General features: G+C 59.6%; 51 protein-coding genes and 1 riboswitch (1 of these 52 running past the window's edge). Of the genes, 21 read left to right on the forward strand and 30 right to left on the reverse strand.

Features of this window, described 5'->3' with window-relative positions; genetic code table 11:
- Positions 1–117: 117 nt before the first annotated feature.
- Positions 118–289, forward strand: a riboswitch (FMN riboswitch).
- 103 nt (positions 290–392) lie between these two features.
- Positions 393–902, forward strand: coding sequence for a 6,7-dimethyl-8-ribityllumazine synthase (locus tag D8U82_RS12565; RefSeq protein ID WP_016773593.1), 510 nt, complete (start codon positions 393–395; stop codon positions 900–902).
- A gap of 161 nt (positions 903–1063) precedes the next feature.
- Here the strand turns inward: D8U82_RS12565 and astE are convergent, their stop codons facing one another.
- From astE to D8U82_RS12600, 7 genes are all read right to left on the reverse strand, one after another.
- On the reverse strand, positions 1064–2071 hold the full coding sequence (astE, locus tag D8U82_RS12570) for a succinylglutamate desuccinylase (protein WP_130902291.1): 1008 nt from the start codon (positions 2069–2071) through the stop codon (positions 1064–1066).
- Between the two features lie 12 nt (positions 2072–2083).
- Entirely contained in the window at positions 2084–2374 is a 291-nt protein-coding gene (locus tag D8U82_RS12575) for a hypothetical protein (protein ID WP_016773591.1), read from the reverse strand.
- Positions 2375–2430: 56 nt separating this feature from the next.
- Positions 2431–3777 carry an N-succinylarginine dihydrolase gene (gene astB / locus D8U82_RS12580; protein WP_130902292.1) on the reverse strand — a complete coding sequence of 449 codons (1347 nt, stop codon included), beginning with the start codon at positions 3775–3777 and terminating at the stop codon, positions 2431–2433.
- A gap of 138 nt (positions 3778–3915) precedes the next feature.
- On the reverse strand, positions 3916–5385 hold the full coding sequence (astD, locus tag D8U82_RS12585) for a succinylglutamate-semialdehyde dehydrogenase (protein WP_164488348.1): 1470 nt from the start codon (positions 5383–5385) through the stop codon (positions 3916–3918).
- Complete coding sequence (gene astA / locus D8U82_RS12590; protein ID WP_024014014.1) at positions 5382–6407, reverse strand: arginine N-succinyltransferase; 1026 nt, start codon at positions 6405–6407, stop codon at positions 5382–5384. Before astA ends, astD begins: the two co-directional genes overlap by 4 nt.
- A gap of 51 nt (positions 6408–6458) precedes the next feature.
- Positions 6459–7478, reverse strand: coding sequence for an arginine/ornithine succinyltransferase subunit alpha (aruF, locus tag D8U82_RS12595; protein ID WP_016773587.1), 1020 nt, complete (start codon positions 7476–7478; stop codon positions 6459–6461).
- 246 nt (positions 7479–7724) lie between these two features.
- Positions 7725–8945 carry an aspartate aminotransferase family protein gene (locus D8U82_RS12600; protein WP_016773586.1) on the reverse strand — a complete coding sequence of 407 codons (1221 nt, stop codon included), beginning with the start codon at positions 8943–8945 and terminating at the stop codon, positions 7725–7727.
- Between the two features lie 304 nt (positions 8946–9249).
- Between D8U82_RS12600 and D8U82_RS12605 the strand changes: the two genes are divergently transcribed.
- Entirely contained in the window at positions 9250–17013 is a 7764-nt protein-coding gene (locus D8U82_RS12605) for a DUF6543 domain-containing protein (protein WP_130902293.1), read from the forward strand.
- Between the two features lie 13 nt (positions 17014–17026).
- Here D8U82_RS12605 and argR read toward each other — a convergent pair whose 3' ends face one another.
- From argR to acs, 7 genes are all read right to left on the reverse strand, one after another.
- On the reverse strand, positions 17027–18007 hold the full coding sequence (argR, locus tag D8U82_RS12610; protein WP_024014018.1) for a transcriptional regulator ArgR: 981 nt from the start codon (positions 18005–18007) through the stop codon (positions 17027–17029).
- Positions 18008–18257: 250 nt separating this feature from the next.
- Positions 18258–19022 carry an ATP-binding cassette domain-containing protein gene (locus D8U82_RS12615; RefSeq protein ID WP_007912705.1) on the reverse strand — a complete coding sequence of 255 codons (765 nt, stop codon included), beginning with the start codon at positions 19020–19022 and terminating at the stop codon, positions 18258–18260.
- A 27-nt stretch (positions 19023–19049) separates the two neighbouring features.
- On the reverse strand, positions 19050–20162 hold the full coding sequence (locus tag D8U82_RS12620) for a succinylglutamate desuccinylase/aspartoacylase family protein (RefSeq protein WP_130902294.1): 1113 nt from the start codon (positions 20160–20162) through the stop codon (positions 19050–19052).
- Position 20163: 1 nt separating this feature from the next.
- Positions 20164–20862, reverse strand: coding sequence for an ABC transporter permease (locus D8U82_RS12625; protein ID WP_122507650.1), 699 nt, complete (start codon positions 20860–20862; stop codon positions 20164–20166).
- Positions 20859–21548: an ABC transporter permease gene (locus D8U82_RS12630; protein WP_016773583.1), complete on the reverse strand. Its 690-nt coding sequence runs from the start codon at positions 21546–21548 to the stop codon at positions 20859–20861. The genes D8U82_RS12625 and D8U82_RS12630 overlap by 4 nt, the downstream gene beginning before the upstream one ends.
- Before the next feature lie 91 nt (positions 21549–21639).
- Complete coding sequence (locus D8U82_RS12635; RefSeq protein ID WP_122612061.1) at positions 21640–22413, reverse strand: ABC transporter substrate-binding protein; 774 nt, start codon at positions 22411–22413, stop codon at positions 21640–21642.
- Positions 22414–23145: 732 nt separating this feature from the next.
- Entirely contained in the window at positions 23146–25101 is a 1956-nt protein-coding gene (gene acs / locus D8U82_RS12640) for an acetate--CoA ligase (protein WP_016773581.1), read from the reverse strand.
- A gap of 423 nt (positions 25102–25524) precedes the next feature.
- Between acs and D8U82_RS12645 the strand changes: the two genes are divergently transcribed.
- The 5 genes from D8U82_RS12645 (at position 25525) to D8U82_RS12665 (ending at position 30470) form a co-directional block, all read left to right on the forward strand.
- Entirely contained in the window at positions 25525–25785 is a 261-nt protein-coding gene (locus D8U82_RS12645; protein ID WP_016773580.1) for a DUF2790 domain-containing protein, read from the forward strand.
- A 550-nt stretch (positions 25786–26335) separates the two neighbouring features.
- Positions 26336–27586, forward strand: a complete 1251-nt coding sequence (locus D8U82_RS12650; RefSeq protein WP_016773579.1) for a ribonucleotide-diphosphate reductase subunit beta — start codon at positions 26336–26338, stop codon at positions 27584–27586.
- A gap of 348 nt (positions 27587–27934) precedes the next feature.
- The gene (locus D8U82_RS12655; protein ID WP_130902295.1) at positions 27935–28468 is read left to right on the forward strand and encodes a Bro-N domain-containing protein; all 534 of its coding nucleotides are present in this window, start codon (positions 27935–27937) and stop codon (positions 28466–28468) included.
- Positions 28469–28581: 113 nt separating this feature from the next.
- Positions 28582–29298 carry an HNH endonuclease signature motif containing protein gene (locus tag D8U82_RS12660; RefSeq protein WP_125926460.1) on the forward strand — a complete coding sequence of 239 codons (717 nt, stop codon included), beginning with the start codon at positions 28582–28584 and terminating at the stop codon, positions 29296–29298.
- Positions 29299–29483: 185 nt separating this feature from the next.
- Complete coding sequence (locus D8U82_RS12665) at positions 29484–30470, forward strand: hypothetical protein (RefSeq protein ID WP_130902296.1); 987 nt, start codon at positions 29484–29486, stop codon at positions 30468–30470.
- A 3-nt stretch (positions 30471–30473) separates the two neighbouring features.
- Here D8U82_RS12665 and D8U82_RS12670 read toward each other — a convergent pair whose 3' ends face one another.
- From D8U82_RS12670 to D8U82_RS12680, 3 genes are all read right to left on the reverse strand, one after another.
- Positions 30474–31664 (reverse strand): hypothetical protein, encoded by a 1191-nt coding sequence (locus D8U82_RS12670; protein WP_125926458.1) that lies wholly within the window; start codon positions 31662–31664, stop codon positions 30474–30476.
- Between the two features lie 125 nt (positions 31665–31789).
- On the reverse strand, positions 31790–33040 hold the full coding sequence (locus D8U82_RS12675; protein WP_223630880.1) for a hypothetical protein: 1251 nt from the start codon (positions 33038–33040) through the stop codon (positions 31790–31792).
- Positions 33028–33843: a sulfite exporter TauE/SafE family protein gene (locus D8U82_RS12680; RefSeq protein ID WP_125926457.1), complete on the reverse strand. Its 816-nt coding sequence runs from the start codon at positions 33841–33843 to the stop codon at positions 33028–33030. Before D8U82_RS12680 ends, D8U82_RS12675 begins: the two co-directional genes overlap by 13 nt.
- Before the next feature lie 112 nt (positions 33844–33955).
- Here D8U82_RS12680 and D8U82_RS12685 point away from each other — a divergent pair, with 112 nt between their 5' ends.
- The 3 genes from D8U82_RS12685 (at position 33956) to D8U82_RS12695 (ending at position 35404) form a co-directional block, all read left to right on the forward strand.
- Entirely contained in the window at positions 33956–34723 is a 768-nt protein-coding gene (locus D8U82_RS12685) for a helix-turn-helix transcriptional regulator (RefSeq protein WP_130902297.1), read from the forward strand.
- A gap of 93 nt (positions 34724–34816) precedes the next feature.
- Entirely contained in the window at positions 34817–35134 is a 318-nt protein-coding gene (locus tag D8U82_RS12690; protein WP_039758012.1) for a hypothetical protein, read from the forward strand.
- 12 nt (positions 35135–35146) lie between these two features.
- Positions 35147–35404, forward strand: coding sequence for an XRE family transcriptional regulator (locus D8U82_RS12695; RefSeq protein WP_122691415.1), 258 nt, complete (start codon positions 35147–35149; stop codon positions 35402–35404).
- A gap of 38 nt (positions 35405–35442) precedes the next feature.
- Here the strand turns inward: D8U82_RS12695 and D8U82_RS12700 are convergent, their stop codons facing one another.
- The gene (locus D8U82_RS12700; RefSeq protein ID WP_125917208.1) at positions 35443–36498 is read right to left on the reverse strand and encodes an MBL fold metallo-hydrolase; all 1056 of its coding nucleotides are present in this window, start codon (positions 36496–36498) and stop codon (positions 35443–35445) included.
- A gap of 211 nt (positions 36499–36709) precedes the next feature.
- Here D8U82_RS12700 and D8U82_RS12705 point away from each other — a divergent pair, with 211 nt between their 5' ends.
- The 3 genes from D8U82_RS12705 (at position 36710) to D8U82_RS12715 (ending at position 39506) form a co-directional block, all read left to right on the forward strand.
- Complete coding sequence (locus tag D8U82_RS12705; protein WP_016773570.1) at positions 36710–37318, forward strand: TetR/AcrR family transcriptional regulator; 609 nt, start codon at positions 36710–36712, stop codon at positions 37316–37318.
- A gap of 232 nt (positions 37319–37550) precedes the next feature.
- Entirely contained in the window at positions 37551–38870 is a 1320-nt protein-coding gene (locus D8U82_RS12710; protein ID WP_130902298.1) for a PAS domain-containing methyl-accepting chemotaxis protein, read from the forward strand.
- Between the two features lie 135 nt (positions 38871–39005).
- Positions 39006–39506 (forward strand): DUF1003 domain-containing protein, encoded by a 501-nt coding sequence (locus tag D8U82_RS12715; protein WP_241664202.1) that lies wholly within the window; start codon positions 39006–39008, stop codon positions 39504–39506.
- A gap of 108 nt (positions 39507–39614) precedes the next feature.
- On the opposite strand, the gene D8U82_RS12720 is transcribed toward D8U82_RS12715, so the two are convergent.
- Positions 39615–39941, reverse strand: coding sequence for a DUF2025 family protein (locus tag D8U82_RS12720; RefSeq protein ID WP_130887352.1), 327 nt, complete (start codon positions 39939–39941; stop codon positions 39615–39617).
- Between the two features lie 220 nt (positions 39942–40161).
- Here D8U82_RS12720 and D8U82_RS12725 point away from each other — a divergent pair, with 220 nt between their 5' ends.
- Together D8U82_RS12725 and D8U82_RS12730 are read left to right on the forward strand one after the other, a co-directional pair.
- Complete coding sequence (locus D8U82_RS12725; protein WP_076563895.1) at positions 40162–41289, forward strand: glycerophosphodiester phosphodiesterase; 1128 nt, start codon at positions 40162–40164, stop codon at positions 41287–41289.
- Positions 41290–41445: 156 nt separating this feature from the next.
- Positions 41446–41751, forward strand: coding sequence for a PepSY domain-containing protein (locus D8U82_RS12730; protein WP_016773566.1), 306 nt, complete (start codon positions 41446–41448; stop codon positions 41749–41751).
- 267 nt (positions 41752–42018) lie between these two features.
- Here D8U82_RS12730 and D8U82_RS12735 read toward each other — a convergent pair whose 3' ends face one another.
- Positions 42019–43641, reverse strand: a complete 1623-nt coding sequence (locus tag D8U82_RS12735; protein ID WP_130887353.1) for a methyl-accepting chemotaxis protein — start codon at positions 43639–43641, stop codon at positions 42019–42021.
- Between the two features lie 276 nt (positions 43642–43917).
- On the opposite strand from D8U82_RS12735, the gene D8U82_RS12740 reads away from it, so the two are divergent.
- A complete protein-coding gene (locus tag D8U82_RS12740; protein ID WP_130902299.1) occupies positions 43918–44940 on the forward strand; it encodes a transporter in 1023 nt (340 codons plus the stop codon).
- 140 nt (positions 44941–45080) lie between these two features.
- Here D8U82_RS12740 and D8U82_RS12745 read toward each other — a convergent pair whose 3' ends face one another.
- Positions 45081–45977 (reverse strand): LysR family transcriptional regulator, encoded by an 897-nt coding sequence (locus tag D8U82_RS12745; RefSeq protein WP_016773563.1) that lies wholly within the window; start codon positions 45975–45977, stop codon positions 45081–45083.
- A gap of 121 nt (positions 45978–46098) precedes the next feature.
- Here D8U82_RS12745 and D8U82_RS12750 point away from each other — a divergent pair, with 121 nt between their 5' ends.
- Positions 46099–46857, forward strand: a complete 759-nt coding sequence (locus D8U82_RS12750; RefSeq protein ID WP_130889002.1) for an SDR family oxidoreductase — start codon at positions 46099–46101, stop codon at positions 46855–46857.
- 119 nt (positions 46858–46976) lie between these two features.
- Here D8U82_RS12750 and D8U82_RS12755 read toward each other — a convergent pair whose 3' ends face one another.
- A complete protein-coding gene (locus D8U82_RS12755) occupies positions 46977–47414 on the reverse strand; it encodes a multidrug/biocide efflux PACE transporter (protein WP_130889003.1) in 438 nt (145 codons plus the stop codon).
- Between the two features lie 89 nt (positions 47415–47503).
- On the opposite strand from D8U82_RS12755, the gene D8U82_RS12760 reads away from it, so the two are divergent.
- Positions 47504–48358 (forward strand): LysR family transcriptional regulator, encoded by an 855-nt coding sequence (locus D8U82_RS12760; RefSeq protein ID WP_130889004.1) that lies wholly within the window; start codon positions 47504–47506, stop codon positions 48356–48358.
- A 363-nt stretch (positions 48359–48721) separates the two neighbouring features.
- Here D8U82_RS12760 and D8U82_RS12765 read toward each other — a convergent pair whose 3' ends face one another.
- The 3 genes from D8U82_RS12765 to D8U82_RS12775 are packed head-to-tail and all read right to left on the reverse strand — an operon-like array spanning position 48722 to position 50760.
- Positions 48722–49957, reverse strand: a complete 1236-nt coding sequence (locus tag D8U82_RS12765; RefSeq protein WP_130888999.1) for an RNA polymerase sigma factor — start codon at positions 49955–49957, stop codon at positions 48722–48724.
- Positions 49950–50294, reverse strand: coding sequence for a YciI family protein (locus D8U82_RS12770; RefSeq protein ID WP_130888998.1), 345 nt, complete (start codon positions 50292–50294; stop codon positions 49950–49952). Before D8U82_RS12770 ends, D8U82_RS12765 begins: the two co-directional genes overlap by 8 nt.
- 40 nt (positions 50295–50334) lie before the next feature.
- Positions 50335–50760 (reverse strand): nuclear transport factor 2 family protein, encoded by a 426-nt coding sequence (locus D8U82_RS12775; RefSeq protein ID WP_024014040.1) that lies wholly within the window; start codon positions 50758–50760, stop codon positions 50335–50337.
- A gap of 142 nt (positions 50761–50902) precedes the next feature.
- On the opposite strand from D8U82_RS12775, the gene D8U82_RS12780 reads away from it, so the two are divergent.
- The gene (locus D8U82_RS12780) at positions 50903–51388 is read left to right on the forward strand and encodes a GNAT family N-acetyltransferase (RefSeq protein WP_024014041.1); all 486 of its coding nucleotides are present in this window, start codon (positions 50903–50905) and stop codon (positions 51386–51388) included.
- 18 nt (positions 51389–51406) lie between these two features.
- Positions 51407–52012, forward strand: a complete 606-nt coding sequence (locus D8U82_RS12785) for a pyridoxamine 5'-phosphate oxidase family protein (protein WP_130902300.1) — start codon at positions 51407–51409, stop codon at positions 52010–52012.
- Between the two features lie 131 nt (positions 52013–52143).
- On the opposite strand, the gene D8U82_RS12790 is transcribed toward D8U82_RS12785, so the two are convergent.
- The 3 genes from D8U82_RS12790 to D8U82_RS12800 form a co-directional block, all read right to left on the reverse strand.
- Positions 52144–52632, reverse strand: coding sequence for an N-acetyltransferase (locus D8U82_RS12790; RefSeq protein WP_016773555.1), 489 nt, complete (start codon positions 52630–52632; stop codon positions 52144–52146).
- Between the two features lie 79 nt (positions 52633–52711).
- Positions 52712–53206: a GyrI-like domain-containing protein gene (locus D8U82_RS12795; protein ID WP_125926446.1), complete on the reverse strand. Its 495-nt coding sequence runs from the start codon at positions 53204–53206 to the stop codon at positions 52712–52714.
- Between the two features lie 69 nt (positions 53207–53275).
- Positions 53276–53938, reverse strand: coding sequence for a LysE family translocator (locus D8U82_RS12800; RefSeq protein WP_130888996.1), 663 nt, complete (start codon positions 53936–53938; stop codon positions 53276–53278).
- Between the two features lie 138 nt (positions 53939–54076).
- On the opposite strand from D8U82_RS12800, the gene alaC reads away from it, so the two are divergent.
- Entirely contained in the window at positions 54077–55285 is a 1209-nt protein-coding gene (alaC, locus tag D8U82_RS12805) for an alanine transaminase (protein ID WP_016773552.1), read from the forward strand.
- Positions 55286–55472: 187 nt separating this feature from the next.
- Here the strand turns inward: alaC and D8U82_RS12810 are convergent, their stop codons facing one another.
- The gene (locus tag D8U82_RS12810) at positions 55473–56825 is read right to left on the reverse strand and encodes a GntP family permease (protein WP_016773551.1); all 1353 of its coding nucleotides are present in this window, start codon (positions 56823–56825) and stop codon (positions 55473–55475) included.
- An 82-nt stretch (positions 56826–56907) separates the two neighbouring features.
- A protein-coding gene (locus D8U82_RS12815) for a gluconokinase (protein ID WP_110602466.1) crosses the window boundary here: on the reverse strand, positions 56908–57353 show its 3' portion. 88 nt of this gene lie beyond the right edge of the window; 446 of the gene's 534 nt are visible here — the last part of the coding sequence; its start codon lies off the right edge, out of view — the gene reads right to left on this strand; its stop codon occupies positions 56908–56910.

Below are 57353 nucleotides of genomic sequence, written 5' to 3' on the forward strand. Positions count from 1 at the left end.
TATCAATCGAAAGGGGCAGTTATCGCTTGAGGATAATCATAGAATCTCCCACAGTGTCATGTGCATGGCCGGGAAATATGTGTTACAAACTTGCCGCCGCCCGCCTATGGGCGGCACAAACGTTCTCAGGGCGGGGTGCAATTCCCCACCGGCGGTAATTGCGCGCAACGCGCATAGCCCGCGAGCGCTTGGCGTTGCACTCGACTTGAGTCGGGTGCGTCGGCAAGGTCAGCAGACCCGGTGTGATTCCGGGGCCGACGGTCATAGTCCGGATGAAGAGAGAACGGGATCGACGCCAAAGGGCCGTCCGCGTGCATCCGTGCCTGCGTTCGCACCCTTGCATCCCTTTCGATTCATAACGCCCTGTTTTTCACACAAACAGGAGTCAGAACATGCAACCCACCGCTATCGACAGCAAAAGCAAACACCCACAGGGCGAGCGCGTCGCGTTCATCCAGGCCTGCTGGCACAAGGAAATCGTCGACCAGAGCCGCAAAGGCTTCGTCGCTGAAATGCTGGTGCAGGGTTATCAGGAATCGGACATCGATTTCTTTGAAGTCGGCGGCGCCTTTGAAATGCCGCTGCACGCCAAGCTGCTGGCCAAGTCCGGCCGTTACGCCGGCATCGTCGCCGCCGCCCTGGTGGTGGACGGCGGCATTTACCGTCACGAGTTCGTTGCGCAATCGGTGGTCAGCGGCCTGATGCAGGTGCAGTTGGAAACCGAAGTGCCGGTGTTCTCGGTGTCGCTGACCCCGCATCACTTCCATTCGGGCGAAGAGCATCAGAAGTTCTTCTTCGAGCACTTTGTGCACAAGGGTCAGGAAGCAGCGCGGACTTGCGCCGATACGTTGCAGAAGATTCGCGCGTTGCGTCGAACCGAGCCGCGTGCTGTAGCGGTCTGACTGCACCAGGCCGGGTGGGGACTCAAGCCCCACCCGGATTCAAATGTGGGAGCGAGCCTGCTCGCGAATGCGGTGTGTCAGCCACCATCATTTTTGGCTGGCAGTCAGCATTCGCGAGCAGGCTCGCTCCCACAGGGATTTGCTCCAGCCGCCAGATTGCGTCAGGCGAGGTTTTCGTCGGTGCTCGGGACGATCAGGATGCCGGCGCGCAGGCCGTTCTTGACCTTGGGGTTGGGGAAGATGATCCGCGCGCCCTGCTCTTCGATCACCCAGCGGGTATTGGCCAGATCCTCGGCCAGCACATAACCCGGTTCCAGCTCGGAAAAGTTCTCGATGTCCGCTGGCAGATTCAGGCGGAACGCATCGCTGTGCTTGATGATTTCCCGCGCCACGCTGAACAGTTGCAAGCCGTCCAGCCCTTCTTCTGTCTCCGGCTCAGTGCCTTCGATGATCTGCTTCAGACGGGTTTCCAGCAGTGAAACGTTAACGCCGTCGTTCTGCCCGAACGGCCGCGCCTTGCCCAGTTCCAGGGTGAAAGCCTCGGCGTCGAGTTTCTCGTAGGTGTACGAACTGAAGACGATGGATGGCTTGTTCTGCAACAGCACTGCTTCCATGCCGGCGGCGCGCAGGCGCGCCAGTTCGCGACGGGAATGCTGGCGCCCTTCCTTCCACGGGTACAAGGCGAACTGTTCGATCTTCGACCCACGAATCGCGGTGTGCAGGTCGTAGTGCAGACGCTGGCGCTCGGGCTTGCTGAAGAAACTCGCCGCCAGCCGTTCCAGCTCACAGGCGCGCAACGCTTCCGAGCCGCTGCTTTGTTCGTGGCGGCCGTTGAACAGCCGATTGACATCCTGCTCGACGAAACGCTCGCCCTTGCGAATCGCTTCCGGGTTGCCGAACAGGAACAGAATGCGTGCGCGCGGCTTGAGATCGCCGCGTGCGATGTCGTGCAGCAGCCGATCAAGCAACTCGATCGGTGCCGTTTCGTTGCCATGGATGCCTGCCGACAGCAGCAAGTCCAGGCCATTGTCGCGCGCTTCCGGGGGCCGCACTTCCAGCGCCCCTTCGCTCAACCAGCGCATGCGCACGCCTTCGACAGTCAGTTGAGTCTTCTCCGCCGGTTCGCGGCCGGCGAGGGTCAGTTCAAGCAGTTTGCCGAGGGCGAGCATAGAGCGGTTTCCTTAGTGGTCGTGGTTGCAATCCGGGCCGTGTACGTGATCCTCGTCAGCGCCGAGGTCAGCCGGTTCCATTTCCAGTTGCAGACTTACCAGATTAGTCGCCAATGGGCGCAGCAGCAGGTTGGCGTACTCTTCGTCACCTTCCTCGACGTCCACGCCGATCAGCAGCTGGCCACGGCCGTCCTGCTGGATCCACAGCTCTTTGCCTTGCCACATCACCGCGACGCGGGTGCACGAGGTTTGCAATTGCGTGCCGTCGGTGTCTTCAAGGATCAGCTGCAGGGAATCGCTCATGTTTTTACTCTCTTGGGTGACACGCCGCGCGCCACGTTCAGGCAGCGCGCTGGCGATCAATTGATCTGGAAAGGATAAACCGCGCCCAGTTTAAGGATTTGCGTCAGTTCATCCAGTGCCGTCCGGCATTCAAGCAGCAACTGCGGGTCCGCCAGGTCGGTTTCGCTCAGGCGGTCGCGGTAGTGCTTTTCAACCCATGCGGTCAACGAACCGTACAACGGGGCCGTCATGATAACGCCTGGGTTGACTGCCGCCAGTTCGGTTTCATTCAGCGCCACGCGCAGACGCAGGCACGCCGGGCCACCGCCGTTCTGCATGCTCTGCTTGAGATCAAAGACCTTCACTTCGCGGATCAGCCCGCCGGAACTGGTCAGGCTTTGCAGATAAGCCCAGACGCGTTCGTTCGCCTGGCATTCCTGCGGCACGATCAGCAGCATCGAACCATCGGCACGCGAGAGCAATTGGCTGTTGAACAGGTAGGAACGCACCGCGTCATCCACGGTGACCGCCGAACGCGGCACACACACGGACTGGAAGTTGCCGCCGACCTTGGCCAGTTTGCCATGCAGTTCGGCGAGCATCTTGTCGGTCTCGAGGAACGCGTCCTCGTGATAGAACAGCACTTCACCGTTGCCCACGGCGATCACGTCGTTGTGGAACACGCCCTGATCGATAACGTTGGGGTTCTGCTGCGCGTAGACCACGCCTTCGTCGCGCAGACCGTGCAGACGCGCCACGGCTTGCGAGGCTTCGAGGGTCTGGCGCGCCGGGTATTTCTGCGGTGCCGGGAAGCGGTTGTCGAACGCGCTGCGGCCGAACACAAAAAACTCGACGCCCGCCTCGCCGTACTCACGGCAGAAACGCGTGTGGTTGGCCGCGCCTTCGTCGCCGAACTGCGCCACTGCCGGCAAAGCGGCGTGATGGGCAAAGTGCTGTTGATTGGCGAACATCGCGCCGAGCACGCGGCTGGTGGTCGGGTGTTCGATGCTGCGGTGGTATTTGCAATTGAGGTTGGCGGCGGTGAAGTGCACGCGGCCGTCAGCGGTGTCGGCACTCGGGCTGACCGTGGCGGCGTTGGCCACCCACATGCTCGACGCCGAGCAACTGGCGACCAGCAGCGGCATCGCTTCCTTGGCGGCGCGCTCGATCACCTGCGCGTCAGTGCCGCTGAAGCCCAGACGACGCAGCGCCGCCACATCAGGACGTTCCTGCGGGGCCAGCACGCCTTGCTGAAAGCCCATGTCCATCAGCGCTTTCATTTTTGCCAGACCTTGCAGCGCCGCTTCCTTCGGGTTCGAGGATTGCTGACTGTTGCTCTGCGAGGCGACGTTGCCGTAGGACAGACCACCGTAGTTATGGGTCGGCCCCACTAGACCGTCAAAATTGACTTCATAGGATTTCATCAGCGAGGCTCCACGAGAATCTGTTGTTATAGGCTTCAGTAACTATTCTTTAAGACCGAGGCGCGGCCTTCGCGAGCAGGCTCGCTCCCACACTGGAATGCATTTCCCTGTGGGAGCGAGCCTGCTCGCGAATGGGCATCACGCCATTTTCACGCCAGGCGTCAGGGCCGATGGCAGCACCAGGCTCGGGGTTTCCAGCGACGCCACCGGGTATGCGCAGTAATCCGCTGCGTAATAGGCGCTGGCGCGGTGGTTGCCCGAGGCGCCGACACCGCCGAATGGCGCGCTGCTCGCGGCGCCGGTCAGCTGTTTGTTCCAGTTGACGATGCCGGCGCGGCTTTCCAGCCAGAACTGCTGGTAACGCGCTTCGGAATCGGAGAGCAAACCGGCGGCCAGCCCATAAGCGGTGTTGTTGGCTTCAGTGATCGCGGCGCCGAAATCGGCATAGCGGATCACTTGCAGCAACGGCCCGAACAGTTCTTCGTCCGGACGCTCGGCCACGGCCGTCACATCGACGATGCCCGGGGTCAGCAAGGCCGATTGCGCTTGCGGCTGAGTCATTTCCAGCAGCGCCACCGCGCCGTTGGCCAGCAGTTGTTCCTGCGCATCCATCAGCGCTTTCGCCGCGCCGAGGGAAATCACCGAGCCCATGAACGGCGCCGGTTGCTGATCGAAGGCACCGACTTCAATGGTCGAACTGACTTCCACCAGACGCTTGAGCAGGCTGTCGCCCCACGCACCTTGCGGCACCAGCAAACGCCGAGCGCAAGTGCAGCGCTGGCCAGCGGAAATGAACGCCGACTGAATGATCGTGTACACCGCCGCGTCCAGATCAGCGACCTGATCGACCACCAGCGGGTTGTTGCCGCCCATCTCCAGCGCCAGAATCTTGTCCGGACGCCCGGCGAATTGCTGATGCAGGTGATTGCCGGTGCGGCTCGAACCGGTGAAGAACAGACCGTCGATACCCGGATTCGCCGCCAGAGCGATACCGGTTTCCCGCGCGCCTTGCAGCAGGTTCAACACGCCTGCCGGCAGACCGGCTTCGATCCAGCACTTGACCGTCAGCTCGGCGACTTTCGGCGTCAGTTCGCTGGGCTTGAACAGCACGCTGTTACCGGCCAGCAGCGCCGGGACGATATGACCGTTAGGCAGGTGACCGGGGAAGTTGTAAGGGCCGAACACCGCGACCACGCCGTGGGGCTTGTGGCGCAATACGGCGGTGGCGTCGCCCAATGGGCCACTCTTCTCGCCGGTGCGCTCGCGGTAGCTCTGCACCGAAATCGCGATCTTGTTGACCATGCTGGTCACTTCAGTCGCAGCTTCCCACAAGGGTTTGCCGGTTTCCTCGCCGATGGTGCGAGCCAGTTCGTCAGCGTGGTTTTTCAACGCAGCAGCAAAAGCTTCGAGGACGCTGATGCGCTCCTCGAGGGTGCGGCGTGCCCACTGAGGAAATGCCTGGCGAGCAGCCTGAACCGCCGACTCGACCTGCGCGGCAGTGGCGCCCTCGCCCGCCCACAGCACTTGCTGGGTCACCGGGTTCAAAGATTGAAAGGCTTCGCCCTGACCGGCCAGCCACTCACCTGCGATGTATAGCGAATTCATTATTTCGACTCCCGTGCAGCGGACAGCGCCACGGCGCGAACCTGATCGCCGGCGCTGAGTTGAAGACGTTTCGCGGTCTGCGGATCGACCACCAGGGTGCCCGCAGCCAGACGCGCTGGGGCAGCCGTGATGCGGCAATCCTCGCGTTTGCGGTTGTGGATGATGAACGGCGTGGCGTCGTCGCCCGGCGTGCCGACGGCCAGCACCAGCGCTTCGCTGTCACGCACCGCGCGGATCTTGCTGGTTTCGCATTCGATGGCCGGGCCGGCGTCGAAGATGTCGACGTAACCCTGGTAACTGAAGCCTTCGCTCTTGAGCATCGCCAGTGCCGGCTCGGTGTCCGGGTGCACCTGGCCGATGACGTTGCGCGCGTCTGGCGAAAGGAAGCAGGTGTACAGCGGGAATTTCGGCATCAGTTCGGCGATGAACGCCTTGTTGCCGACGCCGGTCAGGTAATCGGCCTGGCTGAATTCCATCTTGAAGAAATGGCGGCCGAGGCTTTCCCAGAACGGCGAGCGCCCGGCGTCATCGGACACGCCGCGCATTTCGGCGATGATCTTGTTGCCGAACAGCTCCGGGAACTCGGCGATGAACAGCATGCGCGCCTTGGACAGCATCCGGCCGTTCAGGCCGTTGCGGTAATCGGCGTGCAGGAACAGCGAGCACAGCTCGGAATTGCCGGTCAGGTCGTTGGCCAGAAACAGCGTCGGGATTTCGCGGTAGATGTTCAGCTCTTGCGAAGCGCTGACCGTCAGACCGACGCGGAAGTTGTACCAGGGCTCACGCAGGCCGACCGCACCGGCGATGGCGGAAATCCCCACCACGCGGCCGTCATCGTCTTCGAGCACGAACAGATAGTCGGCATCGCCACGCCCGGCTTCGCCGCGAAAGGTCTTCTCGGCCCAGCCGACCCGGTGGGTCAGGCGCTCTTCGTTGGCCGGCAAGGTAGTCAGGCCGGTGCCGGTGCTGCGGGCCAGGTCGATCAGCGCGGATAAATCGCTGCTGCGTACGGGACGAACAATCATGCTATCTCCTCAAACGGGCCGCTCGCGCCACCCGTGAAACTCGCTAAGGCGTTAAACCGCCACCAGGCGCACGCTGGCACCTTCACCGACGCCCAGGGCTTCGGCTGCTTCCATATCCAGCGTCACCGGTTTGCCCGGCGCGTAATCCAGCTCCAGCAACACCGCGCGGTAATCCTGCAACTGTGCGTTAGCCACCAGGTACTGGCGTCCGGCGCCTTTGACCGGCTCGCCGATCTTCACCGGCACCACGCGGCTCTGGGCGATCGAACGGATCCCCGACACGCGTGCATGCAGTGTCGGGCCGCCGTCGAAGATGTCGATGTAGTGATCAGTCTCGAAGCCTTCGCGCATCAGGATGTCGAAAGTGATCTGCGCACGCGGGTGCACCTGGCCCATCGCCTCTTGGGCGGAATCCGGCAGCAGCGGCACGTAGATCGGGTAATGCGGCATCAGCTCGGCAAGGAAGGTGCGGCTTTTCAGCCCGCACAGACGCTCGGCCTCGGCGTAGTTGAGGTCGAAGAAATTACGCCCGATCGCATCCCAGAACGGCGAGTCGCCATTCTCGTCGCTGTAACCGACGATCTCGGTCACCACCGAATCGGCAAAACGCTCCGGGTGGCTGGCGACGAACAGCAGACGGCCGCGAGAGTTGAGCTCGGCCCACGGCGAACCGACCAGCTCGCGCTGCACGTAGAAACTGGTCAGCAGGCTGTTGCCGGTCAGGTCGTGGCACTGCGAGAGCACGTGGATCTTGTTGTGGATCTTCAGCTCGCGGGAGGCGTGGACGAAGGTCTCGTTACGGAAGCTGTAGAACGGCTCCGAGTAGCCGGCGGACGCGACGATGGCCGAGCAGCCGACCAGTTTGCCGGTAGTGGAATCTTCAAGAACGAAGAAGTAACTCTCTTCACCGTTGAAGCTCACTTCGGCGGCAAACGAAGCTTCGCTCGCGGCAATCTTGTCGCTCAGACGTTCCACGTCATCCGGCAAGGAAGTGACACCAATCGGGCTGTCCGCAGCCAGACGCTGTACCTCGCCCAGATCAGCCATTTGCGCGGGGCGCATCACCAGCATGGTGTCACTCCTTTCTCTTCAATATTCACAGAAAAAACCGGGCCCACATAAAGATCGATGCAGGAATGGGACTTGTGGCGAGGGGATTTATCCCCGCTGGGGGGCGAAGCACCCCCAAAAATCTGGGGCCGCTGCGCAGCCCATCGGGGATAAATCCCCTCACCACAGGTTCAATCCAACAGGTGAATGTGCCCGGTATCAAAAATTGGTTCGGCGCCGGAAAAACTCCAGGCGCCGAAAGGTCCATCAGGCTTGCGTCAACTTCGCCGCGGCACGTTCGAAGCGGTCGAGACCGGCGTCGATATCGGCGTCTTCCACCACCAGGCTCGGGGCGAAACGGATCACGTCCGGGCCTGCCTGGAGAATCATCAGGCCTTCCTGTTCGGCGGCGTTGAAGATGTCCTTGGCCTTGCCTTTCCACGCTTCGCTGAGCACGCAACCGATCAGCAGACCGAGACCGCGTACCTGAGTGAACAGGCCGTATTTCTCGCCGATCTGTTGCAGGCGGGTCTTGAACTTGTCGTGCTTGGCGTTCACGCCGTTCAACACTTCAGGGGTGTTGACCACGTCGATCACCGCTTCGGCGACGGCGCAGGCCAGCGGGTTGCCGCCGTAAGTGGTGCCGTGGGTGCCGACAACCAGATGTTTGGCCAGCGCTTCGGTGGTCATCATCGCCGCGATCGGGAAACCACCGCCCAGGCTCTTGGCGCTGGTAAGGATGTCGGGGGTCACGCCGTAATGCTGGTAGGCGAACAGCTTGCCGCTGCGGCCCATGCCGGTCTGCACTTCGTCGAACACCAGCAGGGCGTTGTTCGCGTCGCACAGTTCGCGGGCACCTTGCAGGTAAGCCAGCTCGGCCGGCAGTACGCCGCCCTCGCCCTGGATCGGCTCGAGCACGACCGCGCAGGTCTTCTCGGACACCGCGGCCTTCAGTGCGGCCAGATCGTTGTAGGGAACGTGGGTGATGCCAGTGATTTTCGGGCCGAAACCGTCGGAGTACTTCGACTGGCCACCGACGTTGACGGTGAACAGGGTACGGCCGTGGAAGCTGTTCAGCGCGGCGATGATTTCGTATTTCTCGGTGCCGAAACGGTCGAATGCGACGCGACGGGCCAGCTTGAATGCGGCCTCGTTGGCTTCGGCGCCGGAGTTGCAGAAGAACACGCGCTCGGCAAACGTGGCGTCGATCAGCTTGTGCGCCAGACGCAGGGCCGGTTCGTTGGTGAACACGTTGGACACGTGCCACAGCTTGTTCGCCTGTTCGGTCAAGGCACCGACCAGCGCCGGATGCGCGTGGCCCAGGACGTTGACGGCAATCCCGCCGGCGAAGTCGATCAGCTCGCGGCCGGCCTGATCCCAGACCCGGGAACCGGCGCCACGCACCGGAATGAAAGCGGCAGGCGCGTAGTTGGGAACCATTACCTGGTCGAAATCGGCGCGTTGTACCGCAGCGTGCTCAACGGACATCGGAGTCTCCTGAAGAGGAACACCCGCCTGGAACTGGCGAGCGATGAGGGGATTGTAAGGACAGTTGGGTGCCCGGCCTTGTCGCCAAGCGACAACTTCTTATAGCGCAAACCCCGGATTTTCCCGGGTTTACGGCAATGCGACATATAGCGTCGCAAAGGCGCAGTTTACCGGGCGCGGCCGATTTGCGGCAGGCCGCGCAGGATACCAAGTCAGCCCCCACGGCAGAGACATAAATATCTACCGCACGGGGGGCGCTTGCTGCTGATTTGCTGAGGGTTCTTCCCAACGCCAAGGAATGGCCATGCATTTGTCTGAAGCACCCCCATCGGCAATCCCGGATGACGCAACTGACGCGCACCATGCGGACGAGCACTATCAACCACTGAAAAACGCGATTCCCGCCTGGCTGGGCGACACCTCAGCCACTCGGCGAGAAGCACTGAAAAGCAGCCTCCCGCAACAGCCGACCGCGCTCAAGAACGCGCCAGCCGAACAGCACGCGCTGATGAAAAGCCTTGGGGCGGCGCATATCAGCGCCCAGAGCCGGGTCGATAAAAGCCTGGAGCACTTGCAGGACGCTGCAGCCTTCGCCGAGCCCCTGCTCAAGGCCGAGCTGAAAAGCTGCTTCGATCTGGAACTGGATGTCAGAAACACCTACGTGCGCCTGTACATTCCCGCCACCACCCCGTGGTTTCCGATCCGCACCGGCGCCCGCGCCTGGTCCGTGTCACTGCTCGAGGCTGCGCTGCATAACTTCGAAGACAGGGAAACCGAAGACAACGCCTTCGAAGCCGAGTCGACATTCACCAGCGCCCCCTCGGCCACAGGGCAGTTTGAAACCCTGCCCGAGATCAAAGCGAAACTGAGCATTTCCGCTTTCACCAAACTGTGCCGTCGACTGGATATCGGCGCCCAATACAAAGCCAGTCTGGAAGACAATCTGGGCTATTCCGATCCGATGGTCGCGTCAGTCTTGCGCGGTAAAATCGACGCTAGCCAGAAGGCCGCGATGAAGTCTGCCCTGCAATGGGCGCGGATGAACCGCGATGTCTCGGAAAACGCGTTACGCACGATCGAGGCCATGCTCGACGGCGTGAAAGGCCTGCATGTGCATGGCGCCCCGCTGCTGTGTCATGACATGACGATGCTTTGCGCACCGCTGACCGGCATCGTGGTATTCGCCCCGGACCTGTACATGACACGCAATGCAGCGCGCGTCGTCGCCTACGTCCCGGATGACCCCGAACATCCGTTCAAGGAGTACGCCTCGCCATTGGAAATGGTCGTGGAACTGACGCGCCAGTTGCGCTCCAGGGACTATCAGCAATTCTTCAGCCGCTTCGTCAACCACGACCAGCGCGGTTTCTTCTTCAGCACTCTCAACAGCCGGCTGAGTGAAATCCGCTGGCATCCGCACGAACCCGGCGACCCGCTGCCGGCGTGGCGCGAAGCCCCGGTGGAGCGGCCCGACCTGCAGACTGCGCTGACGCCGTTTTACGACGATGTATGGCAGCACCTGTACCAGGCAAAGCTGAACAAGATTTTCAATGACGCCCGAACCATTGCCGTACCGACTGCCCTGGTTGATCAAAGGGCGCGCTGGGCATTCTGGGATTCGCTGGTCAACATCCTCTCTTCCATCGCCCAGACCGCCGCGATGATCGTCGCGCCCTTCGTGCCGGTGCTCGGTGAAGCGATGATGGCGTACATGGCCTATCAGATGCTCGATGAAGTATTCGAAGGCATTGTCGAGTGGGCGCAGGGGCGCACGACCGAAGCGGTCGAACACCTGATGGGCACCGTGGAATCGATGATCCAGTTGGGCATGTTCGCCGTCGGCGGTGCGATTGGCGCGGCCGAGTTTCGCAAGGTATTGCCCAAGGAAATCGTGGCGTTCATCGACCGCTTCAAACCGGTACAACTGGCCAATGGTGACACCCGCTATTGGCAACCGGATCTCGAACGCTACAAACATCCGCAGCGCCCGACTGCCGATTCGCAACCCGATGCGCTGGGTCTGCATACCCATGAAGACAAGCGCCTGCTGCCCCTGGAGGACGCGCACTTTGCAGTCAGGGAAAGTCAGGTGCCAGGGCAGTACCGCATCGAACATCCGAGTCGCCCCGACGCATACCAGCCGGTGCTGCGCCACAACGGCGAAGGTGCCTGGCACACTGAACTCGAGCAACCGCTGGAGTGGGATGGCGCAACCGCGCTGCGCCGTATCGGCCCTGCGGTCGAGAGCTTGTCCGCGAGCGAGCGCGAAACCGTCCTGCAGATCAGCGGAACCAGCGAAGACGCGTTGCGCAAAATGCATGTCGAGCAGGAAAAGGTCCCGCCGCTGCTGGCCGACAGCATCCAGCGCTTCAAGCTTGATCAGCAGTTGCAACGCTTCATCGACCAGCTCGACAGCGATGACGCCGAAGTTTTTTTGCGCGCCGATCCGGTCACGCAGCTGCAGGTGCTCAGCGAATACGGCCGCTGGCCAGGCGACAAATGCCTGCGTCTGCTCGATCGCCAAGGCCAGCAACTGTGGCAATCGTCCGCTGACACAACCCTGCCCGTGACCGAACTGCGCCAGGGCGAACTGATCGGTGGCGACGTGCTCAAAACCCTGCTCCAAACCCTCGACGAGACGCAGATCAAAGCCTTGCTGGACGAGCCCTTCGCCGGACCGACGCCGTCCATCGAGGTCCGCAGCCAGAACCTGCGCAAGCAAGTGGCGGACCTCGCCAGACGCAACACAAGCGCGCTGTTCGAGTCGCGTTATCAAGCCCTCCAGCACCTCGACGACCCGCTGGCGGTACGACTCAAGACCCACCCTCCGCAATTGCCGGCCAGCATTACCCGCGAACTGCTCGATACCGCGACCGGCAGCGAACTGCTGCAGATCAGCGAAGGACAATTGCCCGCGCGCCAACAGGCGCTCATGCAGATGGCCAGTGACGAGGTGCGCGTCACCCGCGCGTATGAAGGCCTTGAGCTGGCCTCGGTGAGCACCCCCGACTCTGATTCTCTGGCGCTGCACAGCCTCAAATTGTTGCCGGGCTGGAGTGGTGATGTACGCATCGAAATCCGCGACGGGCGCTACGAGGGCCGGTTACTGGACACGATCGGCCGCGACGATGCGCCCGAATACAAGGTGCTGGTTCGCCGCGACGATGGCCAATATCAACCTTATGACGATCGTGGGCAGCAGCTGCACTCATTCACTGATTTGTATTCCAGCCTGTTGTACGCATTGCCCGACAGCGAGCGCCAGAGCCTGGACCTGCGCATCGGTCAGAGTCAGGCGCTGAAGGCGGCCATTCGCGAACGTACGCTCGAGCGCCACGAGTGGCGTCAGGTGATTGCCGATACGCCGTCCCGAGCGCCGGCTGTCGATACCCTGCGCCTGCTCGGTACCGACGGTTACGCCCATGCTCCGCGTCCGCCGCGTCCCGCGTACCAGCCACACACCCTCGAAGAAGACATCCGCGTGCTCTATCCACGCATGTCGAATCATGAGATGCGCTTTCTCGCCGATAGTATGCGCAGGAGTCCCGCAGGCCCGCGCGCAGAGATGCTTCGCTTGCAAAATGACTACTTGCAATTGCAGAACGAGCTGCATGTCTGGGCCAACAATCCGCCCGCCTTGCATCCCGAAACCGGCACGGCGCTGACGTCGCTGGAGAAGCGCGCCGAACTCCAGAATCGCAGGCTGCTCAGGGAGCAATTGCTCAAAGCCTGGAGGCGGGAGCACGTCACGGGTATCAATCAACAGGGCTTCGCCGCCGGATACGCGTTGCGCCTTACACCGGCGGTCATGGGCGACTTGCCGGTGTTGTCAGCGGACTTCAGCCATATCACCTCGCTCGCCATTGATGGCAGCCCGATGACCACATCTGTCGACAGCTTTCTGCAGTCCTTCAGTCAATTGCAGAATATTGATGCGCGCAACCTCAATCTGCCCAGCCTGCCGCAAGCACTGACTTCAATGCCCTCGCTGCGCGAACTGCGTTTACGCGATTGCCGAGTGAGCCTGACAACGGTCACAGAGTCGGTGCTGGCTTCCTTGCCACAACTTACCCTGCTGGATCTGCAAGGCAATGCGCTGGGCTTGCCGCCGGACCTGCAAGCGATGCCTTCGTTGCGCTACGTCAATCTGTCGGACACCGGCATTCATACGGTGCCCGACGATCTGCTGGATCATCCGCGATTGATCTCGGCGCAATTCGATCGCAACCGCATCACGCGGATACCGGAAAAGTTCTTCAACCTGGCCAGCTCCCTCAGCGATGGTTACACCTTTGCAGACAACCCGTTGACCGCGGCCTCTCGCGAACGGGTCAAAGTGTTTTACGAGCACACCGGCAAGCACTTCGGGGTCCGGCCTGTGCAGGAGGATCTGCAGCGCACCATCGCCTTGTTCCCTTCCCTTGACACCGAAGGCGCGACACGGGTTTTGTACCGATTGCCCGGCCCATTGGCCGAGTGCGGAGCACAGTTGTCACGCTGGGAAAATGAGCTCGGCGTTCTGAATCTCGAACTCAGCCAATGGATCAACCAGGCCGCCGTGACTGCCGCCGAATCGGGAGAACGTCTGCCGCTCGAGACGCAGACCCGCGAACTGGATGCCAGGCGAGACTTTGCGCAACAGATCGAACAATTCTGGCGCAGCCCGCCCACGTACCCGCGCCTTGAAGAACTCAGGGCAACGGCGGCCTTCAGTGGCGATATGCCGATACTCAGCACCGGTCTGGAGCGCGTTACCCGGTTGAACCTCGTTGGCAACGCCAATATCACCGCCGCCCTGCGCTTTGTGGAGTGCTTGCCCAACCTTGCCAAGCTGAAAATGAGCGGCTTCGAACTGGAACCGCTGGCGCTGGGCGAAGCAAAACTGCCTCGGCTGACCGATCTGGAGCTGAAGAATTGTGGCGTGGTCATGACCCCGGAAAACCAGGCTGCTCTGCTGTCACTCACCGCTCTGGACACGCTGGACCTGAGCGACAATCCGCTGGGAACGTTCCCCGACCTGAACCTGTTGCCGGAATTGTTCCATCTCGACCTGTCCAACTGCGGGTTGACCGTCGTTCCCGAAGGACTGAGCAGCCATCCGGGGTTACGAATCGCAGCCCTCTCGGGCAACCGCATCACGCAATTGCCGGAGGCGCTGTTCGACCTCCACGCCGAGCGCAGTGACGGCATTGACCTTGCCGACAATCCGCTATCGGCAGCAACGCGCGATCAGATCAAAAACTACTTCCGCATCCATCGAAACGACTTTGACGTCCTGGCGCCCGAGCAGGATGTCAGCCTCGCCCGGCAGCTGTTTCCCGGTTTGAACAAGCAGGAGGCCAGCGAGATGATCTACGACTTGCCCGGCAATCTGGGCGACAGCCGCAAACAGCTCCTTGGCTGGAAAGCGGAGCAGCAACAGATGCGCGATGACCTGACCCGCTGGGCCTCGGCAATTCCGTCCGCGCACCCGGTCACAGGCCAGGCCTTGAGCGTAAGCGAGCATCTGGCGCAACGATCCGCACGCTCGGACTTCAAGCTATTGCTGGAGGATTTCTGGAGCGAAAGATCGATGGGAAGCGGCAAGCGCAGCGCATTGTTTGCGGCAGACCTGAAGTTTCTCGGCGAAATGCCGCGCCTGAGTGTCAACTTCGATCACGTGACCAGCCTCAAGCTCACCGGCAACGTGACAACCGCTGGACTGGAGCCGTTCGCTGCCTTGTTCCCGAATCTTCAGACGCTGAAATTGAAAGCCTTCACGCTCTATGACATACCCTCATTCGTCGGCCGCCTGCAGTATCTCAAAGAGCTCAAACTGAATGACTGCGCGCTGACACTGTCACCTGCCGGGCAGCAACTACTCGGCACCCTGTCCGAGTTGCGGCTGCTCGATCTGAGCCACAACCCACTGTCAAATGCGCCCGATCTGACCACCCTGCCCAAGGTAACCAACTTTTTACTTGGCCATACCGATCTGACCAGCGTGCCGAAGGGCATCGCCGAGCATCTGCTGCTGCGAGAGCTCTCGCTTGCCAACAACCAGATTACCGAGCTGCCGGACGCTATCTTCAGCCTGAAGCCCGATAAGGCCGACGGCATCTATCTGAACGACAACCCTCTGTCGACAAATGCCCGCGAACGCGTCAAGTTCTACTACGCGGCACACGGGCGCAACTTCCGCATCAAGCCGCCATCGGCTGACATTGCCATGGCGCAGAGACTGTTCCCGCGACTTGGGGAAAACGCTGCGATCAACATGATTTATCGCCTGCCCGGGACATTACAGACCGGCACGGCGCAACTGATCAGGTGGGAGGGCGAAATCGCCCGCATGATTGGCGATCTCAACGCATGGCGTGAGCGTCTGCCAGTCAACAATCCATCGACAGAACGGCCATGGACTGCGCAGGAAAAAGCCGCAGAACTGACCGAGAGACAAAAATTCAGCGAAAGCCTCGAACAACTGTGGCGCGGCAGGCGCACCGACAATTCAGCACTACGGTTCAATACCTTCAATGCCAATGCGGCATTTACCGGTGAATTACCGCAATTGGCCACCGACTTCAGTCACATCACCCATCTCAGTCTGCAGGGCAATCCGGCACTGAAGGTTTCCGACGGTTTTCTCACCAGCTTCAGCGGATTGCAGGGCCTGGAACTGCAGGATTTTTCCCTGGGCCAGATGCCTCAAGCGCTGCAAAGCCTGCCGTCGCTGGAAACGTTGATGCTGAGCAAGTGCCAGATCACACTGGATCCTGCCGGACAAGCGGTCTTGTCCACGCTGACCCGCTTGAAATCTCTGGACTTGTATAGCAATCCGCTGCAGGTCACGCCGGATGTGTCGGCACTGCAGAACCTGACGTTCATCGATCTGACCAGCACCGGAATCGATAGCGTTCCTGCCGGGCTGGAACAGCTGCCGCAGCTGGAAGTTGCATTGCTGAGCGACAACAACATCATCGAAGTGCCGACCGAGCTGACGCGTTATTCCGGTCGCGGCATGGAACTGGGTGCCAACCCGTTGTCGGTTGCTTCCAGAGAACGTGTCAAAGCCGCTTTCCAGGCTAAAGCCGACAATTTCGGTGTCTGGGTCCAACAGGACGACATCGATCTGGCGCAAAGCCTTTACCCGTCGCTGTCCGGCTTCGATGCAAACGATCTGGTCTACAAGCTGACGGGTACGCTGGCCGATGGACGTCTTGAGCTGATGCGCCGCAAAACCGGCCTCACCAGCCTGCTCGAACGCCTGGATAGCTGGGCAAACGAGATCCCCAACGATCCTGACACGCAGATGCCACTGGCGAACGACGCGGCAGCCAGGGAAACACGCAATCGCCAACATTTCAGGCGAGATCTGGAAACCGACCTGCGCCGGGCGCCCACGTTCATCATGGACCCAAGAGTTACCTGCGACATTTCGTTCACCGGCGAGCTGCCGGCGCTGGCCGCAAGCTTCGACCATATCGAAGAGTTGCGACTGACAAGCGGAGCGTCCGCCCCGCCCAGGGTCGATCAATTGTTGGCGCTTTTTCCCAAACTCAAAAGCATCACCATCCGCAAATATCCGTTGCGCGAGGTTCCCCCCAGAATCTTCGGAATGGACAGATTGCACAGCCTGTATCTGCCTGGCTGTGAAATCACGCTCACTGCGCAGACCGCAGAAGCCTTCAGAATGCTGAGAAACCTGAGATCCGTGGACCTGAGCGACAATCCACTCAACATGGCTCCGGATCTGAATCATTTCCCGCAGATGACCGATGTACGTCTGGGCAATTGCGCCTTGAGCAAGGTGCCTGACGGTCTGCTCGAACTGCCTCGATTGAGGTACGCGGACTTGTCCGGGAACGCGATCACCGAGTTGCCGGGCGAGTTTCCTTCACAGCCCGGCGAGGTGTTGACCGAGTATGCCTTCGGCGACAACCCGCTGACCGCAGAAAGCCAGCAGCGCGTGCAGCGTTATGAGGCGGCGTATCAACTGCGCCTGGCGGAGCGACAGGCGAACAACGACACCGTGTATCAGTCGTTTGAGGACTTCCATGATTTTTCCAGCAGCATCGACACCGATTGAACTCGGCCCGCGCTCAGCCACGCTCCGGCGGCACTGACGACAATTCGAACGGGCTGCTGCTGCGTCGCTGGTTGCGATCTTCCCGCGGCGTGGCACCGAAGAAATTGCGATAGGCGCTGGAGAAGTGCGGCCCCGAGGAGAAGCCACAGGACAGGCCGATCTGGATGATCGACTTGCTGGTCTGCATCAACATCTGCCGGGCCTTGTTCAGGCGCAGTTCCAGGTAGTACTGGCTCGGCACGCGGTTGAGGTATTGCTTGAAGATCCGCTCCAACTGCCGACGGGATACGCACACGTGCTGGGCGATTTCGTCGGTAGTCAGCGGCTCTTCGATGTTGGCTTCCATCAGCAACACCGCCTGGGTGAGCTTCGGATGGCTGGAGCCGAGGCGATTCTGCAACGGAATGCGCTGACGCTCACCGCCCTCGCGGATGCGCTCGACCACCAGTTCTTCCGACACCGCACCGGCCAGTTCCGCACCGTGATCGCGGGCCAGCACCGCCAGCAACAGGTCGAGCACCGACATGCCACCGCAGGCGGTCAGGCGGTCGCGGTCCCAGTCGAACAGATGGCTGGTGGCGATGACTTTCGGGAAGCGCTCAGCGAAATCGTCCTGCCAGCGCCAGTGCACGGCGGCGCGATAACCGTCGAGCAAACCGAGCTGGGCCAACGGATAGACACCGGCCGACAGACCACCGATCACGCAACCGGCACGCACCAGTTGCTTGAGCGCACTGCTCAGCGCCGGCGCCAGGGTGGTCGGCGGCTCGTCGGCGAGCAGGAACAGTTTCTGGAAGTTCTCAAGCTTGCCGGCCCAGGGTTCGCCGGGCAATTGCCAGGCCCCTTCGCTCTGCGGCTCGGCCTGCAAGAACGACAGTTCGTAAACCACGTCCGGGTGCACCCGCTGCGCAACACGCAAGGCCTCCTCCGCCAGCGCCAGCGTCAACGCTTTAGTGCTGGGCCAAATCAGGAAACCAATTCGATGGGCAGTCATGGGCGGGCAATCCGAAACGAACAACGGTGATGAAGGCATGGGCCAATGCTAGCCCGGAAATGAACACAAATCCTGAAACCGGTGAAGATCAGAATGTGGGAGCGAGCCTGCTCGCGAAGGCGGTGTACCAGTCAACATAATTGCTGGCTGTTCTACCGCTTTCGCGAGCAGGCTCGCTCCCACAGGGGATCTGAGCCAGCCAGAAGATCGCGAAGCATGACCTAATCTGGTGCACAACGGCAGCCCTGATTTATTTCAGGCTGCCCGACAGGAATTGCTGCAAGCGTTCCGACTGCGGATTGACCAGCACTTCGCGCGGGTTGCCGCTTTCTTCGACGACGCCTTTGTGCAGGAACACCAACTGGTTCGACACTTCACGGGCGAAGCCCATTTCGTGGGTCACCACGACCATGGTGCGGCCTTCCTGCGCCAGCGCCTGCATGACTTTCAGCACGTCGCCGACCAGCTCCGGGTCGAGGGCCGAGGTCGGTTCGTCGAACAGCATCACTTCCGGTTCCATCGCCAGCGCCCGGGCGATCGCCACGCGCTGCTGCTCGCCACCGGACATGTGCCCCGGGAACGCGTCTTTGCGATGGGCCACGCCAACCTTGTTCAGGTAGTACTCGGCTTTTTCCCGCGCTTCGTACTTGGGTACGCCAAGCACGTGCACCGGCGCTTCCATGATGTTTTCAATCGCGGTCATGTGCGACCACAGGTTGAAATGCTGGAACACCATCGACAGACGCGAACGCATGCGTTGCAGCTGCTTCGGATCAGCGGCTTTCAGCGCGCCGTCCTTGTTCGCCACCAGCTTCAGCTCTTCGTTGTTGAGCAGGATCTTGCCGGCGTGCGGCTGCTCGAGCAGGTTGATGCAACGCAGGAAAGTACTTTTGCCGGAGCCACTGGAGCCGATGATGCTGATCACATCGCCGGCGGCGGCTTTCAGGGACACGCCCTTGAGCACTTCGTGACTGCCATAGCGTTTATGCAGGTCTTGGACTTCAAGTTTGTACATGCGGTCGGTTCTCACAAAAACAGTCAGTCAGTCGTTGAGCAAGCGCCCGTGACGCAGCGCTTCGCGCCCCGCCACCTTGGCCAGCCAGAAACCGGGTTGGGCATAGCGCAGCCGTTCAATGGCAAACAGCACCCCGGACGTACCAGCACATACCGTGCTGACCCGATCGGACACAGGGTCGATCACTTGAAAAATCTCATCGCCCGCCTCGACCCATTCGCCGGGCCTGCGGGAAAAACTCACCACACCGGGGTGCGGTGCGAACAACAATTCGGTGCCTTGGAACGGCATGCCTTCGCACGGTTCGAAGGCCGGGTCCGGCCACTCGCCGGTGATCAGGCCTTGCTCGGCAAGGAACGCCAGAATGCCTTCGGCATAAGCCTCGGCTTCGACGCGGCCAGTGTCGGCCTGCCCGCCCAGCTCGATGGTCGTCGCCAGACACGCCAGCGGAATCTGCGCATCGGGAAACTGCCGCGACAGGCGCAGCCACGGCAACGAGCAGGCTTCATCGAACGAGCTGCCGCCGGAATCTTCTGCGAGCAAAGCAACCTTGACGTTCAGGTGCGCCGACAGCGAACGCCACTGCGGCCAGTGCTGCGGCAGCGCGTACATGTGCAGCGCGGCTTCGGCATCGCAGTGCAGATCCAGCACCACATCGGCGCTGCAGGCGTGGCTGAGCAGCACACGCTGCATGCCCTGCAACTGGCTGCTCGCTTCAGGCAAGCCGGCCAGGTGGTCGGCCATTGCCTGGCGGATCAGGCGCACGTTGGCATGCGGATCATCACCGAGTTTTTCGCCCAGTGCCGCCGCGACCGGCGCGCTGAGCTCGACGAAATCACGGTTGAAATTCTTGCCGCTGCCAGCCTCGAAACGGCCCTGGAAATTGCCTTGCAGCAATTGCCCGAGACCGATCGGATTGGCCACCGGCACCAGCTCGATCACGCCGTTGAGCAAGCCTTGGGCTTCGAGTTCGCCGAGGCGCTTTTTCAGCTCCCAGGCGGTGCGCATGCCCGGCAGCTCATCGGCGTGCAGGCTGGCCTGGATGTAGGCCTTGCGCTCGCCGCTGCCGAAACGGAAAACCGAGACTTTGCGCTCGCTGCCCAAGTGGCTCCACGGCAATACGTGATCAATGCGTTGCATATCAGTGCTTCCGTGGCGCGAGGTAGCTCAACCAGCGACGCTCGGCCAGTTTGAACAGCTTGACCAGAATGAAGGTCAGGCACAGGTAGAACACGCCAGCGGTGATGTACGCCTCGAACGGAAGGTAGAACTGCGCGTTGACGGTACGTGCCGCGCCAGTGATGTCGATCAGGGTCACGATCGACGCCAGACTGGTGGTCTGCAGCATCATGATCACTTCGTTGCTGTACTGCGGCAGCGCGCGGCGCAGGGCCGACGGCAGCAGAATGCGCTTGTACAGTTTGAAGCGCGACATACCCATGGCCTTGGCCGCTTCGATCTCACCGTTCGGCGTGGCCTTGAGGCTGCCGGCAATGATTTCTGCGGTGTAGGCGCTGGTGTTCACGGCAAAAGCCAGGCAGGCGCAGAACGTTGCGCTGGACAGCCACGGCCACAGGAAGCTTTCGCGTACCGCTTCGAACTGGGCCAGACCGTAGTAGATCAGGAACAGCTGCACCAGCATCGGCGTGCCACGAATCACGTAGGTGTAAAGCCACGCGGCGCCGTTGACGAACGGGTTTTTCGAGACGCGCATCAGCCCCAACGGCAACGCCGCGAGCAAACCGAAGAACAGCGACAGCGCGAGCAGTTTGAGGGTGGTCAGCAGGCCGCCGAAGTACAGCGGCAGTGCCTCCCAGATGACGTTGTAGTCGAAGATCATAGATCAGCCGCCCTTACGCCTACCGAGTAGCGCTTCTCAAGGTGACGCAATGCCAGCAACGAAACACTGGTGATCACCAGGTACATCGCCGCCACTGCGAGAAAGAAGGTGAAAGGCTCGCGCGTGGCATCCGCCGCCTGCTTGGCCTTGAACATCATGTCTTGCAGACCGACCACGGAAATCAGCGCGGTGGCCTTGGTCAGTACCAGCCAGTTGTTGGTGAAGCCGGGAATCGCCAGACGAATCATCTGCGGCACCATCACCCGGAAGAACACCTGAAAACTGCTCATGCCGTACGCCATGCCCGCTTCGGCTTGGCCTTTGGGGATCGCCATGAACGCACCGCGGAAGGTCTCCGAGAGGTACGCACCGAAGATGAAACCGAGGGTGCCGATACCGGCGGCCAGCGGGTTCAGGTCGATGTAGTCGTCATAGCCGAGCATCGGCGCGACGCGGTTGAGCAAGTCCTGACCGCCGTAGAAGATCAGCAGGATCAGCACCAGATCGGGAATGCCGCGGATCACCGTCGAATACAGGTCGCCCAGCCACGCCAGCCAGCGCACCGGTGACAGGCGCAACGCGACACCGATCAGCCCGAGAACGATGGCCAGAGCCATGGACGACAAGGCGAGCTGAAGCGTCAGCCATGCGCCATCGAGGATGACAGCCCCGTAGCCTTTCAACATGATTCAGGTCCTCGAAAGTTGGGATGAAAAAATGGCGCAAACCGCAGAGATTCTGTTGCTTGCGCCATTTCGGACTTGTCGCAGAGACGTCTTACTTGCCGTAGATGTCGAAGGCGAAGTACTTGTCCTGGATTGCTTTGTATTTGCCGTTTTCGCGGATGGCCGCGATGGCAGTGTTGATCTTTTCTTTCAGGGCGTCGCCCTTGCGCACTGCGATACCTACGCCGTCGCCGAAGTATTTGACGTCGGTGAAGGCCGGGCCAACGAATGCGAAGCCTTTGCCGGCGTCGGTTTTCAGGAAACCATCGTCCAGCAGGGTGGCGTCAGCCACGGTACCGTCAAGACGACCGGCAGCCACGTCGAGGTAGATTTCGTTCTGCGAGCCGTACGGCTTGATCTCGGCGCCCAATGGAGCCAGAACTTCGCGGGCGAAACGCTCATGGATCGAGCCACGCTGTACGCCGATGTTCTTGCCCTTCAGTTCAGCCAGACCTTCGCTGACCTGAGTGCCGGCCTTCATGACCAGACGCGCCGGGGTGTTGTAGTACTTGTTGGTGAAGTCGACCGACTTCTTGCGATCTTCGGTGATCGACATCGACGACAGGATGGCGTCGATCTTGCGCACTTTGAGAGCCGGGATCAGACCGTCGAACTCTTGCTCGACCCACACACACTTGACCTTCATCTCTTCGCACAGCGCGTTGCCGATGTCGTAGTCGAAACCGACGATGCTGCCGTCCGGTGCTTTCGAAGCGAATGGAGGGTAAGCCGCTTCGATGCCGATCTTCACAGGTTTTTCGTCAGCGACGGCATTCAGCGAAAGCACGGACAGTGCCAGGGCGCCAAGCAGCACAAGTTTCTTCATCTTGGGACTCCATCGGTAAAGGGCAAAAACGGCAGAGTGAGCGACAGCCCAATATGCGAATGGGTGAATCGGAAATCGGTTGCGCATCGGCGGAAATTTCCCATTGAAACCGCAGGCGATTTCAACGTCAGCCACGATGAGCGAGTGATCGGCATTCTAACGACAGGCCCGAAGCCGATATTTCTTCAATGCGACAACTAATTACAGATGCACCGAGAAAGCGGTTTGAGCTCATTGACAGCCCTGCAATTTCATGCAAGAGCGAAAGACAGTGAACCGATACATATTGCAAGTTGCGGGCCCATTATTCGCAAACCCTTCTAATCCGGCAAGCGCAGCGTTATGTCTTATTTTTCCGCGGGGCTTTGGAGGCTCTAATACGGCGCACCGCGTTTCCCTTCGCCCCGGTTTGGCGCGGGCGGTTACACATTGGCCTGTGGCGGGTAACAGCGGCAAAGGTCTGACGGTGCAGATCGATAATTATTGGTTGAGTCGCTGATCGTTCCCACGCTCCGCGTGGGAACGCCTCCCTCGACGCTCTGCGTCGGCTTCTGGGACGCAGAGCGTCCCTTGCTGCATTCCCACGCAGAGCGTGGGAACGATCAAAAATGCGCCCGTTTCCTTGTGGGAGCGAGCCTGCTCGCGAAGAAGCCCTCCCAGCCACCACAAACCTCACAGCCATAAAAAAGCCCCGCCCGGCATCACCGGACAGGGCTCCTATGTTTCTAACGTTTAAGCAACATTCATGGTCTTGTGCGTATCAATCAAATGCTGCACCACACCCGGATCCGCCAGGGTCGAGATATCGCCCAGCCCATCGTATTCCGCCGTGGCGATCTTGCGCAGGATGCGGCGCATGATCTTGCCCGAACGAGTCTTCGGCAGCCCCGGCGCCCACTGGATCACATCCGGCGAAGCAATCGGGCCGATCTCCTTGCGCACCCAGTTCTTCAGCTCCAGGCGCAACTGCTCGGTCGGCTCCTCGCCATTCTTCAAGGTCACGTAGACATAGATGCCCTGCCCCTTGATGTCATGCGGCACACCCACCACCGCAGCTTCGGCCACCTTCGGATGCGCAACCATCGCGCTCTCGATCTCGGCGGTGCCCATGCGGTGGCCGGAGACGTTGAGCACATCGTCCACGCGCCCGGTGATCCAGTAGTAACCATCGGCATCGCGACGCGCGCCGTCACCGGTGAAGTACATGCCACGGAAGGTCTTGAAGTAGGTATCGACGAAACGATCGTGATCGCCATACAGCGTACGCGCCTGACCCGGCCACGAATCGAGAATCACCAGGTTGCCTTCAGCCTCGCCCTCGATGATGTTGCCGAGGTTGTCGACCAGCGCCGGCACCACACCGAAGAACGGACGCGCCGCCGAACCCGGCTTCAGCGCGTGAGCACCCGGCAGCGGGCTCATCATGTTGCCGCCAGTCTCGGTCTGCCACCAGGTATCGACGATCGGGCAACGCGACTTGCCGACATTCTTGTAGTACCAGTCCCAGGCTTCCGGGTTGATCGGCTCACCGACCGAACCGAGCAGACGCAGGCTGCTGCCATCGGCGCCTTCCACGGCGGCCTGACCCGAGGCCATCATCGCGCGGATCGCGGTCGGCGCGGTGTAGAGGATGTTGACCTTGTGCTTGTCGATGATCTTCGCCACCCGGGTGATGTCCGGGTAGTTCGGCACACCTTCGAACAGCACGGTGGTCGCGCCGTTGGCCAGCGGGCCATAGACGATGTAACTGTGGCCGGTAACCCAGCCGACGTCGGCGGTGCACCAGTAGATTTCGCCCGGACGGTAGTCGAACACGCGTTCGTGGGTCATCGCCGCATACAGCAGATAACCGCCGGTGGTGTGCTGCACGCCCTTCGGCTTGCCGGTGGAGCCGGAGGTATAAAGGATGAACAACGCTTCTTCGGCGCCCATCTCTTTCGGCGCGCAAACGGTGCCCGCGACCTTCATCAGGTCTTCGTACCAGATGTCGCGATGCTGGTTCCACTTGATGTCGCCACCGGTGCGCTTGCAGACGATGACTTTCTGGATGCTGCTGGTTTCCGGGTTGGTCAGCGCGTCGTCGACGTTGGCCTTGAGGGAAATCTTTTTGCCGGCACGGATGCCTTCGTCAGCGGTGATCACCACTTTCGAGCGGCAGTCGATGATGCGACCGGCCAGGGCTTCCGGCGAGAAACCGCCGAACACCACCGAGTGAATCGCGCCGATCCGGGTGCAAGCCAACATGGCGACCACGGCTTCGGGAATCATCGGCATGTAAATGGTCACCACGTCGCCACGGTGTACGTCCTGACCGCGCAGGGCGTTGGCCAGTTTGCACACTTGCTCGTGCAGTTCGCGGTAGGTGATGTTGCGGCTTTCGGAAGGATCGTCGCCTTCCCAGATGATCGCGACTTGATCGCCGCGCTCGGCCAGATGACGGTCGAGGCAGTTATAGGAAACGTTCAAGGTGCCGTCGGCAAACCACTTGATGTCGACATGGTGATCGTCGAACGACGTCTGCTTCACCGTGGTGAAAGGCTTGATCCAGTCCAGACGCTTGGCTTGCTCGCGCCAGAAGCCGTCAGGGTTGACGACCGACTGCTGGTACATGGCTTTGTAGGTCGCCTCGTCAGTCAGCGTGTTTGCCAGAACCTCGGGACGAACGGGATACAGAGAAGCCGCACTCATCTTTCCTACCTCGGTGTAATAGTTGTTTTTGTATGACCCCGTTGTAGCCGGGTGGGGCCCATAGAACCATTCGACGATGGTAGTAACAAGCCCCTACAAAATGTCCGCATTCCATGTGGGAGCTGGCTTGCCAGCGATGCAGTCAACGCGGTCCGTCAGGCAAACCCCATCCGGCCGGACACCAAGACCTCAATCGATTGTTACCAAATCTATCAAAAGTGTTTATCAAAACCGCCCCTGTTTACCTGCATCCCACCGCCCTAAAATTCACCTCGCCAACAAGGCAACCGCGATTAACAACGTTACAGCCCCCACGAAGGCCGTTAATCCAGCTCTCCAAGTAACGCATCAAATACTCAAGCTCCACACGCAACCCTAAAAAGGTTGCGTGACCCCACTCGACCTCAAAAAGGTGAATTAGAAATGAAAGCTTTATTGGTTCTGGCCCTCAGCAGTCTGTGCGCAACCGCCATGGCAGACGAGGTCCCGACTGATGTCGCACAGCAACAACCGGTCATCGAGGAATACACTTACTCCACACATCTGGACATCGCCAAAGTTGTATCGATGAGCGAAATTCCGAATGTCTGCGAAGTTGTACCGGCAAAAATGGAATACGACGACTCCAAAGGCCAACGCCACATCCTGCGCTACAGCATCATGGGCAACGGCTGCACGAACTGAATCAGACTGCACCGAATCGGATCGCTCAACGCTACATTGAGGGTCGATTCCAGCCCGGCTTCGGTCGGGCTCAGTTGTGTCTGGAGCCGCGAAAAAGGCTTGCAAAACACTAGATATAGTGAAAAACCTGCTTTTCTGGCTATTTTTTAAACAAAAAAACACCTGCCAAAAAATTAACGAAAAAAAATCTGCTCGGGTCGATTCCGCGCAAAGCCCTGTAATCCCTCGGTCGGACCGAAATCCACCCCCTCCTCGGCCTCGCCATGAGCCGATTCGCCGCACCACGCCGGTAAAAATTTCCCTATAATGCCGCCCTATACGGGTCAGCAATATTCCCTTACAGGGAGCAAAAGCCATTCTGAAGCCCCGCAACAGTGCCCGACGCTGATTGCGCCCATCAGAGGCTCTCGGGACCCGTCAAAATTTCTGTTTATTTGCCTGCGTGCAGCGCTGCAAAAAACGACATCCAACGCGGCTTGTTTGGCCGTGTGAAAAACCAACCCTTCAGGTTTCACACGGGCACAAGCCCTCACGCAGGAGACGACACGTCATGCTGAGCTGGGACGAATTCGATAAAGAAGACAGTGAAGTCGCAACCGTGAAAGGCGCCAATGCCGGCCACGCAAGCGAAGCCAACATGGACCGCCTCGACAACGCCGGCGGCGCCGCAGCGCTGGAAGCCCGCGCCGTCACCGCCGACGACTCGGCCGCCGTGGCCCGCGCCAAGGCTGCACTGAACTCCCTCGACGTCGCCGAAGGCCTCGCCGAACTCGAAGGCGCCTCCGCCCGTGTCGCCGTTGACGAAAAGCGCATGATCAACTGCCGCGCCGACCTCAACCAACTCGTGCCATTCAAGTACGACTGGGCCTGGCAGAAGTATCTGGACGGTTGCGCAAACCACTGGATGCCGCAAGAAGTCAACATGACCGCCGACATCGCCCTCTGGAAAAACCCGGAAGGCCTGACCGACGACGAGCGCCGCATCGTCATGCGCAACCTCGGCTTCTTCTCCACCGCCGACTCCCTGGTTGCCAACAACCTGGTCCTGGCCGTGTACCGCCTGATCACCAACCCGGAATGCCGCCAGTACATCCTGCGCCAGGCTTTCGAAGAAGCGATCCACACCCACGCCTACCAGTACTGCATCGAATCGCTGGCCATGGATGAAGGCGAAATCTTCAACATGTACCACGAGATCCCATCGGTCGCGAAGAAAGCAGCCTGGGGCCTGAAGTACACCCGCTCGATCTCCGATCCGAAGTTCGAAACCGGCACCCCGGAAACCGACAAAGAGTTGCTGCGCAACCTGATCGCCTACTACTGCGTTCTGGAAGGCATCTTCTTCTACTGCGGCTTCACCCAAATCCTCTCCATGGGCCGCCGCAACAAAATGACCGGCGTCGCCGAGCAGTTCCAATACATCCTGCGCGACGAATCCATGCACCTGAACTTCGGCATCGACGTGATCAACCAGATCAAAATCGAAAACCCACACTTGTGGGATGCTGAGATGAAGGAAGAAGCGACCCAGATGATTCTGCAGGGCACCCAGCTGGAGATCGAATACGCCCGCGACACCATGCCTCGCGGCGTACTGGGCATGAACGCGGCGATGATGGAGGACTATCTGAAGTTCATCGCTAACCGTCGTTTGTCGCAGATTGGTTTGAAAGAGGAATATCCTGGGACGACTAACCCGTTCCCTTGGATGAGCGAGATTATGGACTTGAAGAAAGAGAAGAATTTCTTTGAGACGCGCGTGATCGAATACCAAACTGGTGGTGCTCTGAGCTGGGACTAATAGTCTCGCTTGGCATGATTTGACGATTGCGGTTTGAGTCGGCGAATCGAGAAAGCAAAAAGCCCCGATCTGATCGGGGCTTTTTTATGGGCGATCGGTGAGCCTTTTTACGCCTACGTCACAGCGCTCAATCTCCTACAGCACTTACAGTCGCTTCCCATTGAAGCCTGCTGCGAGCGCTACTAAGCTCTGTGGCAGGTGCCTAAGAAACGCCCAACGTAGAAAGCTTCGTCAGTGACACAGACGCGTAATTCGTCGGTGACAACTGCTCTGCTCGTTGGGATTTTTTAAGTCCGCTCTACGTTGGGGTCAGGCCCGCCCAAAATCCATAACGTAGAGGTCATAGATATGTCGGATCCATGCTCGGTAACTGTTTTCTCTCGCCACAACCTTTCTCTACATGCCCTTCTACTCGAAAGTCAGCCATGGTTCTCCGCCCGGGATGTTGGCCGTTTGATGGGCTTCCACCTGAATGATCGGGTGGTCCACAAGCTAGATAGCGATCAACGCCGCGTCATGCGGATCGAGTACTTTCGAGAACCAGAACAGCATCTGATGCTCAGTGAATCGGGGGTGTATGCGCTATTGATCTATCACTACGTACCGGGAAATCGGTTGCTGCGTGAGTGGTTGACCAATGAGGTAGTGCCGACATTGCGCGATGCGCAGGATTCGGGGGATTCACATCGGCCAATGTTGAGTTTGTTGGATTGGCCGGAAATGTCTTTGAGTTTGCTGCATTGGCAAGATGAGGGCTGGATTCGGCTTCGGGATATGCCTTATCTGTTAAATGATCAAAATCCACGTCGAGCTTCGGTAGAGAACTCCTGGTGGCGAAGGGTCACGCAGGTGTTTCAGTCTTCGAAGCATTCGATGGGTTAGCGATGTGGTTGTCGGATCTCGAGAGATCCGTCGCTATTTTCTGTAGGAATTTTCCTAGACAGCCGTGATGGCCACTCAGTATCGTCCGAGGGTTTTCAACCCTCGGCGATTTTATGAGCAACAAGAAAAAAGACACTGACTGGACTGTTGCTGAGATTGAGGCAGCGGTTGACACCTATCTCAGAATGCTTGATTTAGAGCTCGCGGGTCACAAATTCAACAAGGCACATGAGAATCGCGAACTACGCGCATCAGCCTTGTCGACTCGTACAAAAGGCTCTGTCGAATTCCGAATGCAGAACATTTCCAAAGTCCTGATGACGATGGATCGGAAACCCATTAAGGGTTACAAACCGGCGGAAAACGTTGGTTCGAACGTTGAGCAGTTAATTCGAATAGCTCTCACAAATCGCGGCTTCCAGCCGGGCGACCCTGCTATTCCGACAGCCGACGAAGAAACACTAGAGCGTCGCGCTGCTGCAATTCAGAAGAAACATATAAAGGAGCCACCGAAAGGCATAAAGAAACCAAAGAAAGCGTCAAGTACTCGCACGGTTTACGTTCGCGATCCCGAGGTTAGAGCTTGGGTTCGAAATGAAGCCGAGGGGCATTGCGAAGGCTGTGGCGACCCGGCTCCGTTTCAGATGCATGATCTGCCGTTTCTTGAAGTCCACCATGTCAAACCACTTGCAGATAAGGGTTCGGATCAAGTTTCGAACGCTGTAGCACTTTGTCCGAATTGCCATCGTCGTTGTCACCATTCAAATGATCGCGTGGCGTTTACAGCTTCGCTTTATACAAGGGTGAAAAGGCTGATTCCGGAGGGATAAAGCTCTGTCACTAGGGAGAGTTTTTGCTACTGACTGGGTGTCTGGATTCGGTGATGAGTTGATACCACCAATTCACCAACAGGCTGCCTCCCACAAATCCCGCATCATCCTGAAAACAATCAGTGCAACCCGCGCCGCCTCCCGCTATTAATACCCCTCCCCAACTCAAGGATCCGAGCCCCACCATGAAATTCGATCTCGCCTACTGCCTCAGCCTCGACGACAAGTTGTCGATCTATGATGTTCGCGATCTCAATTTCGATGAAACGGTGGCGTTTGACTCGGCGAAGGAACACTTCCAGTGCCCCAACGATGCCTGTCGTGCGGCGTTCGAGGCTTCCAATGAGTTGGGTACATTCAATGCCAAGAATGTGAATTACGTGCGCACGCCGCACTTCAAGAATCTGCCCACGACGCAGCATGTGGCGGGTTGTCCGTATGTGAGTTTGAAGGCGTCGGCGTCTGGTGTTGAGACGGCGGATGGCGAGGTGGATGACGGGCGTGAGGAGCATTTCCCATCGGAGTTATTGCTGACCCGGCGTGAGTATGTACGCAAGCCTGTCACGCCAGCGGGGGCGGCGGATGTGTTGCGCGATGATCCGGTTCGGATGGTGGCAGACAGTGGTAAGGAGTCAGCGAGTCGTGAGTCGGCGCCGGACAAGACCAGTGTGTTTGCGCATCCGGTGGAGTGTTTTGTTTCCAACTTCGCCGACAAGGAGTTGCTCAAGCGCATGCCGTTGAAGATTGGCGAGCATACGGCGCCGTACAGTTCGTTCTTCAAGAAGATCGAGTATCTGACGGACAACAAGGGGCTGATTTACTGGGGGCGGATCAAGAAGATCGAGGACTTCCACAGCGCCAGTTTTCGTATCGATTTCGAGGACAAGGTCTGGTTCAAGAAGCCCGAAGACAGCAAGAAGAAGCCGTATCCGGTCAGCGTTTATCTGAACAAGAAGCTGATCGACAACTACCGCAAGCGCAAGGCGTTTCTGGAAGAGATCAAGCACGCGGTGGATAGCGACAAGGCGTTGTTCTGTTTCTTCTATGGGGTGACGCCGGAGTTGAAGCAGGTGCCCGGCAAGAAGAACCCCGAAAAGCCTTTCGAGGTCTTCAATGCCAATATCGAGAACCTGGATCACTTCATTATTCGTGAAGCGCCGGGGTTGGAGTGATGGCTAGCCTTGGGGCAGTTGCAGTTTTACGGCGCCAGGGTGTTGTTTGACTAGGGAGTACGGCAGGATCGACCAGTCAGGTCTATCACAAGAGCGTTGCACGCGAGCGAAGTACGCGCCGAGGTACAAGCCCTTCTCGGTGAAGTACCAAGGTGAAGTCCCCCAGATGCTTTCGTCCTGGAAGTTGCAGTCGTCATCTCCCGTCGGTGTCTTCATTTCTGTGGGGTACAGGGCCGTGAATTGTTTGATCACCCACGGCACCAACTCTTTGCTGACGTACTGATAGCGCGCGTTACTTTCGTCCTTGCTCAGAGGTTCGTCGCCCAAGCTGTCGCGTTCGGCATGTAAAAGTGGTTTGCCCTCACCGACCCACAGCACATCTTCGAGGGACAGCGGGTGGCCGGTTTTGACGTCAATGTTGAGCGGTGAATCGCCGAAGTCTGGATGCGCGCCGCCGCAGTAATAGCTGGTCGAGATGTTCAGGCTGACCACGGCTGGCGAGATCATTTTCGGTTGCACCTGTTGCATAAATTCGACGTTTTCGCCGCCCTGCAGCTGGCAGCCGTGGTAACTGATGACTTCATTCCAGAGGCGTCCAAGCAACTGCTGGTTAACCCGTTGCTGATCATCTTTCGACAATCCGGACTCCACGCTGAACAGGGAAATCTTTGTCTCAGGCTCTGTCCACCATTGCAGGTCGTAGCCCATGAAGTTTTCTTTCTTCGCCGGTTTCAGTTTGAGTCCCAGCAGGCGCAAATACTCGTAAGGCTCGCTGTAGGGCAAAGCGGCAATGAACGGCAAAGTTGATGAGGTGGGGGCGGTAAGTCTGGCCTCGATGAGTTTCACTGGCAGCTTCTTGCCCTGCGGACTTTTCCATTCGCCCTGCCAGCCGCTGCCGGTTTCTTCCAGTTCCAACGTTGACAGCGGCTTTTCGTCACCATAGCGATTATTGCCCTCGGTCAAAGTCAGCGTGCTGTTCTGCAACGCGCCACTGAGCGGCAAATCACGATGGTATTTTTCGTAGAAGTACCGACCGGTTACTTCGTCCTGCTGCGTGATATTGAGCTCTACGACGATCGGCATTTTGCCCAACGTGCCGGTGAACACGCGTCGGCCATCATCGGCGTGGACACTTGGAATCAGCGAGAACAGCACAGCAGCGCATGGCGCCAGGCGCATCAGTCCCTTGAGCATTGATCGTTCCTTGAAAGAGTCGGATGTCGCGCCGGCATTTGAGGGCCGGCGCGGATAAATTCGCGGCGATTATGGCGGGGTTGTGGTCGGGAATCGAGGGGCTGCGCATGGAAGTAAACGCGACATCAAGGCAGTTGCAGTGCAACCCCGCCCGGATGTTGTTTGACGATTGTGTACGGCAGAACGCTCCAGTCGACGAATCCGCAGACCGCCGCGACGTGGGGAAATGATGGCTCGAGCTTGATGCCCAGCTCCGTGAAGTGCCAACCGGGAAATTGCCAGGGATAACTCTCGTCGTAGTTGCAGTCGTTTTCACCTTCGGGGGTAACGGTCATTTCACTGGAGTAGAGTTTCAGCAACTGCGCGACCAGCCAGGGTGCCAGTTCCTCACTGCGGTAGTTAGACCAGGAATCAGACGAGCCGGACGCCTCCCCGCCGAAGTCGCCCTCTCGTTGGAAATGCAATGGCTTGCCCTGCCCCACCCACAAAACATCATCAAGGGTCAGGAGTCTGCCTGTTTTAGTGTCGAAGTTGAGCGCATCCTGGCTTTGATCCGGATAGGCACCGCCGCAGAAATAATCTGATGAAATCAGAACACTCATCACTGTTGACGACATCCACAGTGGTTGGCTCGACTGCGCGTAACTGCCTGAACATCCATAAGACGACAATACCTCGCTCCACAAACGCGCCATCAATTGTTGGTTGATGCGTCGACGCTCTTCAAGGGAATAACCCGAGACCACTTCAAACAGAGAAGTGCCTGTCTTCGGCTCGCTCCACCACTGCAGCGTGTAGCCCATGAAGGTGTCGATGTTGCCTTTTTTGAGTGTGACGCCCTGCAGCCGCAGGTATTCATAAGGGTACTTGTCGTGAAGTGTGGTGAAAAAGGGCAAGGCATCATCCGCTACATCGGGGATGACGGCTGGCTGTAACTTGATCTTCAGGCTTTTCCCAGCGGTGCTCGTCCACTCGCCATACCAACCATCAGTTGTCGGCCGCAGACGCAAGGTCGGGCGTGAGTCGTCTATCCGCGAGCCTTCTTCCAGCACAAGCGTTTCCCCGTCCAGAGCACCGTCGAGTGGTAGATCCTTGCGGTACTTCTTGTAAAAGTAACGTCCCTCTCCGGTACGAGGATTTATTTCGAGGACGATAGACGATTTACCCAACGTGCCGGTGAACAACTGCGCGCCGGTCTCGGCCCAAGTTGCCGTCGAGACAAAAGAACCCGTTAGAAGAAAAACAGCAAAAAGACGTAACAGTCCTCGGTACATCACTTCATCCTTGAATAAGCGAGCAACTGCCCGCGAAAGTAGCTGCGGATTATGGCGAGCTTGCGCGCTGGAATCGAGCGCCGTCGCGCTCAGCTCAAGCACATGCTGATCATCACCACCATAAGTAAACCGATGTACACGCGCGCATGCACCCGATCCGGTATTCGCCCTATCCACGGCGCAGCCAATCTGATCCCCAGCAACGAACCAACCGTCAGCAGCGCAAACGCCAGCACATCGACATACCCGATATACCAGGCACCCAAATCAGACTCAGTGAAACCGGCCAGCGCCATGTACGTCAACGTCCCGGCCAACGCTACCGGCACGCTGAGCGGATTGGCCATGGAGGTCGCTTGCGACATGCTCAGCCCGCAGCGGCGCAGCAGCGGAACGGTCATAACGCTTCCTCCTACGCCGAGAAACGTCGCGATGGCGCCGATGCCTACGCCGCCGGCGGATGTTTCCGTCGTGGTCAGTCGCCGTGGGATTATCGTTTGGGACTGTGTGAGAAATCCTCGGCGCAGCAGGCAATCGACGATGGTCACGCCCAGGTAGGCGATGAAGGCGTAGCGGATCACTTGGCCGCTGACCCACATCGCAGCGATGGCGCCGACGATCGCGCCCCCGCCGATAAACCCGGCCAATGGCCAGAGGTAGTCCCGGAGCAGATTGCCCGCGCGCTGGTGTTTGCGTGTAGCGATCAGGGCGTTGACGATCATCACGCAGGTCGAGGTGGCCACGGCGATGTGCATGGCCGACTGGGCGATGGGGTCGTCGGCTGCGTGGCTGGCGGTGAGCATGCGATAGAGCAGCGGCACGATGACGAAGCCGCCGCCGAAACCGAAGAGCACGGCGCTGATGCCGGTGAGGCAACCGAACAATGTAAGCAGGAGATAGAACATGGTGGGCTTCCAGGATCGGGGGAGCCCAGGACATTAGAGCGTGATGCACTGGCCGGCTTCAGTAGTTGGGCCAATAATGTTCGCGTTTACGCCAATCGCTGGAACACGCCTGATGCGCAATATTTCGATCAATCAGCTTGATGCCACGCCTCGCCCGGTCGTGGCCATCGGTACCGATTATTCCCACGGCCACCTACTCCCGTTTCATACGCATCGCCGTGGGCAATTGCTCTACGGCGCAACAGGCGTGATGCAAGTCAGCACTCGGAACGGTAATTGGGTGGTGCCGCCGCAACGCGCGGTGTGGATTCCGCCGGGCGTGGCCCATGAGGTGTTGATGCTCGGGGTGAGCACGCGCAGTGTGTATGTCGAACCGGGCAACGTGGATCTGGGGCCGGACTGCCAAGTGCTCAATGTGTCGCCGCTGCTGCGGCATTTGCTGATGGAAGCGGTGGACGTGCCACTGATGTACGACCAGGCCGGACGCGACGGTGTGCTGATCAACTTGCTGTTGCATGAACTGGCACGCAGCGCGCCCCTTGCCCTACACATTCCCATGCCAGCCGAAGGAAAGCTCCTCAGTCTGTGTCAGACCTTTCTGAACATGCCCAACACCCATCAATCCCCGCAGGATTGGGCCGATCAGTTACACATAAGCTTGCGTACCTTTAACAGATTGTTTCGGCAACAGATCGGGCTCAGCTTTCGTCAGTGGCGTCAGCAGGCGTGCGTCGTGCAGGCGTTGGCACGGTTGGCGGCGGGGGAAGCGGTGACGCGGATTGCCTTGGACTTCGGCTACGAGAGCCCGGCGGCGTTTTCGACGATGTTTCGGCGCGTGCTGGGACAGGCACCGTCCGTCTGGTTGGAGCCGACGAACTAGGCAAATTCGAAAAATGCGTTTGATCCCGGCCGAAAACAACTGTACAAAAACACAGTACATTTTCAATCAGCACTTTTGAGCCCGGAGCACACCATGGCCTCTCTTGCGATGAACCACGTCCTCGAACGCATTGCCCTTTTCCAGTTCACCCCGACCCACTGCGTCCAGGCCCGCGCCATGCTGGGCTGGAGCGTTGAACAACTGTCGCGCGAGGCCGAAGTGGCGGTGGCAGATATCCAGCGGTTCGAAGCGCAGCAGGACGTGGCGGACGCCGCAAGGCTGGCACTGGCTTATCGGTTTGAAGCGCAGGGGTTGGTGTTCTTCCCGGGGTTTGCACCGGGGCGCAGTGTCAGGGCACAGGGTATGGCGGGGGAATCGGTGGGGCGTGGGGATTTTGCGATGGCTGAATAAGGAGCGCTAAGGATGGACATCGAAAGAAGCACGGGCAACATCTACGCAGATTTGGGACTGCAGGGTGCAGATGAAATGCTGATCAAATCGGGATATGCGACAAAAATGGCCGCGTTGATCAAGACTGCCAACCTGAACGAATCTGAAGCGGCGCAAATTACTGGCATCACCTTGGAAACACTAAGTCAGATACTTCGTGGAAAATTCAGGGATTTGTCAGTCGCTACGATGGAGGATTACCACCGGCGAATGAAGGAAATGGGAATCTGATTCATCCGGTTCGCACCGAGGCGAACCGGATGAAATCGTCAGGCGTTCTGCACTAGCGCCTCCCCCTCCTCTTCAACCGCCATCCACCACGCACTCCCCCGTTGTGGATGCGCAAGGTTGAACGCCTCCCCCATCCGCGGTGTGGTAATCGCAATACTGCGTTCCCATGCAAGCGCAAGGATGCGGTCAAAAGGTTCGTGCCAGGCGTGCATGGCCAGGTCGAAGGTGCCGTTGTGGATCGGGAAGAGCCAGCGGCCCTTGAGGTCGATGTGGGCTTGCAGGGTTTCTTCCGGTTGCATGTGCACGTGGGGCCATTCGACGTTGTAGGCGCCGGTCTCCATCAGGGTCAGGTCGAACGGGCCGTATTGTTCGCCGATGCGTTTGAAGCCGTCGAAGTAACCGCTGTCGCCGCTGAAGAAGATTCGTGTGTCGGCGTCGATCATCACCCATGACGCCCACAGCGTGCTGTTGCCGTCGAACAGGCCACGGCCGGAGAAGTGCTGCGATGGGGTGGCGATGAAGCGGATACCGGCGATTTCGGTGCCCTGCCACCAGTCGTACTGGCGCACCTTGCTGGCGTCGATGCCCCATTTGATCAGGGTGTCGCCCACGCCCAGCGGAGTCAGGAAGTAAGTGGTTTTGGCGGCGAGTTTGAGTACCGCTTCGTAGTCGAGATGGTCGTAATGGTTGTGCGAGAGGATCACCGCTTCGATCGGTGGCAGCTCGTCAATGCTGATCGGTGGTTGGTGGAAGCGTTTCGGGCCAGCCCATTGCACTGGCGAGGCGCGCTCGGCGAAGACCGGGTCGGTGATCCAGAATTTGTCGCGCATCTTCAGCAGCAGCGTCGAGTGCCCCAAGCGGTAAACGCTGTGATTGGGCGCTGCGAGCAGATCTTCGCGAGTAAGCGGCTGCACAGGAATGGCGGCGCTCGGACGGGTGTCGCGCGGTTTGTGGAAAATCATGTTCCACATGATCCGCAGCATTTTGCGCAGGCCTTCGCGCTGAACCGGCGCATGATTGCGAAACAGCCCTTGATCCTGGCGCGAGGCTTCAGGCGTGGGTGTGTTGTCCGGGAGAGAGACTGGATTGGCCATGACTGAACGACTCCGAAAAACCGTGTGCTGCACGGTATTCCACGGGAAATGAAAATGGCCAAGCTGCACGCAAAGGCCAAACGCTCTGGTTTGTAAGGTGCGAGGATTAACGCAACATTACACTGAGCGGTGTAGTTTCTAGGTTGCATCAAAGCCGACGCCAAGTAAACTGCCGAGTGTAATTTCCCCCCTTCTCTGCCGAAGTCCGCTCATGACCGCTCCACAACGCCTCACCGACCGCAAACGCGAAGCCATCATCCAGGCGGCGATCGCCGAATTCCGTGCCCACGGGTTCGAAATCACCAGCATGGACAAGATCGCCGCCACGGCGGGGGTGTCGAAGCGGACGGTGTACAACCACTTCCCGAGCAAGGAAGAGCTGTTCGCCGAGATCCTTAATCAGTTGTGGGCGCGGATCATTGCCGAGCCGTCGGTGAGCTACGACCGCGAGCAACCGCTGCATGAGCAGCTGCGCCTGATGCTGCGAGAAAAAGTGCAGATGATGGCTGACGAGAATTTTCTCACCCTCGCCCGGGTGGCAATTGCTGCAACCATTCATTCCCCCGAACGTGCGCAGAACATGATCGAGCGCATGGGCGAGCGCGAGGAAGGCCTGACCGTCTGGATACGCGCAGCACAAGCCGACGGACGGCTCAAGCCGGTGGATCCAGAATTTGCCGCGCATCAAGTACAAGGTTTGCTCAAGGCATTCGCGTTCTGGCCGCAGATCTCGCTGGGTCGCGCGGCCCTTGATCCAGACGCGCAGAATGCAGTTGCCGAGTCGGCGCTGGAGATGTTCCTGGCACTGTATCAGCGGTGAATCACTGGTGCGGCGAGCCGCGTACAACTAATTTCGCAAAAAGTTATACAAAGTTGTGAAAAATTCCTTTCTTGTACAACTTTATTAAGTTTTGTATAAGTAGCCATCTGCCAGTAACGGAACGCTGGCATTGAGCAGTCACCACCGAATGCCGTCCGTGCATTTCGGTCTGCCGGCGCAGGAATAGGGACTGAATCCTTTTGATTTTCCCCACTTCCCGAGTATCGCAAGCATGTTTTTCAATCGCCAGAAAGCCGCCCTCGCTGAATTGCAACACACCGTTTTTGACCAAGCTGCGATGCTCGAAGCGATCAACCGTTCGATGGCGGTGATCGAGTTCGATCTTGATGGCGTGGTGTTGCGTGCCAATGACAATTTCCTCAAGACCATGGGTTACACGGCTGCCCAGGCGATCGGCCAGCCGCACCGGCATTTCTGCACGCCGGAATTCGGGCGCAGTGTCCAATACACCGAGCTGTGGTCACGCCTGAAAAACGGTCAGTTCCAGTCCGGCACCTTTGAACGGGTCAACAGCAAAGGCCAGCCGATCTGGCTCGAGGCCAGTTACAACCCGATCAAGGATGCGTCGGGACGGGTGATCAAAGTGGTCAAGTACGCGATGGATGTCACCGCCAAGGTGCAGCAGGAGAACGAGGCCAACGCCAAGCTGCAGGCGATCGATCGCGCGATGGCGGTGATCGAGTTCGATCTCGACGGCAACATTCTTACCGCCAACCAGAATTTTCTCTCGCGCATGGGTTACAGCCTCGCAGAGCTCAAGGGCCAGCATCACCGCCTGTTCTGCACCCCGGCGCTGGTCAACAGCGGCGCCTATCAGGATTTCTGGCGGCGCCTGAATCAGGGCGAGTTCTTCCACGGGCAGTTCGAGCGCGTGGATAAACGCGGTCAGATCGTCTGGCTGGAGGCCAACTACAACCCGGTCTACGACGCTTCGGGGCGTTTGTACAAAGTCGTGAAGTTCGCGTCTGACGTTACCGCCCGTGTTGAGCAACACGAGCAGGACGCGCGCAGTGCCAGCGCCGCTTATCACATCTCGGTAGCGACACGAAAAGTCGCCGAGCAAGGTACGCAAGTGATTCAACAGGCTGCCAGCGAAATGCGCGAAATCGCCGAGGACATCAGCCAGTCCTCAACGCTGATCGCACAACTGGGCGACCGCTCCGAGCAGATCACCGCCATCGTCAACACCATCCGCGCGATCGCCGATCAGACCAACCTGCTCGCCCTCAACGCCGCCATCGAAGCCGCGCGCGCCGGTGAACAGGGCCGCGGCTTTGCCGTGGTGGCCGATGAAGTACGGCAGCTGGCGGCGCGCACCAGCGGCTCCACCGCCGAGATCTCCACCATGATCAGTCTGATCCAGAGCGAAACACGGCAGGCGATCAAGAGCATGCAAGGCACCCGCGACCGCGCCGCAGAAGGCGTGGAACTGGCCAATCAGGCCGGCACGGTGATTCTGCAGATTCGCGATGGCGCCAGTGAGGCGGTGGATGCGGTGAGCATGTTTGCCAATGAGCGGGTGTCGAATTGAGGCTTGTGCAGGGTCGATAGAACGAGTCGCGACCTTCGTGGGCAGTCCGCGAAGGTCGGCCGCCACAACGCAGCGCTATAGTGACGACACGTCCCAAGCCCCGCCGAGTGCCCCATGAATAACGAAAAACCCGGAATGTCCAACGCCCCCATCGATCACCTGCGCTTCCACCGCCCCCACGCCCACCTGAATACGACCTTCGGCAACGATGCCTTCGCCCTGCGCGCCGAAGCCTTTGCGCGGTTCTTCGGCACGCCGCTGTTCCTGGGAGCGCAAACCTTGATCGTGGCGGTATGGATCGGCCTCAACGTATGGGGCGTGACTCAATTCGACGTCTACCCGTTCATCCTGCTGAACCTGGCCTTCAGCCTGCAGGCGGCCTACGCCGCGCCATTGATCCTGCTCGCGCAAACCCGTCAGGCCGCGCGCGACAAAGCGCAGGCCGACGCCGATGCGCAGCACCGCGAAGCGCTGGCATTGGCCAATACCGAACGTCAGGCTGACGCGGCGAAGAATTCCGCGCAATTGCTGGCGTTACTGGAACAAAACACCCGCCTTACCGAAATGACAAAAACCCTCACCGAGCGCATCGAAGGACTGACCAGCGAGTTGCACGCTCACGTGTGCCAGAGCTAAGGCCGCCTTCGCGAGCAAGCTCGCTCCCACATTGGATCAGAGGCATTCACGAAATCCCTGTGGGAGCGAGCCTGCTCGCGAAGAGGCCCGCAACCACACTGCAATACCTCAACCGCGCACCAGACTCCGCACCGCAACAATCTCCGGCACTTCAACCTTGCTCATGTAAACCCGCAACGGCTCGGTGATGTTGATCCGGTCGTCGATGTGTTGATCGAGCAGCAGCTGAATCAATTCGCGCTTGAGGGTCATGGTGGTGTCCGACGCCTTCGCCCAGACGAATTCACTGGCCGGGATGATGCCGTCGTCGGCCACGTCCATGCCGAATGAATCTTCGCTGAAGCGCACGATGTACTGGCCGGTTTTGCGGTTGAGGCCGACGAAGCCTTTGAGATCGTCGGCGGCCTGGCAGATGAGTTGGGAGGTGATGCGCATGGTAAACCTCACGAAAGATGATCGATGGTTTACACGCAGGGCAATGTAGCGGCGCGCCCTCTGCCGGGGCGTCAGCCGAGGGCAAGCGTACTGCAAACAGCGCCACAAAAGTGCAGGAAATTTCCGTTTTGCTCGGTTTATGTGGGTCTGGCGATAGCCCTGCGGCGCGTCAATTGTTAAAAGGTACGTCTCGAAAAAAACCTGCGAAAGGAACTCGACCATGCCTGCCACTTTTACCCGAAGCGCTCTGGTGCTGAGTCTGTTGTTCGGCCTCGGTCAGGCGCATGCCGCCAGCCACCCGGAGCCCAAGGCAATCGCTGCCGCCCATGGCATTCCGCATCCGGCGGTGATCGCCCACCGTGGCGCGTCGTTCGATGCCCCGGAGTCCACCGCTGCGGCCTACAAACTGGCCCGTGACCTCGGCGCCGATTACCTGGAAATGGATTTGCAGCGCAGCAAGGACGGCGTGCTCTTCGCCCTGCACGACGACAACCTGCAACGCACCACCGACGTCGCCAGCAAATTCCCCGAGCGCAAGGACAGCCCGGCCACCGCGTTCACCATGGCCGAACTGAAAACCCTCGATGCCGGCAGCTGGTTCAACAGCAAATATCCTGACCGCGCACGCCCCTCGTACGCCGGGCTGAAGATTCTTACCCTCGATGAAATCATCGACATCGCCCGCGCCAACCCGCAGCACAAGCCGGGCCTGTACATCGAAACCAAAGAGCCGCAGCTGTTTCCCGGCATCGAACATGACCTCAAGGAAAAACTGCAGGATCGCGGCTGGCTCAGTCCGGCCGGTTCGAAACTGGCGAAAAGTGCGCTCGGCGTCGGTCAGGGCAAAGGCAAGGTGATCCTGCAGACCTTCGATAAGAACAGCCTGCAATTGCTGGAAAAGGAAATGCCGCAAGTGCCGAAGATCCTGCTGTTGTGGGTCGGCGAAGGCAGCATCGAGCCTAAATCCGCCGTGACGTTTGCCGCGTCCGGCGAGAAAGACAAAAACGTTTTCTACGGCAAGCAGGAACCCAAGTCAGAGGCGGAATTCAAGCAATGGGTCGACTACGCCAAGGCCCAGGGCGCGATCGGCACTGGCCCTTCGGCGAAGCTGACCCAGGGTGGTGATCAGAGTTACTCCGACCTGGTGCAACCGTGGATGAACCAGTACACCCACGATCAGGGCATGCTGGTGCATGTTTATACGGTCGACGAGGCGGTGGACTACGAGAAAGTCATGGCAGCGGGTGTCGACGGCATCTTTACCAACCGCGCCAGTGAACTGTTGAAGTTTTACAAGCGTCCGGCTGTTGGCAGTGTTGATGAGGTTCTGAAGAAGAACGGTTTCTAAGTTGTTATCGAGTCGCCTGCTTCGCGAGCAGGCTCGCTCCGACAAAGAGCAGTTTTATCGCGAAGCAGAGATTTAAGGGTGAGTTAAGTTGCGCTGGTTAATCTGAACCCACTTACACAGATCAACCACTTCAACGCACTGCCAAGGAATGAACCGATGAAAACTTTGACTGCCCTGTTTACCGCCGCTGCCCTGACCCTCACCGCTGGCCTGGCTCAGGCTGATGTTCGCATCGACCAGATCCCGCAACTGGTCAAGGACGGCAAGATCAAGTCGCTGGAATCGATGAACGCCGAAGCACTGAAACTGCACCCGGGCGCAACGATTACCGACACCGACCTGGATAACCACTTCAATGGTTACGAGTATGAAGTTGAACTTAAAACTGCTGACGGCAAAGAGTTCGACGTGGACTTTGATGCCACCACCGGTAAAGTGCTGAGCGACAAGCAAGACACTTGATAGACCGCTGTTAAAGAGCCGCACGATTTAACGATCGTGCGGCTTTTTTGTGGCTGCGGATTGGCGCGCAAACTTTGTGTGGTCTGTGAAATCGATCCCCCTCACCCCAGCCCTCTCCCCCAGGAGAGGGAGCCGATTTGCGGGCCGCTCAAACCCGAGTTCGACTCGGTATTGCAAGTTCGGTGCAATTCACACATTCCCTGCGGCCAGTCCCCTCTCCCTCCGGGAGAGGGTTAGGGTGAGGGGCTGACAAACCGCCACCCAAAATCAAGCACTCAACCGCGCCGTCACCTCATTCAACTGCCCCGACAACCCATGCAGGTTCTGACTGGCACTTTCAGTGCGCTGCACGTTGTCGAGGTTGGTGCTGGCAATCGCAGTGATTTCAGTCAGGTTGCGCGAGATATCCTCGGCCACTGAAGTCTGCTCTTCTGCCGCCGTGGCGATCTGCCGGTTCATGTCGCGAATCGCCTCCACCGCCAAGGTGATGCGCTCCAGCATCGCGCCGGCCTGGGTCACCTGTTCGACGCTTTCATCACTGCGCGCCTGGCCGCTCTCGATAGCCTGCGCGGCATCGACAGCGCCGGTCTGCACGTTCTGAATGATCTGGTTGATCTCGATGATCGACTCCGCCGTGCGCTGGGCGAGGTTGCGCACTTCATCGGCGACGACGGCAAAACCACGCCCGGCCTCACCCGCACGCGCCGCTTCGATGGCTGCGTTGAGCGCCAGCAGGTTGGTCTGTTCGGCGATGCCACGAATCACTTCCAGCACCTTGCCGATACGACCGCTGTCGGTTTCCAGGCGACGGATCACCGTGGCGGTGTTGGCGATTTCGCCGCGCATCTGCGTGATTGAGTGAATGGTGGTCTGCATGACCTTTTCACCCTGCTGCGCCGAGTGATCGGCATCGTCCGCAGCGCGCGCGGCATCGGCGGCATGACGGGCGACTTCCTGGGCGGTGGCGGACATTTCATTCATCGCCGTGGCCACTTGATCAGTGCGGTTGAATTGCTCGCTGGTGCCGCCGGCCATGGTCGTGGCAATGGCGTTCAACTCGCCGCTGGCGCTGTCCAGATCACCGGCGCTGCGTTGCAAGCGAGTGAAGGTGTCCGCCAGAAAATCGCGCAGAGTGTTCGCTGCGGCGGCGAGGTTGCCCAGTTCATCGCGACGCTCGCTGACAACACGTACGGCCAACTGGCCACGGCTCAAGCGGGTGACGTAATCGATGAGGTTGCGGATCGGCTCGATCAGGTTGCGGCTGACCAGCCACAGGCTCAGCAGACCGATCAACAAGCCCGACGCGAGCATCACCAGCAGCCCCAGCCACACGGTGCGCTCAGCGCTGGCGCTGATCAACGCCGATTGCGCGGTGCCCTGCTCGCGCAGCTCGGCGACCAGTGCGCTCATCTGCTCGCTGGTGGCGCGGTCGACGCCTTTGACCGCTGCGTCGCCGGCGCTCGGATCACCACCGGCAGCGACGTAGGCATCGCGGCCTTTCTGGTAGGCCGCGCCCAACTGGCGATGCTCCTCGCGCAATCGTTCGATGCGGGATTTGAGAGTTGCCTCGATGCCTTTCTGGCCGGCCAGTTCGCCGAGAATATTCTGCACGTCGCGCTGACGCTCTTCGAACTGGCTCCAGTATTTCGCCAGGTCCGCCGGTTGCTTGCCGCGCAGCAGGACGTTTTTCCATTCCTGCACCTGCACTTTGAATTGCAGGTTGGCTTCATCGATCAGTTGCGACGTGTGCAACGGGCCGGCGATCAACTGGCTATAGCTTTGCACGCCGTTGGAGAGGAAATGAAAGCAGGCCAGCGCGATCAACAATATCGCCAGCAGACTGCCGCTCAGCAGGGCGAGAATTTGCGTTCTCAGGGATTTTTGCAGCATTGCAAGGTACTCGAAGCAGGGATGAGGCACGCCCGAGCGGACGTGAAAAATGGCCGGACTTCCCTGTCGACACACCATGACCGAAAGCCAATGGCGCGCAACCTAACTCAACCGAGATCGGCGCGCCAGAGCGCTTCTTGAGAATCTTCCGACAGTCGGTAACGCGTTGATTTGCAGTCACTTTGCTGTCACAAAACGGTCATGTTGGCTTGCGATGATGCCGCTCAGGTGAACCTGAAAATCCCCCACCAGACACCCTCCTCGCAGCGAGCCGCCATGAACCACAGCCTCGATATCAGCCATCGCGCCCCGGACCTGTTTGGCTTGCTCTACGGCTTTCGCTTCCTGCCCGGGGAGCGCGGGCGCGAGATCGATTCGGCGACGGCTTTGCGCTGCTTGCAGGACGAAGGCGACAGCGAAGAATTTCTCTGGCTGCACCTGAACCTGGCCCACGCCGCGTGCGAGCGCTGGATGAAAAGTCATCTGCAATTGCCCGACGAATTTTTCGAGGCGTTGCACGAAGGTTCGCGTTCGACACGTATCGAGCATGTCGATTCGGCGCTGCTGGCGGTGGTCAACGATGTGGTGTTCAACCTCAGCAGCATGGTCTCCTCCGACGTGTCGACGCTGTGGGTCTGCGTGCGCAGCAAACTGATCGTCAGCGCGCGCCTGCAACCGCTGCATTCGGTAGATAAATTGCGTTCGTCGGTGAAGGCCGGCGAGTGCTTTCGCTCGCCCTCGGAACTGCTCGTGCATTTGCTGCGCGATCAGGGCGAAGTGCTGACGCAGATCGTGCGCAAGACCAGCCTGAGTGTCGATCAGGTCGAAGACGAACTGCTCTCCTCGCGCCTGTCGACCAACCGCGCCGAACTTGGCGCCAACCGTCGCGTGCTGGTGCGTCTGCAACGGCTGTTGGCGCTGGAGCCGGGTTCGTTGCTGCGCCTGCTCAATCGTCCGCCGCCGTGGTTGCAGAAGGAGGACGTCAAGGAGTTGCGCAAATCCACCGAGGAGTTTGCGCTGATCATCAACGACCTCACCGCCCTCGGCGAACGCATCAAATTGCTGCAGGAAGAAATCGCCGCCAACCTCAACGAACAGAGCAACCGCACGCTGTTCACCCTGACGGTGGTGACAGTGCTGGCCTTGCCGATCAACATCATTGCCGGTTTTTTCGGGATGAATGTCGGCGGTGTGCCGCTGTCCCAGGATCCGCACGGATTTTGGGTACTGGTTGCGCTGGTGGCGACGTTCACCGTGATTGCCGGGCGCTGGGCGTTTCGCAAGCGTGGCGATTACTGAGCGCAAATCCCACACACAAGACAGTCCTCTCTGTGGGAGCGAGCCTGCTCGCGAAGTCGGTGTGTCAGATAAATCAATGTTGAATGACATGGCGCTTTCGCGAGCAGGCTCGCTCCCACAGTTCGGGCCAAGGTGAGCAGTCAAAGCGTTGAACGAACAACATCGCCGAGCCAATCCATAAACACCCGCACCCGCAGCGGCAAATGCCGTTGCCGCGCGTACAACAACGAAATCGCCATCGGCGGTGCGGTGTGTTGCGGCAGTACGGTCACCAGTTCGCCATTTTCCAGATGCGGCTGCATGCCGGTGCGCGGTACCTGCGTCAGGCCGAAGCCGCCCAGGCACGCCGCTTCATAGGCGTCGGTGCTGTTGACCGTGACACTGCCCGCCATCGCCACCCGTCGCACTTCGCCACCCTCCTCATACACAAACCCTTCCGAACGCGAGCCCAGTACGCCGACGTAATGCACCAGCCGATGCTGCGCCAGATCCTCGATGGTCTGCGGCACGCCGTAACGTTGCAGGTAAGCCGGGCTGGCGCAATTGACCATCGGGAAGTCGCCGAGATGCCGGGCGACCACCGACTGATCCGGCTGCGCGCCGATGCGCAACACGCAGTCGAAACCCTCGCTGAGCAGATCGACGCGGCGGTCGGTGCTGCTGATTTCCATCTGCAGATTCGGGTGGCGATCCATGAATTCCGGCAGGCGCGGCATGATCAAGCGTCGCGCGAGGATGTTCGGCATATCGACGCGGATGCGCCCGGTCAGCGAAGCCTCGTCCTGACGGAACAGCCCTTCGATTTCATCCATGTGCGAGAGCAAGTCCTTACTGCGCTCATACAGCACCAGTCCATCCTGAGTGGCCTGCACCTTGCGCGTGGTGCGCTGCAACAGCCGCGTGCCGAGCAAGGCTTCGAGTGCCTGCACCTGTTCGGACACTGTGGAGCGCGGCAGGCCGAGGCTTTCCCCGGCGAGAGTGAAACTCGACAGTTCGCTGACCCGGACGAAGGTGCGCAGCAGTTCCAGTTTGTTCATGACAAGCCCCGGTGATTGTTCGGCTGAGCCGATCAGTGATTCCGCTTTTGCCGTGTTTATCACCTCAGGGCGGATAAATAAACTTCTTCCATCCCCACTCAACGCAATCGAGGAAGTCAGCATGAACCGCAAAATCGCACTGATCACTGGCGCCAGTCGTGGCCTCGGCCGCAGCGCCGCTCTGCACCTCGCCGCGCAAGGCATCGACATCATCGGCACCTACAACAGCCGCGCCGACGAGGCCCAGGCGCTGGTCACTGAATTGCAGGCACTCGGCGCGAAAGCGGCGATGCTGCAACTGGACGTCGGCCACAGCGAAAACTTCGCCGCGTTTGCCGCGCAGGTTGAACAGGTATTGGGGCAAACCTTTGAGCGTCAGCGCTTCGATTTCCTGATCAACAACGCCGGGGTCGGCGTGCATGCGCTGTTCAGCGAAACCACTCCGGAGCAGTTCGATCTGCTGATGAATGTGCAGTTGAAAGGGCCGTTTTTCCTGACTCAGCAATTGCTGCCGCTGATCAATGACGGTGGGCGCATCGTCAATATTTCCAGCGGCCTGACCCGCTTCAGCCTGCCGGGTTACGGCGCTTACGCGGCAATGAAAGGTGCTATGGAAGTGCTGACGCGTTATCAGGCGAAAGAGCTTGGGGCGCGGCAGATTGGCGTGAATATCCTGGCGCCGGGTGCGATTGAAACCGATTTTGGCGGTGGCACGGTGCGCGACAACAGCGCGGTCAACGCGATGGTTGCCAGCAACACTGCGCTGGGTCGTGTAGGGCTGCCGGATGATATTGGCGGTGCACTGGCGCTGCTGCTGTCGGAGGGTGGACAGTGGATCAACGGTCAGCGGGTCGAGGCGTCTGGCGGCATGTTTCTCTGACCTCAACCAACAGACCGTTTGTGGCGAGGGGATTTATCCCCGCTGGGCTGCGGAGCGGCCCCAAAATCGGGTCTGCTACGCAGCCCAACGGGGATAAATCCCCTCGCCACAGGGCTACCTCAGCTTTCATATGTGCGGCGGGCCATGAAGCGCTCGCGCAGTACGTCATAACCCCAGTGGTAGACATAGGTGTACGGCAGGAAGAACAGCAGCACGCCGATGTCGAGCAACAACGCCTGCCACAGGCTGACCGACAGCCACCAGGCAATCAGCGGCACGCCCATCACGATCAATCCACCTTCGAACAGCAATGCATGAACTACACGGACCCAGGCGTTGTGCGGCAGATTCATCCGCGCCAATGCACGGTCGAAAAAACGGTTGAACACCACGTTCCACGCCAGCGCCAACAGCGCGATCAACACGGTCACCGCGCCCATGTCGAGCAGCGGCTTTTGCATGATCCAGGCGAGCAGCGGCGTGCAGATCAGGATCGCGAGAAACTCGAAACCAACTGCCTGGAAAACACGTTCGGTGATGGACTTGTGGGCAGTCATGGCCTGACTCCTTGTTTGACGATGGTTGCCATGATCAAACTTAATACCGATACTTCATAACCAATAACCATCGATCAAGGCGATAGTTCATGGCTTCGCAGGAAGTGCTGCTGGCGTTTGTCCAGGCAGCGACGCAAGGCTCGTTCTCGGCGGCAGCGCGCAAGTTGGGCCGCTGTCAGTCGACCATCAGCGCCGCGGTCGCCAGTCTCGAGATTGATCTGGATTTGCAGCTATTCGACCGCAGCAGCCGCAAGCCCACGCTCACCCCCGCCGGCCACGTGATGCTGCAAAAAGCCGAGGCGATTCTGGCCGCCACCAGTCGTCTGGAGATGAGCGCGCGGCAATTGGCGCAAGGTGTGGAACCGAAGCTGACGGTGGCGATTTCCGATACCTACCAGTCGTATCGTTTCGAGGCGGCGCTGGTGGATTTCGAGCAGCGTTATCCGGAGCTTGAGCTGGAATGCCTGATTGCCGAATGCGAAGACCTGATCGAACTGGTCCAGCGCGGCCGGGCGCATCTGGCCTTCGCGGAAATGCAGGACAACTACCCGCCGGATCTTGTGACCTCCACTGTGGCCGAGCGCACGGAGATAGCCCTGTTCGTCAGCCGCGAGCACCCATTGGCGAAGCTTGAGCATGTGGATCAGCAGATCCTCGAGCAACATCGCGAATTGCGGCTGGCGACCATCGTCAATCCCTACGACAGTCGCGGCAAAGGCCGGGTGTGGTCGGCGCCGAGTTACCTGATGCTGCTGGAAATGGCGGAAAAAGGCTTTGGCTGGGCACCGCTGCCGAGGTGGCTGGTGCAGCGTTATGCCAATGATTTGCTGATAGAGCTCGACGTGCGCGGTTGGCCGAAACCGGTGTTTGTCGACGCCTTGTGGTCGCGCTTGTATCCCCCGGGGCCGGCAGGGAGCTGGTTGCTCAGCAAGATGCTCGAATAAGCGCTTGAAATCAAAAGCCCCTCACCCCAGCCCTCTCCCGGAGGGAGAGGGGGCCGACCGAAGTGTCTGGCGTTATGCATCGACCTGAAAAACCTTATCGATTATGGATTCAAGACAATTCGTTCAAGTCGGTGAATCCCTCCAATATCCCCCAATCAGTCCCCTCTCCCTTTGGGAGAGGGGGCCGACCGAGGTGTCTGGCGTTATGCATCGACCTGAAAAACCTTATCGATTATGGATTCAAGACAATTCGTTCAAGTCGGTGAATCCCTCCAATATCCCCCGATCAGTCCCCTCTCCCTTTGGGAGAGGGTTAGGGTGAGGGCAATCCACAGGCTGCCCACACTAGCCAGAGCGCCAAGGTCAGAGCATTTCGAGCGCCATGATACGTGCTCGAATAAACCGCCGCTCCGGCTCCTGCCGCGTCAGCTCCAGCGCCCGCTGATACGCGGCCCGCGCCTGCTCCACCCGGCCCAACTGCCGGCAAAACTCCGCCCGCGCCGAATGCGCCAAGTGGTAATCCTGCAACTCGCCCCGAGTCAAAATCCCTTCAACCAACAACAACCCGGCCAACGTCCCATCACGTTTGGCCACCGCCACCGCCCGGTTCAACTCGATCACCGGCGACGGCACCGCGCGCAGCAGCACGTCATACAGACCGACAATCTGCTGCCAGTCCGTTTGCGCCGCCGACGGCGCTTCCGCATGCACCGCTGCAATCGCCGCTTGCAGGCAGTATGGCCCAAAGCGTCGCGTACTCAGCGCGCGCTCGACCAGCGTGCAACCCTCAGCCATCAACCGGGCATCCCACAACGAGCGATCCTGATCGTCGAGCAATACCAGTTCACCGCTCGGCGAGGTTCGTGCCGGCCGGCGTGATTCATGCAGCAGCATCAGCGCCAGCAGACCCATGACTTCCGGCTCAGGCAGCAACTCCATCAACAAGCGCCCCAGCCGAATCGCTTCGCGCGTCAGATCCTCGCGGGTCAGCTCGGCACCGACCGAGGCCGAATAGCCTTCGTTGAACACCAGATAAATCACACGCAATACGCTGTCGAGGCGCTCGGGTAATTCGTTCAGCGTGGGTACTTGATAGGGGATTTTCGCGTCGCGGATCTTGGCTTTGGCGCGGACGATGCGCTGGGCAATCGCCGCCGGCGCCGAGAGAAAAGCGCGGGCGATTTCCTCGGTGGTGAGGTCGCAGACTTCGCGCAAGGTCAGCGGCACCTGCGCATCCGCCGCCAGTGCCGGGTGGCAGCAGGTGAAGATCAGCCGCAAGCGATCGTCTTCCACGTCTTCGCCACTCCAGTCAGCCTGCTCCAGCTCATCGAGTTGCGCCAGCAGCAGCGGTTGCGACGCCTTGAACCGCGCGCGCCGGCGCAGCACATCGATGGCTTTGAAACGTCCGGTGGAGACCAGCCAGGTGCGCGGGTTGTCTGGCACGCCGTCGCGTTGCCAGCGCTCGACTGCGACGAAGAACGCCTCATGCAAGGCTTCTTCGGCGAGGTCGAAATCACCGAGCAGGCGGATCAGCGTGGCCAGAATCCGCCGCGAATCCTCGCGGTAGACCTGCTCGACCCGCGCCCTGACGTCAGACATTCAACTGCCGCACGGGGCGCACTTCAACGCTGCCGACCCGCGCTGCCGGAATGTTGCCGGCGACCTGAATCGCTTCGTTGAGATCCTTGGCATCGATCAGGTAAAAACCGGCCAGTTGCTCCTTGGTTTCAGCGAAAGGCCCGTCGGTGATCGACAACTTGCCATTACGCATCCGTACGGTGGTGGCGGTTTCTACCGACTCCAGCGCTTCGGCGGCGATCATCCGCCCGCTGCCCTGAATCGACTCGGCGTAGGCCCAGCATTCGGCGTCTTCCGGGCTGCCCGGCGAGGTGTGCAGCAGGCGTTCATCGCTGTAGACCAGGCATAGGTATTTCATGGCGATCTCCTGATTCGAACGGATCAACTATGGCTGAAGATCAGGGGGTTACATCGAACAGCGTCGCGCCGCTCATCGGATCGAACGGTGCCGACCAGTGCTCATGGGCAATCTTCCACGCCCCGCCGACCTGCCGATAACAGGCGGTCACGCGCATCCAGCAACTCTGGGTTTCGCCCTTGTCGTTGGTGCCGCCGCAATTGGCCACCCAGTGGGCGAAAGCGATGTTGTCGGCGCTTTCGATGGCGATTTCGTGGAACTCGAAGATGTGCGGACCGGGGCACATTTCCATGCACTCGACCCAATGCGCGCGGTACGCCGCTTTGCCTTTGAATTGCAGGGCCTTGATCGCATCGAACGAGACGATGTCGTCGGCGTACAGGGCCATGACTTTTTCGACGTCCTTGGCCATTACTGCTTCGCGGTAGGTGTTGATAAGGGTCTGGATTTCGCTTTGTGCGCTCATGGTGTTCTCCGTGGTTTTTGTTGTGAAGACGTCCTTAGTCGTTTGCCCTTTGCGTAGATCGACAGGGCAAACAAAAAAATTTCGCCGACAACAATGTCGCTAGAATCCGAGCTTCAATCCTTGTAGGAAAAAGGAAATTCCCGTGTCAGCCCAACTCGTGCCTTACGACAGCCTCAGCCCTTTGCAGCGCGAGCAAGTCGAGTCGATTGAAATTCACCCCGAGCAGATCAAATTCTCCGGCGACATCCACGGTGCCTTGCACACCCTGCTGTCGAAGCCCGGCCCTGGCGTAAAGGGTTTTGCCCTGCTGGCGGACGACGTACCGGTAGCGTTTCTGCTGCTCAAGCGCCCGCCGGTATTGCCCGACTGGGCCGACGAACACAGCGCCACATTGCATGCTCTGCAGGTCGATCGGCGCGCGCAGGGCAAGGGTTACGGCAAGGCGTGCCTGCAAGCGCTGCCCGCTGTCGCCCGCGAGGCGTGGCCGGAGATCAAGGGGCTGGAATTGTCGGTGGACGCTGATAACGAGGCGGCGATTGCGCTGTATGCCAGGCATGGCTATGTCGACAGCGGCGAAGCGTACAAGGGCCGGATTGGGTACGAGCGGCGGATGGGGCTGTTTTTTTAAATCGTAGAGGGATAAACGATGATCGATTCGATAGAAGCATTGGAAGCCATTTACGGCCGGCCCCACGAACGCGCCGTGCGCAAGCAGATCGGCTTTCTCAACGAGGATTATCAGGCGATGGTGCGCCTGTCGCCGCTAGTGATCGTCAGCTCGGTGGGGACCGATGGCCTCGATAACTCGCCGCGCGGTGATGCGCCGGGGTTTGTTCGGATCATTGATCAAAACACGTTGGCCCTGCCGGATCGCCCGGGCAACAACCGCATCGATACCTTGCGCAATGTGCTGCACGATTCGCGGGTGTCGCTGCTGTTCATCATTCCCGGGATCGGCGAAACATTGCGGGTCAATGGCACGGCCCTGATCAGCGATGAACCGGCGTTGCTGGAGAGTTTCGCGGTGAATGGCAAACCGGCGAAAACTGTCTTGCTGGTGACGGTGGACGCGGCGTTTTTTCACTGCTCGAAAGCCTTTCTCCGCTCGGAGGCGTGGAATCCCGAAACGCACCTGCCGCGCTCGGCCTTGCCATCTGCTGGCGCATTTCACAAGCGCCTGAATGACGGCCAGTTCGACGCCGACACCTACGATCGGGAAGCGCCGAAACGGGTGCGTGAAAGCCTTTACTAACCGCGCAACTACAGACACCTCAAAACCCTGTGGGAGCGAGCCTGCTCGCGAAGGCGTCGTGTCAGTCGACACTTGCTTCGCTGAAATACCGCTTTCGCGAGCAGGCTCGCTCCCACAGTTTTGATTGAAGTTCAGAGGGTCAGGATCATCTCGTGCCATGCCATGCCGCCGTGGTCGGACTCGGACGGTTTGATGTAGGCAAAGCCAAAGCCGGCATACAGCGCAATGTGCTGCTCTTTGCACATCAGGTGAATCGTCGCTTTGTCCATCGCACGCATGCGCTCGATGAATTCGCCGAGCAGGCGCTTGGCCAGGCCCTGCCCTTGGTAATCCGGGTGCACCACCACCGACATGATCACCACGTTCGGGCCTTTCGGGTCGTGGCCGATCAGTTCCTTGAACGCCTCGTCGGACATCTGCACGTCGAACGCCGCGCCGGAATTGATGAAACCGGCCACCACGCCGTCCACCTCGGCGACGATGAAGCCGTCCGGCCAGGTGGCGATGCGCGTGGCGATCTTTTCACGGGTGGCGGCTTCGTCGCCTTCGTAGGCGACGGTTTCGATGGCGTAGCAGCGGTCGAGGTCGGCGGCGCTGACGTTGCGGATCACGGTGTTCATGGCAGCTCAAAAATCTGTGGAAACAAGGCCCGCCAGCATAAAGCACAACCACCGAGGCGGACATGCTCCGCCTCGATTGTTACGCCGCTCTGGCCTTGATCGGCAGCCAGATTTCCAGGGTGCCGGTATTGAGTTTCGGGTTGTAATCCTCGCTGTAGCGCTCGAACTCCGGCGCGTCCGCCGCTTCGTGGCCGGACTGCGGCAGCCAAGTGTTCCAGATGTACTGGAAGGTGTCAGGGAGCTGCGTCAGTGACCCTTTGTGCTCAAACACCGCATATTTCTGCGGCTGGATTTCAACCCAGCGGTACTTTTCCGGCAGGTCGTCAAGCTTGTCGATCTGCACCCCGGCGATGTATTCGAAACCGCCCTCACCGTCCGCATTGCAGCAAACGCCGTAGGTTACTTCGTTGACTTGCGCGGGGATTTTTCCCAAGTGCGGGATCAGCTTTTCCCACAACGCGGGAATGTCTTCGGTGGTCTCCTGGGTGAATCGCCCGCCGAAACCGGCAATCAGTAGAAATTGCCCGTGTTCGAAGCGAGGCTCGGTTATCTCGACGCGTTGTTGTTCATCCATGACGCGACTCCTCAGAACGCAAAAGTGGATTCGGCTGGGAGTATAGAAAGCTCGACCCGTTTCGCACGTTTACAGCGAATGCAACTGCTCGACGGCGCCCGAGCCGACAAACTCGTTGTAACCAGAAACAATCACGTACACCGCGAAATAGCAGAAGATCGCCGCCGATGCCAGATAGGAGTAGCGCAGAAGCTTGTCGCCCAGCAGCTTGCCGCCGTGGCTTGCGGCGAAGCACAGACCGGCCGACCACAGCAGCCCGGCGCAGAGAAAGCCGCCCAAAAACAGCGCCGAACTCAACGGACCGCCGCCACCGGATCGGGCGATCAACGTGCCGCCAACAGCAGCGAACCAGAGAATCGCACTGGGCGACGACATGGCGAGAAAAATGCCCCGGAAGAATTCCTTGCGATGGGAGCTCTGCCCCACCTCCGCCGTTTCCGCCAGCAGCGCTTCATGGTGAATCGCCGAGTAAATCATCTTCGCCGCGAAATAGATCAGCAGCGCCGAACCGCCAATCCATAGCACCCAGCGCACGGTTTCGTATTGCAGCAAAACGGTCATGCCGGCCAAGGCCAGCACCGCATAAATCAGGTCGCCGACGCAGGTGCCCAGGCCCAGGGCGAAGCCCTGAAAGTAGCCGCGCTGCATGGCCAGGGTGATCATCGCGATGTTGGCTACGCCGATATCCAGGCACAGCGAAAGGCTCAGCAAGAAGCCGCTGGTGAATTCCATTGACCGATTTTCCTTGAAAAAAATGTTTACAACCGCGCTGGACAGTATGCCATCACTGCCCTTATCTTCCGCCACAGGTCACCGCAGTGACCAGCGTCGCTCGGACGGTTCCGGGCGCTTACGTTATCCGAGGCAACAATGGCCGAACAAGGTTCGCCGCGCCGCTTTGCGCGCATAGATCGACTCCCCCCTTACGTGTTCAACATCACCGCCGAGCTGAAAATGGCCGCTCGCCGCCGTGGTGAAGACATCATCGACCTGAGCATGGGCAATCCCGACGGCGCCACGCCGCCGCACATTGTCGAAAAACTGGTGCAGGTCGCCCAACGTGAGGACACCCACGGTTACTCGACGTCCAAAGGCATTCCGCGCCTGCGCCGAGCGATTTCCAACTGGTACAAGCAGCGCTACGAAGTCGATATCGACCCGGAAAGCGAAGCCATTGTCACCATCGGTTCCAAGGAAGGCCTGGCGCATTTGATGCTCGCGACACTGGACCAGGGCGACACGGTGCTGGTGCCGAACCCGAGCTATCCGATCCACATTTACGGCGCAGTGATTGCCGGCGCTCAGGTGCGTTCGGTGCCGCTGGTGCCGGGGGTGGATTTCTTCGATGAGCTGGAGCGCGCCATTCGCGGTTCGATCCCCAAGCCAAAAATGATGATCCTCGGCTTCCCGTCGAACCCGACCGCGCAGTGCGTGGAGCTGGATTTCTTCGAGCGGGTGATCGCCCTCGCCAAGCAATACGACGTGTTGGTCATCCACGACCTGGCTTATGCCGACATCGTCTACGACGGCTGGAAAGCGCCGTCGATCATGCAGGTGCCGGGGGCCAAGGACATTGCGGTGGAGTTTTTTACCCTGTCCAAGAGCTACAACATGGCCGGCTGGCGCATCGGTTTCATGGTCGGCAACCCGGAATTGGTCAGCGCCCTGGCGCGGATCAAGAGCTACCACGACTACGGCACTTTCACCCCGCTGCAAGTGGCGGCGATTGCCGCGCTGGAAGGCGATCAACAGTGCGTGCGCGACATCGCCGAGCAGTATCGTCAGCGTCGTAACGTGCTGGTCAAAGGCCTGCATGAGCTGGGCTGGATGGTCGAGAATCCGAAGGCTTCGATGTACGTCTGGGCGAAGATTCCCCAGGCGTATGCACATCTGGGTTCGCTGGAGTTTGCCAAGAAACTGCTGGCCGAGGCCAAGGTCTGCGTCTCGCCCGGGGTTGGCTTTGGTGAGTACGGCGATGATCACGTGCGCTTCGCCCTGATCGAAAATCAGGACCGCATTCGTCAGGCCGTGCGCGGGATTCGCGGGATGTTCCGCGCGGATGGCTTGGTTACCAAATAACTGACACGCCTCTGATCGTTCCCACGCTCCGCGTGGGAATGCCTCAAAGGACGCTCTGCGTCCGCTTAGGGACGCGGAGCGTCCCGGGCTACATTTCCCACGCGGAGCGTGGGAACGATCAAGCAGGAAGTCCACGCCCACAAAAAAACCGCATCACTGCGGTTTTTTTGTGCCTGCAAACTGCCGCTTAAACGAACAGCGACAACAGCAGGATAAAGCCCAGGCCGACTACCGACAGAATGGTCTCCATCGCGGTCCAGGTCTTGAAGGTTTCGGCCACGGTCATGTTGAAGTACTGCTTGACCAGCCAGAAACCGGCGTCGTTGACGTGGGACAGAATCAGCGAACCGGCGCCGGTGGCCAGCACCAGCAGCTCACGGTTGACGCCCGGAATCATGCCGACAACCGGCACCACAATGCCAGCGCCAGTGATGGTCGCCACAGTGGCCGAACCGGTTGCAATACGGATCACCGCCGCCACCAGCCAGGCCAGCAGGATCGGCGAGATCTGCGCGCTGACCGCCATGTGGCCGATCACGTCACCCACGCCGCTGGTCACCAGCATCTGCTTGAAGCCACCGCCGGCACCGATGATCAGAATGATCGCAGCGGTAGGCGCCAGGCTTGCGTCGAGCCACTTGAGCATCTGGTTGGAACCGATGCCCTGCTTGTAGCCGAAGGTGTACAGCGACAACAGCAACGCCAGCAGCAGTGCGGAGATCGGGTGGCCGATCATGTCCATCCAGATGCGGAAGAAGTTGCCGTCCGGCAGCGCCACGTCAGCGAAGGTTTTCAGCAGCATCAGGAACACCGGCAGCAGCACGGTGACCAGAGTAATGCTGAAGCTTGGCAGGTTGGCCGAATCGTTTTCACGGGCCAGTTGATCGACCAGCTCCTGATTCGGGTGACCCGGGATGTGCTTGGCGATGAAAGTACCGAAGATCGGACCGGCAATGATGGCGGTCGGCAGCGCGACGATCAGACCGTAGAGAATGGTCTTGCCGATGTCAGCGCCGAATACGCCGATGGCCAGCAGCGGACCCGGGTGCGGCGGTACCAGACCGTGCACCGCAGAGAGGCCGGCGAGCAGCGGGATACCGATTTTGATGATCGATACGCCAGTGCGACGGGCAACGATAAACACCAGCGGAATCAGCAGCACGAAGCCGATTTCGAAGAACAGCGGAATGCCCACCAGGAACGCGGCGAACATCATCGCCCACTGGACTTTGTCCTTGCCGAAGGCGCGGATCAGGGTCTGGGCGATCTGATCGGCGCCGCCGGATTCGGCCATCATTTTGCCGAGCATGGTGCCCAGGGCGAGGATGATGCCGACGAAACCGAGCACGCCACCGAAGCCGTCCTGGAACGCCTTGATGATGGTGTTGATCGGCATGCCGGAAGTCAGGCCAAGAAATGCGGCGGCGATGGTCAGGGCTATGAACGGGTGAATCTTGAATTTGGTGATCAGGATAATCAGGCCGATTACCGTGACCACCGCATCGAGCAGCAGGAACGTCTCGTGGGACATGCCAAACATGGGGGGTGTCTCCTGGATTGTTGTTGTTATTAAAGCGGGTTGAACAGAAGTCGGGAGGACAGCGCTGTCTTTTTCAACATACTCATACCGCCTGTTTCAGACCGTTGGCCTGCCACCAGACGTGAGCCTGCAGGGCCAGCTCTTCGACGCTGTGAATCGAGGCATTGAGCGGCAGAGTCAGCGGCTCGCCCTCGGGCGATTCGAGGGTGGCGAACTGGCTTTCGATCAACGTTGCCGGCATGAAGTGGCCCGGGCGGTGCGATACACGCTCGGCGGCGACTTCCGGAGTCAATTCAAGAAACACGAAACCCAGGCCCGGCAAGGCACTGCGCAGACGTTCGCGATAGCTGTGTTTAAGGGCGGAGCAGGTCAACACCGGGCGTTGGCCTTGGGCATCGACGCGACGCAGTTCATCGCACAGGCTGTCGAGCCAGCCGGCGCGGTCTTCGTCGTTCAGGGGGATCCCCGCGCTCATCTTTTCGATGTTCGCGGCCGGATGAAAAGTATCGCCTTCAATGGCAGTGGCGC

The organism is Pseudomonas sp. Sample_23, assembly GCF_004307595.1.
GTDB lineage: Bacteria > Pseudomonadota > Gammaproteobacteria > Pseudomonadales > Pseudomonadaceae > Aquipseudomonas > Aquipseudomonas atacamensis.

Coding starts and splice junctions, on each gene's coding strand:
- D8U82_RS12745 (WP_016773563.1), bottom strand. CDS start 45,977: ATGAACAAACTGGAACTGCTGCGCACCTTCGTCCGGGTCAGCGAACTG.
- D8U82_RS12775 (WP_024014040.1), bottom strand. CDS start 50,760: ATGAGCGCACAAAGCGAAATCCAGACCCTTATCAACACCTACCGCGAA.
- D8U82_RS12645 (WP_016773580.1), top strand. CDS start 25,525: ATGAAAGCTTTATTGGTTCTGGCCCTCAGCAGTCTGTGCGCAACCGCC.
- D8U82_RS12620 (WP_130902294.1), bottom strand. CDS start 20,162: ATGCAACGCATTGATCACGTATTGCCGTGGAGCCACTTGGGCAGCGAG.
- D8U82_RS12760 (WP_130889004.1), top strand. CDS start 47,504: ATGGCTTCGCAGGAAGTGCTGCTGGCGTTTGTCCAGGCAGCGACGCAA.
- D8U82_RS12685 (WP_130902297.1), top strand. CDS start 33,956: ATGCGCAATATTTCGATCAATCAGCTTGATGCCACGCCTCGCCCGGTC.
- D8U82_RS12810 (WP_016773551.1), bottom strand. CDS start 56,825: ATGTTTGGCATGTCCCACGAGACGTTCCTGCTGCTCGATGCGGTGGTC.
- D8U82_RS12750 (WP_130889002.1), top strand. CDS start 46,099: ATGAACCGCAAAATCGCACTGATCACTGGCGCCAGTCGTGGCCTCGGC.
- D8U82_RS12730 (WP_016773566.1), top strand. CDS start 41,446: ATGAAAACTTTGACTGCCCTGTTTACCGCCGCTGCCCTGACCCTCACC.
- D8U82_RS12720 (WP_130887352.1), bottom strand. CDS start 39,941: ATGCGCATCACCTCCCAACTCATCTGCCAGGCCGCCGACGATCTCAAA.
- astE (WP_130902291.1), bottom strand. CDS start 2,071: ATGCTCGCCCTCGGCAAACTGCTTGAACTGACCCTCGCCGGCCGCGAA.
- D8U82_RS12785 (WP_130902300.1), top strand. CDS start 51,407: ATGATCGATTCGATAGAAGCATTGGAAGCCATTTACGGCCGGCCCCAC.
- D8U82_RS12690 (WP_039758012.1), top strand. CDS start 34,817: ATGGCCTCTCTTGCGATGAACCACGTCCTCGAACGCATTGCCCTTTTC.
- D8U82_RS12605 (WP_130902293.1), top strand. CDS start 9,250: ATGCATTTGTCTGAAGCACCCCCATCGGCAATCCCGGATGACGCAACT.
- D8U82_RS12795 (WP_125926446.1), bottom strand. CDS start 53,206: ATGGATGAACAACAACGCGTCGAGATAACCGAGCCTCGCTTCGAACAC.
- D8U82_RS12635 (WP_122612061.1), bottom strand. CDS start 22,413: ATGAAGAAACTTGTGCTGCTTGGCGCCCTGGCACTGTCCGTGCTTTCG.
- D8U82_RS12705 (WP_016773570.1), top strand. CDS start 36,710: ATGACCGCTCCACAACGCCTCACCGACCGCAAACGCGAAGCCATCATC.
- D8U82_RS12735 (WP_130887353.1), bottom strand. CDS start 43,641: ATGCTGCAAAAATCCCTGAGAACGCAAATTCTCGCCCTGCTGAGCGGC.
- D8U82_RS12755 (WP_130889003.1), bottom strand. CDS start 47,414: ATGACTGCCCACAAGTCCATCACCGAACGTGTTTTCCAGGCAGTTGGT.
- astA (WP_024014014.1), bottom strand. CDS start 6,407: ATGATTGTTCGTCCCGTACGCAGCAGCGATTTATCCGCGCTGATCGAC.
- D8U82_RS12650 (WP_016773579.1), top strand. CDS start 26,336: ATGCTGAGCTGGGACGAATTCGATAAAGAAGACAGTGAAGTCGCAACC.
- D8U82_RS12700 (WP_125917208.1), bottom strand. CDS start 36,498: ATGGCCAATCCAGTCTCTCTCCCGGACAACACACCCACGCCTGAAGCC.
- D8U82_RS12615 (WP_007912705.1), bottom strand. CDS start 19,022: ATGTACAAACTTGAAGTCCAAGACCTGCATAAACGCTATGGCAGTCAC.
- D8U82_RS12665 (WP_130902296.1), top strand. CDS start 29,484: ATGAAATTCGATCTCGCCTACTGCCTCAGCCTCGACGACAAGTTGTCG.
- D8U82_RS12660 (WP_125926460.1), top strand. CDS start 28,582: ATGAGCAACAAGAAAAAAGACACTGACTGGACTGTTGCTGAGATTGAG.
- alaC (WP_016773552.1), top strand. CDS start 54,077: ATGGCCGAACAAGGTTCGCCGCGCCGCTTTGCGCGCATAGATCGACTC.
- acs (WP_016773581.1), bottom strand. CDS start 25,101: ATGAGTGCGGCTTCTCTGTATCCCGTTCGTCCCGAGGTTCTGGCAAAC.
- D8U82_RS12630 (WP_016773583.1), bottom strand. CDS start 21,548: ATGTTGAAAGGCTACGGGGCTGTCATCCTCGATGGCGCATGGCTGACG.
- D8U82_RS12655 (WP_130902295.1), top strand. CDS start 27,935: ATGTCGGATCCATGCTCGGTAACTGTTTTCTCTCGCCACAACCTTTCT.
- D8U82_RS12565 (WP_016773593.1), top strand. CDS start 393: ATGCAACCCACCGCTATCGACAGCAAAAGCAAACACCCACAGGGCGAG.
- D8U82_RS12680 (WP_125926457.1), bottom strand. CDS start 33,843: ATGTTCTATCTCCTGCTTACATTGTTCGGTTGCCTCACCGGCATCAGC.
- D8U82_RS12625 (WP_122507650.1), bottom strand. CDS start 20,862: ATGATCTTCGACTACAACGTCATCTGGGAGGCACTGCCGCTGTACTTC.
- aruF (WP_016773587.1), bottom strand. CDS start 7,478: ATGCTGGTGATGCGCCCCGCGCAAATGGCTGATCTGGGCGAGGTACAG.
- D8U82_RS12575 (WP_016773591.1), bottom strand. CDS start 2,374: ATGAGCGATTCCCTGCAGCTGATCCTTGAAGACACCGACGGCACGCAA.
- D8U82_RS12695 (WP_122691415.1), top strand. CDS start 35,147: ATGGACATCGAAAGAAGCACGGGCAACATCTACGCAGATTTGGGACTG.
- D8U82_RS12600 (WP_016773586.1), bottom strand. CDS start 8,945: ATGTCCGTTGAGCACGCTGCGGTACAACGCGCCGATTTCGACCAGGTA.
- D8U82_RS12790 (WP_016773555.1), bottom strand. CDS start 52,632: ATGAACACCGTGATCCGCAACGTCAGCGCCGCCGACCTCGACCGCTGC.
- D8U82_RS12800 (WP_130888996.1), bottom strand. CDS start 53,938: ATGGAATTCACCAGCGGCTTCTTGCTGAGCCTTTCGCTGTGCCTGGAT.
- D8U82_RS12725 (WP_076563895.1), top strand. CDS start 40,162: ATGCCTGCCACTTTTACCCGAAGCGCTCTGGTGCTGAGTCTGTTGTTC.
- D8U82_RS12670 (WP_125926458.1), bottom strand. CDS start 31,664: ATGCTCAAGGGACTGATGCGCCTGGCGCCATGCGCTGCTGTGCTGTTC.
- D8U82_RS12715 (WP_241664202.1), top strand. CDS start 39,006: ATGTCCAACGCCCCCATCGATCACCTGCGCTTCCACCGCCCCCACGCC.
- D8U82_RS12740 (WP_130902299.1), top strand. CDS start 43,918: ATGAACCACAGCCTCGATATCAGCCATCGCGCCCCGGACCTGTTTGGC.
- argR (WP_024014018.1), bottom strand. CDS start 18,007: ATGACTGCCCATCGAATTGGTTTCCTGATTTGGCCCAGCACTAAAGCG.
- D8U82_RS12770 (WP_130888998.1), bottom strand. CDS start 50,294: ATGAAATACCTATGCCTGGTCTACAGCGATGAACGCCTGCTGCACACC.
- D8U82_RS12710 (WP_130902298.1), top strand. CDS start 37,551: ATGTTTTTCAATCGCCAGAAAGCCGCCCTCGCTGAATTGCAACACACC.
- D8U82_RS12765 (WP_130888999.1), bottom strand. CDS start 49,957: ATGTCTGACGTCAGGGCGCGGGTCGAGCAGGTCTACCGCGAGGATTCG.
- astB (WP_130902292.1), bottom strand. CDS start 3,777: ATGAAATCCTATGAAGTCAATTTTGACGGTCTAGTGGGGCCGACCCAT.